59 protein-coding genes (1 of these 59 only partly in view) are annotated in these 53,634 nt (G+C 60.7%); 25 read left to right on the forward strand and 34 right to left on the reverse strand.

The window, feature by feature from the left end; all coding sequences use genetic code 11:
* Positions 1–239: 239 nt before the first annotated feature.
* Entirely contained in the window at positions 240–920 is a 681-nt protein-coding gene (locus tag FHT86_RS17775) for a GntR family transcriptional regulator (protein WP_133708149.1), read from the forward strand.
* Positions 921–1,029: 109 nt separating this feature from the next.
* On the opposite strand, the gene FHT86_RS17780 is transcribed toward FHT86_RS17775, so the two are convergent.
* The 4 genes from FHT86_RS17780 to FHT86_RS17795 are packed head-to-tail and all read right to left on the reverse strand — an operon-like array spanning position 1,030 to position 6,121.
* The gene (locus FHT86_RS17780; RefSeq protein ID WP_133708150.1) at positions 1,030–2,115 is read right to left on the reverse strand and encodes a DUF1513 domain-containing protein; all 1,086 of its coding nucleotides are present in this window, start codon (positions 2,113–2,115) and stop codon (positions 1,030–1,032) included.
* Between the two features lie 5 nt (positions 2,116–2,120).
* Positions 2,121–3,230 (reverse strand): imelysin family protein, encoded by a 1,110-nt coding sequence (locus FHT86_RS17785; protein ID WP_133708151.1) that lies wholly within the window; start codon positions 3,228–3,230, stop codon positions 2,121–2,123.
* Positions 3,230–4,789, reverse strand: coding sequence for a di-heme oxidoredictase family protein (locus FHT86_RS17790; RefSeq protein WP_133708152.1), 1,560 nt, complete (start codon positions 4,787–4,789; stop codon positions 3,230–3,232). The genes FHT86_RS17785 and FHT86_RS17790 overlap by 1 nt, the downstream gene beginning before the upstream one ends.
* Before the next feature lie 45 nt (positions 4,790–4,834).
* Entirely contained in the window at positions 4,835–6,121 is a 1,287-nt protein-coding gene (locus FHT86_RS17795; protein WP_133708153.1) for an imelysin family protein, read from the reverse strand.
* Between the two features lie 216 nt (positions 6,122–6,337).
* Between FHT86_RS17795 and FHT86_RS17800 the strand changes: the two genes are divergently transcribed.
* Positions 6,338–6,841, forward strand: coding sequence for an HPP family protein (locus FHT86_RS17800; RefSeq protein WP_133708154.1), 504 nt, complete (start codon positions 6,338–6,340; stop codon positions 6,839–6,841).
* A 7-nt stretch (positions 6,842–6,848) separates the two neighbouring features.
* Here the strand turns inward: FHT86_RS17800 and FHT86_RS17805 are convergent, their stop codons facing one another.
* Positions 6,849–8,138 carry an RsmB/NOP family class I SAM-dependent RNA methyltransferase gene (locus FHT86_RS17805; RefSeq protein ID WP_133708155.1) on the reverse strand — a complete coding sequence of 430 codons (1,290 nt, stop codon included), beginning with the start codon at positions 8,136–8,138 and terminating at the stop codon, positions 6,849–6,851.
* 216 nt (positions 8,139–8,354) lie between these two features.
* Positions 8,355–8,702 (reverse strand): septal ring lytic transglycosylase RlpA family protein, encoded by a 348-nt coding sequence (locus tag FHT86_RS17810; protein WP_312862414.1) that lies wholly within the window; start codon positions 8,700–8,702, stop codon positions 8,355–8,357.
* Between FHT86_RS17810 and FHT86_RS38665 the strand changes: the two genes are divergently transcribed.
* On the forward strand, positions 8,599–8,811 hold the full coding sequence (locus FHT86_RS38665) for a hypothetical protein (protein ID WP_312862415.1): 213 nt from the start codon (positions 8,599–8,601) through the stop codon (positions 8,809–8,811). The two genes, FHT86_RS17810 and FHT86_RS38665, sit on opposite strands and share 104 nt — an antisense overlap.
* Positions 8,812–9,117: 306 nt before the next feature.
* Here FHT86_RS38665 and FHT86_RS17815 read toward each other — a convergent pair whose 3' ends face one another.
* From FHT86_RS17815 to FHT86_RS17825, 3 genes are read right to left on the reverse strand one after another with little or no spacing between them, the layout of a single operon-like run.
* The gene (locus FHT86_RS17815) at positions 9,118–9,990 is read right to left on the reverse strand and encodes an SDR family oxidoreductase (protein WP_133708157.1); all 873 of its coding nucleotides are present in this window, start codon (positions 9,988–9,990) and stop codon (positions 9,118–9,120) included.
* A complete protein-coding gene (gene queG, locus FHT86_RS17820; RefSeq protein ID WP_133708158.1) occupies positions 9,990–11,147 on the reverse strand; it encodes a tRNA epoxyqueuosine(34) reductase QueG in 1,158 nt (385 codons plus the stop codon). The genes FHT86_RS17815 and queG overlap by 1 nt, the downstream gene beginning before the upstream one ends.
* 12 nt (positions 11,148–11,159) lie before the next feature.
* Positions 11,160–11,852 carry a glutathione S-transferase family protein gene (locus tag FHT86_RS17825; RefSeq protein WP_133708159.1) on the reverse strand — a complete coding sequence of 231 codons (693 nt, stop codon included), beginning with the start codon at positions 11,850–11,852 and terminating at the stop codon, positions 11,160–11,162.
* 151 nt (positions 11,853–12,003) lie between these two features.
* Here FHT86_RS17825 and FHT86_RS17830 point away from each other — a divergent pair, with 151 nt between their 5' ends.
* Positions 12,004–12,804, forward strand: a complete 801-nt coding sequence (locus FHT86_RS17830) for an undecaprenyl-diphosphate phosphatase (RefSeq protein ID WP_133708160.1) — start codon at positions 12,004–12,006, stop codon at positions 12,802–12,804.
* A gap of 169 nt (positions 12,805–12,973) precedes the next feature.
* On the opposite strand, the gene FHT86_RS17835 is transcribed toward FHT86_RS17830, so the two are convergent.
* The 7 genes from FHT86_RS17835 to dnaN form a co-directional block, all read right to left on the reverse strand.
* Positions 12,974–13,138, reverse strand: coding sequence for a hypothetical protein (locus FHT86_RS17835; RefSeq protein WP_166656853.1), 165 nt, complete (start codon positions 13,136–13,138; stop codon positions 12,974–12,976).
* A 284-nt stretch (positions 13,139–13,422) separates the two neighbouring features.
* The gene (locus FHT86_RS17840; protein ID WP_133708161.1) at positions 13,423–14,403 is read right to left on the reverse strand and encodes a complex I NDUFA9 subunit family protein; all 981 of its coding nucleotides are present in this window, start codon (positions 14,401–14,403) and stop codon (positions 13,423–13,425) included.
* A 111-nt stretch (positions 14,404–14,514) separates the two neighbouring features.
* On the reverse strand, positions 14,515–14,802 hold the full coding sequence (locus FHT86_RS17845) for a DUF1330 domain-containing protein (protein ID WP_133708162.1): 288 nt from the start codon (positions 14,800–14,802) through the stop codon (positions 14,515–14,517).
* A 25-nt stretch (positions 14,803–14,827) separates the two neighbouring features.
* Entirely contained in the window at positions 14,828–15,520 is a 693-nt protein-coding gene (pyrF, locus tag FHT86_RS17850) for an orotidine-5'-phosphate decarboxylase (RefSeq protein ID WP_133708163.1), read from the reverse strand.
* A 1-nt stretch (position 15,521) separates the two neighbouring features.
* Positions 15,522–16,109 carry a histidine phosphatase family protein gene (locus FHT86_RS17855; protein ID WP_133708164.1) on the reverse strand — a complete coding sequence of 196 codons (588 nt, stop codon included), beginning with the start codon at positions 16,107–16,109 and terminating at the stop codon, positions 15,522–15,524.
* A gap of 8 nt (positions 16,110–16,117) precedes the next feature.
* Positions 16,118–16,711: a phospholipid N-methyltransferase PmtA gene (pmtA, locus tag FHT86_RS17860; protein ID WP_133708165.1), complete on the reverse strand. Its 594-nt coding sequence runs from the start codon at positions 16,709–16,711 to the stop codon at positions 16,118–16,120.
* 161 nt (positions 16,712–16,872) lie between these two features.
* Positions 16,873–17,991 (reverse strand): DNA polymerase III subunit beta, encoded by a 1,119-nt coding sequence (dnaN, locus tag FHT86_RS17865; protein ID WP_133708166.1) that lies wholly within the window; start codon positions 17,989–17,991, stop codon positions 16,873–16,875.
* A 247-nt stretch (positions 17,992–18,238) separates the two neighbouring features.
* Between dnaN and rsmI the strand changes: the two genes are divergently transcribed.
* The 5 genes from rsmI to gshB all read left to right on the forward strand — a co-directional run bounded on the left by rsmI (position 18,239) and on the right by gshB (position 22,254).
* Positions 18,239–19,147 carry a 16S rRNA (cytidine(1402)-2'-O)-methyltransferase gene (rsmI, locus tag FHT86_RS17870; RefSeq protein WP_133708167.1) on the forward strand — a complete coding sequence of 303 codons (909 nt, stop codon included), beginning with the start codon at positions 18,239–18,241 and terminating at the stop codon, positions 19,145–19,147.
* A complete protein-coding gene (locus tag FHT86_RS17875; RefSeq protein WP_133708168.1) occupies positions 19,140–19,508 on the forward strand; it encodes a YraN family protein in 369 nt (122 codons plus the stop codon). The genes rsmI and FHT86_RS17875 overlap by 8 nt, the downstream gene beginning before the upstream one ends.
* Before the next feature lie 104 nt (positions 19,509–19,612).
* Positions 19,613–20,608, forward strand: coding sequence for an endonuclease (locus FHT86_RS17880; RefSeq protein ID WP_133708169.1), 996 nt, complete (start codon positions 19,613–19,615; stop codon positions 20,606–20,608).
* 97 nt (positions 20,609–20,705) lie between these two features.
* A complete protein-coding gene (locus tag FHT86_RS17885) occupies positions 20,706–21,209 on the forward strand; it encodes a cupin domain-containing protein (protein ID WP_133708170.1) in 504 nt (167 codons plus the stop codon).
* A 97-nt stretch (positions 21,210–21,306) separates the two neighbouring features.
* Complete coding sequence (gene gshB, locus FHT86_RS17890; protein ID WP_133708171.1) at positions 21,307–22,254, forward strand: glutathione synthase; 948 nt, start codon at positions 21,307–21,309, stop codon at positions 22,252–22,254.
* A 57-nt stretch (positions 22,255–22,311) separates the two neighbouring features.
* Here the strand turns inward: gshB and FHT86_RS17895 are convergent, their stop codons facing one another.
* Positions 22,312–22,713, reverse strand: a complete 402-nt coding sequence (locus FHT86_RS17895) for a hypothetical protein (protein ID WP_133708172.1) — start codon at positions 22,711–22,713, stop codon at positions 22,312–22,314.
* 134 nt (positions 22,714–22,847) lie between these two features.
* On the opposite strand from FHT86_RS17895, the gene FHT86_RS17900 reads away from it, so the two are divergent.
* Positions 22,848–24,380: a YifB family Mg chelatase-like AAA ATPase gene (locus FHT86_RS17900; protein WP_133708173.1), complete on the forward strand. Its 1,533-nt coding sequence runs from the start codon at positions 22,848–22,850 to the stop codon at positions 24,378–24,380.
* A 70-nt stretch (positions 24,381–24,450) separates the two neighbouring features.
* Here the strand turns inward: FHT86_RS17900 and cysK are convergent, their stop codons facing one another.
* Positions 24,451–25,419 carry a cysteine synthase A gene (gene cysK / locus FHT86_RS17905; protein ID WP_133708174.1) on the reverse strand — a complete coding sequence of 323 codons (969 nt, stop codon included), beginning with the start codon at positions 25,417–25,419 and terminating at the stop codon, positions 24,451–24,453.
* A gap of 135 nt (positions 25,420–25,554) precedes the next feature.
* Positions 25,555–26,172, reverse strand: coding sequence for a LysE family translocator (locus FHT86_RS17910; protein ID WP_133708175.1), 618 nt, complete (start codon positions 26,170–26,172; stop codon positions 25,555–25,557).
* A gap of 129 nt (positions 26,173–26,301) precedes the next feature.
* On the opposite strand from FHT86_RS17910, the gene FHT86_RS17915 reads away from it, so the two are divergent.
* Positions 26,302–26,859 (forward strand): isochorismatase family protein, encoded by a 558-nt coding sequence (locus tag FHT86_RS17915; protein WP_133708176.1) that lies wholly within the window; start codon positions 26,302–26,304, stop codon positions 26,857–26,859.
* Positions 26,860–26,883: 24 nt separating this feature from the next.
* Positions 26,884–27,516 (forward strand): LysE family translocator, encoded by a 633-nt coding sequence (locus FHT86_RS17920; RefSeq protein ID WP_133708177.1) that lies wholly within the window; start codon positions 26,884–26,886, stop codon positions 27,514–27,516.
* Between the two features lie 20 nt (positions 27,517–27,536).
* On the opposite strand, the gene FHT86_RS17925 is transcribed toward FHT86_RS17920, so the two are convergent.
* Positions 27,537–28,451 (reverse strand): DMT family transporter, encoded by a 915-nt coding sequence (locus tag FHT86_RS17925; protein WP_133708178.1) that lies wholly within the window; start codon positions 28,449–28,451, stop codon positions 27,537–27,539.
* A gap of 102 nt (positions 28,452–28,553) precedes the next feature.
* On the opposite strand from FHT86_RS17925, the gene FHT86_RS17930 reads away from it, so the two are divergent.
* Positions 28,554–29,024: an Lrp/AsnC family transcriptional regulator gene (locus FHT86_RS17930; RefSeq protein ID WP_166656854.1), complete on the forward strand. Its 471-nt coding sequence runs from the start codon at positions 28,554–28,556 to the stop codon at positions 29,022–29,024.
* On the opposite strand, the gene FHT86_RS17935 is transcribed toward FHT86_RS17930, so the two are convergent.
* Positions 29,021–29,914, reverse strand: coding sequence for a GNAT family N-acetyltransferase (locus FHT86_RS17935; RefSeq protein ID WP_133708180.1), 894 nt, complete (start codon positions 29,912–29,914; stop codon positions 29,021–29,023). The two genes, FHT86_RS17930 and FHT86_RS17935, sit on opposite strands and share 4 nt — an antisense overlap.
* Positions 29,914–30,384 carry a dUTP diphosphatase gene (gene dut, locus FHT86_RS17940; RefSeq protein ID WP_133708181.1) on the reverse strand — a complete coding sequence of 157 codons (471 nt, stop codon included), beginning with the start codon at positions 30,382–30,384 and terminating at the stop codon, positions 29,914–29,916. Before dut ends, FHT86_RS17935 begins: the two co-directional genes overlap by 1 nt.
* 91 nt (positions 30,385–30,475) lie before the next feature.
* Here dut and FHT86_RS17945 point away from each other — a divergent pair, with 91 nt between their 5' ends.
* The 4 genes from FHT86_RS17945 to tsaA all read left to right on the forward strand — a co-directional run bounded on the left by FHT86_RS17945 (position 30,476) and on the right by tsaA (position 35,223).
* A complete protein-coding gene (locus FHT86_RS17945) occupies positions 30,476–32,059 on the forward strand; it encodes a peptide chain release factor 3 (protein WP_133708182.1) in 1,584 nt (527 codons plus the stop codon).
* Positions 32,060–32,270: 211 nt separating this feature from the next.
* On the forward strand, positions 32,271–33,503 hold the full coding sequence (locus FHT86_RS17950; RefSeq protein ID WP_133708183.1) for a GGDEF domain-containing protein: 1,233 nt from the start codon (positions 32,271–32,273) through the stop codon (positions 33,501–33,503).
* A gap of 135 nt (positions 33,504–33,638) precedes the next feature.
* Positions 33,639–34,664, forward strand: coding sequence for an iron ABC transporter substrate-binding protein (locus FHT86_RS17955; protein ID WP_133708184.1), 1,026 nt, complete (start codon positions 33,639–33,641; stop codon positions 34,662–34,664).
* A 34-nt stretch (positions 34,665–34,698) separates the two neighbouring features.
* The gene (gene tsaA / locus FHT86_RS17960) at positions 34,699–35,223 is read left to right on the forward strand and encodes a tRNA (N6-threonylcarbamoyladenosine(37)-N6)-methyltransferase TrmO (protein ID WP_133708185.1); all 525 of its coding nucleotides are present in this window, start codon (positions 34,699–34,701) and stop codon (positions 35,221–35,223) included.
* A gap of 3 nt (positions 35,224–35,226) precedes the next feature.
* On the opposite strand, the gene FHT86_RS17965 is transcribed toward tsaA, so the two are convergent.
* From FHT86_RS17965 to FHT86_RS17975, 3 genes are all read right to left on the reverse strand, one after another.
* A complete protein-coding gene (locus FHT86_RS17965; protein ID WP_133708186.1) occupies positions 35,227–35,436 on the reverse strand; it encodes a molybdopterin-binding protein in 210 nt (69 codons plus the stop codon).
* Positions 35,437–35,498: 62 nt separating this feature from the next.
* The gene (gene betC, locus FHT86_RS17970; protein ID WP_133708187.1) at positions 35,499–37,013 is read right to left on the reverse strand and encodes a choline-sulfatase; all 1,515 of its coding nucleotides are present in this window, start codon (positions 37,011–37,013) and stop codon (positions 35,499–35,501) included.
* Positions 37,014–37,033: 20 nt separating this feature from the next.
* Entirely contained in the window at positions 37,034–37,981 is a 948-nt protein-coding gene (locus FHT86_RS17975; protein WP_208116669.1) for a choline ABC transporter substrate-binding protein, read from the reverse strand.
* Positions 37,982–38,080: 99 nt separating this feature from the next.
* On the opposite strand from FHT86_RS17975, the gene FHT86_RS17980 reads away from it, so the two are divergent.
* Positions 38,081–38,992 carry a choline sulfate utilization transcriptional regulator gene (locus FHT86_RS17980; protein ID WP_133708188.1) on the forward strand — a complete coding sequence of 304 codons (912 nt, stop codon included), beginning with the start codon at positions 38,081–38,083 and terminating at the stop codon, positions 38,990–38,992.
* Here the strand turns inward: FHT86_RS17980 and otsA are convergent.
* Together otsA and otsB are read right to left on the reverse strand one after the other, a co-directional pair.
* Positions 38,961–40,376 carry an alpha,alpha-trehalose-phosphate synthase (UDP-forming) gene (otsA, locus tag FHT86_RS17985; protein ID WP_133708189.1) on the reverse strand — a complete coding sequence of 472 codons (1,416 nt, stop codon included), beginning with the start codon at positions 40,374–40,376 and terminating at the stop codon, positions 38,961–38,963. The genes FHT86_RS17980 and otsA overlap by 32 nt on opposite strands.
* Positions 40,377–40,420: 44 nt before the next feature.
* The gene (gene otsB, locus FHT86_RS17990) at positions 40,421–41,215 is read right to left on the reverse strand and encodes a trehalose-phosphatase (protein WP_133708190.1); all 795 of its coding nucleotides are present in this window, start codon (positions 41,213–41,215) and stop codon (positions 40,421–40,423) included.
* Between the two features lie 631 nt (positions 41,216–41,846).
* Between otsB and FHT86_RS17995 the strand changes: the two genes are divergently transcribed.
* Positions 41,847–42,662, forward strand: a complete 816-nt coding sequence (locus tag FHT86_RS17995) for a class II glutamine amidotransferase (RefSeq protein WP_133708191.1) — start codon at positions 41,847–41,849, stop codon at positions 42,660–42,662.
* Here FHT86_RS17995 and coaBC read toward each other — a convergent pair.
* From coaBC to FHT86_RS18015, 4 genes are all read right to left on the reverse strand, one after another.
* A complete protein-coding gene (coaBC, locus tag FHT86_RS18000; RefSeq protein ID WP_133708192.1) occupies positions 42,649–43,860 on the reverse strand; it encodes a bifunctional phosphopantothenoylcysteine decarboxylase/phosphopantothenate--cysteine ligase CoaBC in 1,212 nt (403 codons plus the stop codon). The genes FHT86_RS17995 and coaBC overlap by 14 nt on opposite strands.
* Positions 43,861–43,934: 74 nt before the next feature.
* Positions 43,935–44,831, reverse strand: a complete 897-nt coding sequence (locus FHT86_RS18005; protein WP_133708193.1) for a LysR family transcriptional regulator — start codon at positions 44,829–44,831, stop codon at positions 43,935–43,937.
* Positions 44,832–44,961: 130 nt separating this feature from the next.
* Positions 44,962–45,711, reverse strand: coding sequence for an SDR family oxidoreductase (locus FHT86_RS18010; RefSeq protein WP_133708194.1), 750 nt, complete (start codon positions 45,709–45,711; stop codon positions 44,962–44,964).
* 138 nt (positions 45,712–45,849) lie between these two features.
* A complete protein-coding gene (locus tag FHT86_RS18015) occupies positions 45,850–46,614 on the reverse strand; it encodes an SDR family oxidoreductase (RefSeq protein ID WP_133708195.1) in 765 nt (254 codons plus the stop codon).
* A gap of 120 nt (positions 46,615–46,734) precedes the next feature.
* Here FHT86_RS18015 and FHT86_RS18020 point away from each other — a divergent pair, with 120 nt between their 5' ends.
* Positions 46,735–47,640, forward strand: coding sequence for a LysR family transcriptional regulator (locus FHT86_RS18020; RefSeq protein WP_133708196.1), 906 nt, complete (start codon positions 46,735–46,737; stop codon positions 47,638–47,640).
* On the opposite strand, the gene FHT86_RS18025 is transcribed toward FHT86_RS18020, so the two are convergent.
* A complete protein-coding gene (locus tag FHT86_RS18025) occupies positions 47,641–48,516 on the reverse strand; it encodes a LysR family transcriptional regulator (protein WP_133708197.1) in 876 nt (291 codons plus the stop codon).
* A 95-nt stretch (positions 48,517–48,611) separates the two neighbouring features.
* Between FHT86_RS18025 and FHT86_RS18030 the strand changes: the two genes are divergently transcribed.
* From FHT86_RS18030 to FHT86_RS18050, 5 genes are all read left to right on the forward strand, one after another.
* The gene (locus tag FHT86_RS18030; protein WP_133708198.1) at positions 48,612–49,895 is read left to right on the forward strand and encodes an MFS transporter; all 1,284 of its coding nucleotides are present in this window, start codon (positions 48,612–48,614) and stop codon (positions 49,893–49,895) included.
* A 22-nt stretch (positions 49,896–49,917) separates the two neighbouring features.
* Positions 49,918–50,319, forward strand: coding sequence for a VOC family protein (locus FHT86_RS18035; RefSeq protein WP_133708199.1), 402 nt, complete (start codon positions 49,918–49,920; stop codon positions 50,317–50,319).
* A gap of 131 nt (positions 50,320–50,450) precedes the next feature.
* On the forward strand, positions 50,451–50,795 hold the full coding sequence (locus tag FHT86_RS18040) for an ArsR/SmtB family transcription factor (protein ID WP_133708200.1): 345 nt from the start codon (positions 50,451–50,453) through the stop codon (positions 50,793–50,795).
* Positions 50,779–51,267: an SRPBCC domain-containing protein gene (locus FHT86_RS18045; RefSeq protein ID WP_133708201.1), complete on the forward strand. Its 489-nt coding sequence runs from the start codon at positions 50,779–50,781 to the stop codon at positions 51,265–51,267. Before FHT86_RS18040 ends, FHT86_RS18045 begins: the two co-directional genes overlap by 17 nt.
* Entirely contained in the window at positions 51,267–51,671 is a 405-nt protein-coding gene (locus FHT86_RS18050; protein ID WP_133708202.1) for a GFA family protein, read from the forward strand. Before FHT86_RS18045 ends, FHT86_RS18050 begins: the two co-directional genes overlap by 1 nt.
* Before the next feature lie 10 nt (positions 51,672–51,681).
* Here the strand turns inward: FHT86_RS18050 and FHT86_RS18055 are convergent, their stop codons facing one another.
* Positions 51,682–52,353, reverse strand: a complete 672-nt coding sequence (locus tag FHT86_RS18055) for a spermidine synthase (RefSeq protein WP_133708203.1) — start codon at positions 52,351–52,353, stop codon at positions 51,682–51,684.
* A gap of 70 nt (positions 52,354–52,423) precedes the next feature.
* A protein-coding gene (locus FHT86_RS18060; protein ID WP_133708204.1) for a urocanate hydratase crosses the window boundary here: on the reverse strand, positions 52,424–53,634 show its 3' portion. It continues 451 nt past the right edge of the window; the window shows 1,211 of its 1,662 coding nt (coding positions 452–1,662); its start codon lies beyond the right edge, outside the window — the gene reads right to left on this strand; the stop codon is at positions 52,424–52,426.

The following is a 53,634-nucleotide window of genomic DNA, read 5'->3' on the forward strand; positions in this document are numbered from 1 at the left end:
TGCGAGCGGCATTCTGCCCTTATACACGGATCAAATGCGCCCCGTCTTGCATTCCGGCTGAGTATCGAGGCTGCTTTTGTGTATGCAAAAGCATCCCCGTTGAGTGCTTTTGTATTCTTAAAAACGATATCTGTCAACAATTGGATGCGTAACCGTTGCGTGATGAGTTATTTGCATGCAAAGATGAGGCATGCGAATGTTTTTGCATACAAGCGACAATGGACATCGGAGAAGCAGGAATGACGGATGGATCAGATGACACGACTGAGGATCGCGAGTTGTTGTCCGATCGTATCCGCAACGCGCTGGCGGATGAGATCGCGACGGGTAAGCTGAAAGCGGGTGCTGCACTGGACGAGCAGCACCTTGCCGATCGCTTCGGCGCCTCGCGCACCCCCGTTCGCGAGGCATTAAGGCAACTTGCGGCGAATGGTCTAGTCGAAGTGCGGGCGCGGCGCGGGGTCGTCGTCTCCCGTATGACCCCCGAGCGCATCATGGACATGTTCGAGACGGTAGCCGAAATCGAGGCTATGTGCGTAAGGCTCGCCACCTATCGCATCACGCCTCTGGAGCGTAGCCACCTGATCGAACTGCACGATGCATCCGAAGCTATCGTGAAAAATGGCGATTTCGATGCCTATGACAATTTCAATCGCGCATTCCACGAGGCGATCTATCACGCGACCCACAACAGCTTCCTCGCTGAACAGGCGATCGCGATACGCAATCGTCTGATGGCCTTCCGCCGCGCTCAATTGCAGCAGGAACAGCGCCTCGATCGATCCTGGGCGGAGCATGAAGCCATCATGCAGGCAATCGCAGAAGGTGACGGGGAAATGGCGTCGCGGCGCATGCGGGCGCATATGCTGAATGCAGCGACGGCGTTGCGGCGCTTCATTGAAGCCAACAAGCTCGCTTAAGCAGTTCCAGGAGAAGTGCGAAGCGGTTTTCCGTCCGGAATTGCGTGAAAACAAAGAGAGCGGTTCGGAGATTCAATGAAGAGCTGAATCGCTCTAAGCAGCGTCCGGATCAGCCGCGGGCGATACGCACGATGTGCTGGTCCCAGGCGACGTCGCTGTGCTCGCCCAGGAAATCGCCGTCATAGGACGATACCGCAAACCCATGCTCGGCCGGCGCGATGCCCGCTGCATCGGCGATGCTTTCCACTTTCAGCACCGCCCCGGTCTTCGCATCGAGCGTCACCGACGTGCCTTCGACCGGTGATGTGACGCCGACAAGGTTGTCGGCACGGTTGACGGCGATGGCGCCGATATAGTTTCCGAGGGCACGAGTGGTGTCGTCGGGCAGGGGGACGAAGGTCAGGTCCTCTCCCTTGGAGAAATGGCCGATGAGCGGCGGCAGGTCGTTGCGATGGCCCTCATATTGGCAGGCGAACCAGATGCGGCCTTGGGCGTCGATGTCGACATGCCGGGTAGACACCTGGGCATATTGCGGCGGCAAGGCGTGCTTCTCGATCAGTCGGCCGGTTGCCGCGTCGATCAGCGTCAGCGACGGCTCCATATGGTCGAGGTTGAGCTTGGTGCGGCCGAAATCCGGATGGGTCTCGATGCCGCCATTGGCGACGATCAACAACTTCCCGTCGTCGGAAACCGTCATGTCATGCGGGCCGGTGCCATAGGTTTCGTATTCGCCGATGCGCGTAAAGCGATTGCGGGCGTCGTAGATACCGATCATGCCCCTGTTGTCGTCGAAGTCGTTCTCGCTGGCATAAAGCAGCTTTCCGTCGGGGGAAAACGTGCCATGGCCGTAGAAATGCCGGCCTTCGCGCGAGGCGATGACGATGGGCTCACCCTTGTTCCATGGGTCGAAGATCATAGCATAGGTGCCGGGCCGGCGGGCGAAGGCGACGGTTTTGCCGGTCACCTTTGAAAAGGCCATGCCATGGGCGCGCGCCGGCAAAGCCACCTGATCGATGATCTGGCCGCGCTCGGTGACCGTCGCCACGGCGAAGGAACCGTCTGACGCGCGGATGCCGGAGGCAAAGACCGCATCGGCCCGCTCCAGCGCCATCAGCATACCGGGCTTCAAGGCCGCCAGGAACGTCAGCCCCGCCGCCTTCACGAAGGCTCTGCGATCGATCAGCGCGCTTCGCATTGCCATCAATCCCCGTCGGCAAAGGAGAAGCCGGCCGAAAGGCCGATCGCGCCCCCGTAGTCGTCACTGAAGCCGGTGGTGAGGTCGCGGCTGACATTGAGGAGCTTGTCGATTTTGGCGCGCTCGGCATCATTGCCGATCGCCGCTTCGATATCGGGATTGACCGTAGGTGCGGTCAGGGTCAGCTCCTTCAGCAGAGTGTCGATCTTGTCAGCGATGTTGCGCTTGTCGGCGGGCAGGAGGGTGGCCATGTCGGCCCTTTCCCAGAGCGTCTTCAGCCCTTCGAGATTGCCTGACAGCGATGTCCAGGTGTTGCCGGAGCGCCAGTAGATTGCCATTTTCGGCCGTGCCGCCGCGGGGTCGCCCTTGTAGAAAGTTTCGAGCCGCTGATCCCGGACGTTCTCCGCACCGTGCACGAGGATGCCGAGCAGCGCCGTCACGGCTTCCTTGTTGTCCATGAAATCGTCGCTCGTCTTGCCGGGGTTCTTCCAGGACTTCTGTACGCCGTTCGGATCGTCCCACTCGTCGGCGATGTCCTTGGTGGTGTTTTCGATATTGCCGGCGACGGCCGCACCATAGCGGCAGCGGAATCCCTCTTTTTCGGTGCTGAGAACGCTGGAGCCGTTGCCATAGAGCACATATTCCAGCGCCGTCAGGCTCATCAGCGCCACGCTCTTGCCGGCGACCGCCTCGACCGTGGTGTCGTGCTCGTCGGACTTGGTGATCAGCGCCTGCACTTGTCTCAAGCCGACGCCCTTGCGGTCGGGATAGAAGAGGATGTGTTCGAAGCGGTTCTTCTCGATGATCGGCCCGGTCTGCACGATCTCGATACGCGACCAGCTTTTGACCGTATCGCCGAAGGCGGACTGGGCATTGGCGAGGTTCGCGGCAGAGGGATCGGCGCAGAGTGCCTTCATCGCCGTGGTCAGCTTCGAGGCGCTGTCATGCATGGCCCGATATCCGGGGCGGATGACGTCGTCGACCGCCTTCTGCAACACCGCCGGCACCGCCGCTTCATTCAGACCGGCGCCGTTGGTTGTCGCTTCCTGGGCGGCGGCGGGCAGCACTGCGAGGCTGAAAAGAAGGCTTGCCGCGAGAGGTTTCCAGTGGCGCATCAGAGGGACTCCAGAAAATTGATGAGGGCTTGCCTGTCGCCCTGCGGCAGGTTTGCGAAGTTATTGCGGGCCTTTTCCGCCTCTCCTCCATGCCAGAGGATGGCTTCGGTGAGTGTGCGGGCGCGGCCGTCATGCAGATAGGCTTGCTGGCCGCTGACCGTTTGCGTCAGGCCTATACCCCAGAGCGGCGGCGTGCGCCAATCGCGTCCGGATGCCACGCCGACCTGCTGGCCGTCCGAGAGTCCGTCGCCCATGTCGTGCAGCAGGAAGTCTGAATAGGGCCAGATGAGCTGAAAGGCCTGCGCCGTGGCCTTGCCGTCACTACCCTTGAGATCGTCGCGGGTGACGAATTTCGGCGTGTGACAGGCAGCGCAGCCGGATTGATAGAACATTTCCTTGCCGTGCAGCACATCGGGAAAGCTCGCCTTGCGGCGCGCGGGTACTGCGAGGTTTTCGGAATAGAAAGTGACGAGATCGAGGATCGGGCCTGGTGCTTCCGTATCGCCAAGACGCTTCTGCACGCCGGTCGGCATGGCGAGACAATGCGGTTCTTTAGCGGTGCAGTCGCCATACGCGTTCGGCTGATCGGGCGTGGAAATGCCGATATCGTTGACGAAGGCGTCTGCTACCTGGTCGCGCACGGTGGCGTTCTGTGCTTTCCAGCCGAAACGGCCGATCGCGAGCTGGCCGCTGCGATGATCGCGGACGATGGCGGCGCGGCCGCGAATGCCGTCGCCGTTCTTGTCGTCGGGATCGGCGTGAGCGAGGATATCGGCATCGGGAATGGCCTCGATCAGGCCGAGGCCGATCATCGGCGGTGCGACGCGCGGCGAGACCGTCGTTGCCTGCCCGAGCGGACCGTAGGCGAGGTCGGTCACCGCATAGTGCGGTTTGCGCAGCGAAACGGTTTCGCCGCCCGCCAGCGTCACTGTTTCCTCGGTGTAGGCAACGGCTACCTTGCCCTCTGCAGCAAGGCCAGGCACGGCGAGATCCTGCAACTGCACGCCATAGGTCGGATCCGGTAAATTGATCGTCTTGAAATCCTTGACGGCCTGTTCCTCTTCCGGCGTGATCGCCGGCCGCGCCAGTCGCAGCACCATCGACGTGGCAGGGGCTCCCGCCGTCTCAGGCGGATGGCCTCGGCCGTCCCTGATATGACAGCTCTGGCAGGAACGCGCGTTGAACAACGGCCCCAGCCCGTCGGTTGCCTGCGTGGAGGAGGGCGAGGAGACCCAGAGCTGGCGAAACAGCGCGTTGCCGAGATGGAAATTCTCTTCGCGCTCCAGGCCCAGATTGGCGGAAGGCTGGGAAAAAATATTGCGGCTTACAGGGGCGATCGACGTTGTTGCGCCACTCTCCATCGCCTCATAGGGCTCGGCCTTGGAAAAATCCGCAGTCGGACGGGTGACGTCCTGGACCCTCTTCAGGGTATCGGCAGAGAGATCGGTGCGGACGGTCGGGAAATTCAGCACATCGGCTGCCGCCAGCGTTACGGCAAAAACCACAAAGCCCGCTGCGAGGGCGGGCAGGAATGCGCTGCTAACCGGAATGCGGATCATCTGGATCAGGGCGGCAGCATCGTCGGATGCCGCCGCCCTCCTTTATTACTTCTTGAAGACGGCGTTAGGATTATCCAGGCTGTCCGAGCCTTCAAGCTTGATCGTGCCCAGATCGAGGTCGGCGACGACGCGCTGGATGCTCTTCGTCTGGTCGAGCAGGCCGTCGATTGCCTTCTGAACGGTGGCGTTGCCGACCGTGTTGCCTTCGGCAATCATCTGGTCGTACTTCTCGACCGTCTCGCCACGATGAACCATGGCCTTCATGGCAGCGAGCGTAGCGTTCAGCTTGCCTTCCATCTCCTTGTCCAGCGCCTTGTCTTTGGCGGCGACTAGCTGGTGCAGCGACGGACCCTTCATCCTGGTGCCGTCGACGCGCGTATAGTTGCCGTTGTAGGCCGCAGCGATGCCGATGGCGGCATTGTTGTGGGAGTTGTAGGTGTTGTCTGAGAAGCAATCGTGCTCCTGCTCGGGATCGTGCAGCAGCAGGCCGAGCTTCATGCGCTCGCCGGCGAGTTCGCCATAGGAGAGCGAGCCCATGCCCGTCAGGATGGCGGCAAGTCCAGCCTTCGGATCGGCTTCGACATGCTTGGTGGCTTCGCCGTGCGGCGCCCAGTCATTGGTCATTTCCTGCAGGTCGGAGACGAGCAGTGTCGAGGCCGATTTCAGATATTCGGCGCGACGATCGCAATTGCCGTGCGTGCAGTTCTTCAGGTCGTAGTCGGTGGCAGGACGCTCGCCGGCGCCCGGACCGGTGCCATGCAGATCCTGGCCCCAAAGCAGAAATTCGATGGCGTGGTAGCCGGTCGCGACATTGGCTTCGACACCACCGGCCTGCTGCAGCGTGCCGGAGAGGAATTCCGGCGTCAGATGCGAAGCGTCGACATCCTTGCCGTTGATCTTGATTGTCTTGTTGGCAATGACGTTGGCGACATAAAGTGAATTCTCATCGCTCTCGGTGCCATAGGAGGCGTCGACATAATCGATGAGGCCTTCATCCAGCGGCCAGGAATTCACCTTGCCTTCCCAATCATCAACGATCGGATTGCCGAAGCGGTAGACTTCCGTCTGCTCGTAGGGAACGCGCGCCTTGATCCAGGCGGCCTGGGCGGCCTTCAGCGTCTTGTCGCTGGGATTGGCAAGCAGCGCGTCGATCGCCTTGTCCAGGGTTTGCGCCGTAGTCAGTGAATCCTGGTACTTGGCATGAGCCACCTCTGCATAATGCTTGATGATGGCGGCCGGCTCGGGAGCGGCCGCAAGCGCCGGAAGGCTGGACATGGCGGTCGAAGCGACGGCCAGCGCCAGGGCGGCGCCAAAATTGACTTTCAGTTTCATGATCCTCTCCTGTGACAGCGGGGGCGCCGTCAGAAACTTGGCAATTTGTGTCATGTAATAAAAACAAACTGGTGTCAAACACTCTAGTTTGGAATGATTTTAAGGGAGGAAATTATCTGCTCCGGCATCGGCGATGGAATGGATTTGCTTGAAAAAGCGGCAGATGCAGGTCAGAAAACAGGCAGATTGATTTCAGTTGAGTTGCCAAGATCTTCCATGCATCGCCATTTCAAGCACTTCATTCATCGCCATGAACCGAAAGGCCATTGGCACGGACATCTGAAGTCCGGCGCCGGCGCCGTCACTGGTATGGTTGCTGTCGGCGCTTTGACGATCGTAACCGGATTTCCGCTGCTGATCGCACCCTTCGGCGCGACGGCTGTGCTGATTTTCGGCCAGCCCAAAAGTCCTCTGGCGCAGCCGGCCAACGTGCTCGGCGGGTATCTGCTGGCAGCGCTGGTCGGCAGCCTCGCCATGGCGCTGTTTCCAGGCCTCTGGTGGGCGGCGGCCATTGCCGTTGGCCTCGCCATCGCCGGCATGTTGATGCTGAGGGTGACGCATCCGCCGGCCGGCGCCGTGCCGTTGGTGGCCCTCGGCTCGCATCTATGGGCTTTGACACTGTTTACCGTGGTCGGTCTCGGCGGCCTGCTGCTGATCGCCATCGCCGTGCTGCATCATCTCATTCCGCCGAAGCAGCAATACCCGCTGCGGGCGGAGTGAACCTTTCTTACCGCTTCCGCTGCAGCCGACAGAAGAAGAATCCGTCGGTATCGGTCGAGGCCGGCGTCAGCGTGATGGTCTTGCCGTCGGATGAGCGCGGCTTCGGCGCATCGCTGCCGAACAACTTCTCCCAGGAGCTCAGCGCCTCGACCACTTCGAAGTCCGGATTGTTGGCCGCGAAGCGGCTGACCTGCGTTTCATTCTCTTCCGGCAAAACCGAGCAGGTGACATAGAGCAGCATGCCGCCTGGGCGCACGAATTCGCCGGCCTGGGCCAGCGCTTCCTGCTGCTGGCTGGTGCGCTCGTCGAGGTTCTTCTGCGTCAGTCGCCATTTTGTATCGGGACGGCGGCGCCAGGTGCCGGTGCCGGTGCAGGGGGCGTCCACCAGCACCTTGTCGAATTTGCCCCGCAGCGGGAGCAGGCCGTTTCTTTCGTCATGAACCTGGACGTTGCGCGTACCGGCGCGCTTCAGTCGCTCGATGATCGGTGCCAGCCGCCGGCGATCGGAATCATAGGCGTGGACCTGGCCCTTATTGTGCATTGCCGCCGACATGGCGAGTGTCTTGCCGCCGCCGCCGGCGCAATAATCGAGCACTTGGTCGCCTTCTTCGGGCAGAACGAGATCGGCAACGATCTGAGACCCCTCGTCCTGCACCTCGAACCAGCCTTTTTGGAAGGAGAGTTCGGCGGTGACATTTGGCAGGCGCGATGCACCTTCGCCGGCAGGAATGCGGATGCCGTAGCGGGCGATTTTCGAGACATGCGCTCCGGCACGTTCCAGAGCCTTCACCGCCTTGTCGCGGCTGGCCTTTAGCGCATTGGCGCGCAGATCGAGCGTCGGCCGTTCGGCCAATGCCTGCGCCTCAGCAAGCCAACCGTCACCGAATGCCTGCTGAAAGGAATGCTCGACCCATTCCGGAATATCGCCCTGAACATGGCGGGGCGCATCCTCGATCTTGCGGGCGGCAAAAGCGGCCAGCACGTCGGTGCTTGGCGGCTCGGGCGCGAATTTATCGCCGTCAAGTTCGGCGGCCAGTGCCTCCGGCGTCAGGCTCCATTGGCGAAAGAGTACGGCATGGGCGAGGGCGGAGGGACTGTCGTCATCCATCAACCAGGCGTGCGATAGCCGCATGCGCAGGGCATCGTAGACGATATTGCCGATTGCGGCGCGGTCGCCGGAGCCGGCGAAGCGATGGGCCAGTCCCCAATCCTTTAGGGCGTCGGCCACCGGTCGCTTGCGCGTTTCGATATCGGCAAGAACTTCGATGGCCCCCTGCAGCCGGCCGCCCAAACGCATTCACTATTCTCCTGCTTGCGCATGACCCCGAAATCACCGTGGATTTTCAGAAAGGCTCATGCGCCCACCAAAGTGTCACTGACACCTCATCAATCCGCACGAAATAAGCACGTGGCGGCAGATTATTGAGACGTCTCAACCGCGTGGTAGCCGCGATTGACGGAGAGAGCAAGCGTCACGCCCAAACGCCGGGATCGTTCCCGACGAATCCGCCGGTCACTTCGAGGCGACGATATCGTAACAAACCTTCGCCGTGCCGGACGAAACCATACCGATATCCTGCGCTGCAGCACGGGAGAGATCCAGTACGCGCCCTCGAATGAAAGGTCCTCGATCGTTGATACGAACGACGACGCTGCGACCGTTGTGACTGTTGGTCACCTTCAGGCGCGTGCCGAAAGCAAGTGAGCGGTGGGCGGCAGTAAAATTGGCGGAACTCATACGTTCCCCGGAAGCAGTCTTGGAGCTTCCCCCGTACCATGATGCGCCCCCGCATCCCCTTGCTGCAAATGCATCCGTGGAAAGGATAGCAAAAGAGGCGGATATAGTTGCGATGATCGCAATAGAACGATTGATTTTCTTCAAACCGATTTTCCCTCAAGCAATTGAACTTGCGCCTGGTGAGCGGCGAGGGCTTAAATCGGGCGAAAAATGGCAAAAAAGTGCCTTCTAATATCACGGAATGTTACAGCCTGTAACATATGTGATTTATGACGATTAATATTACCAATAGCCAAAATTAAGGAAAAATGGAAAAAACCTAATGAAATCAGTTAAAAACTGAACGAATTTTCCCAACTTCCTACTGCAATGCAAAAGATCACGAATTTTGAAAAAATAATTTTCCGAGTTCGCCTTATTTGCTGCCGCATTTGTGCAATTTCAGAGACCATTAACCATAAATGTGGAGCAAATTGAACTAGTCAATATGGATTAGTAGGAATTTTCGTGCGATTCCGTGGGTTGATCCCGCGATCGCTTAGCCGCGCCAGCGCCCCGAAGACCAGAGCTCGGCGAGAGACATGCGGTAGTCCGGATAGCGGAATGGGAAGCCGAGGGCGCGCAGTTTTGCGTTCGAAACACGCTTGTTCTCACCATAGAACGAACGCGCCATCGGCGTCAGTTCGGCTGTTTCGAAAGGTTGTTCCGGCGGCGGCTCGATGCCCATCAGACGGGCAGCTTCGACGATGACATCCTGCGGCGGACCGGGTTCGTTATCGGTGACATTATACATGCCGCCCAGTTTACGATCGGAGAGGAACTTGGCACAGGCGCCGATATCCTCGACGCGGATGCGGTTGAACACCTGGTTCGGCTTGATCAGCCGCCGCGCCGTGCCTTTTTCCAAATTGCAGAAGGCGTTGCGGCCGGGACCGTAGATGCCGGCAAGTCTGAGCACGGCAACCGGAATGCCGAGCCTGATACCGACGCGATGCCAGCCGTCCTCCGCTTCGACCCGTTCGACCGAGCGGTCGGAAACCGGGTGCAGCGGTGTTTCCTCGCTGACCCATGCGCCTTTCTGGTCACCGTAGACACCGACGGTAGAAAGGTAGCAAACCCACTCGAGCTTCGGCATAAGCGCGCGGATATTTAGATGTGCCAGCCGCAGCAGCGGATCACCCGATTTGCCGGGCGCGATCGATTGGATGAGATGGGTAGCGGATTTCATCGCCTCGCTCAGTGCAGGATCGAGCGTCTCGCCGTCGAAAACGAAAGCTTCGATGCCCTCCTTGGCGAGGAGGTCGGTCTTGTCGGCCGAACGGGTCGTGCCGGTGATCCGAATGCCAGGCCCGGCGAACGCCTTGGCGATGGCCGTTCCCGAATAGCCGCAGCCGAAAATCATCACATGCATCATGCAACTCCCGCCATTGTCCATTCCGCGCGGACATCCGCGTCCGGCTCGTCACCTCTTTCTGCCGCAAAAGTGCGGAACTCGCCAGCCGTCATCAACCGCGACAGTGCCCAGACGGCCATGCCGCGCACCACAGGCGAGGGATCGGCCGCCAGAACGCGGCAGGTCGCGATCAACGCACGTTCTCCGGAATTGCCGGCAGCGATCAGCACATTGCGAATGAAGCGATCGCGGCCGATGCGCTTCACCGGCGAGCCGCTGAAGAAGCTGCGAAAGGCGGTATCGTCGAGACCAAGCAGAAAAGCGATCGACGGCTCCTTCAGGTCGTTGCGGGCAACCAACTTCATCTCGGACGCGGTGCTGGCGAATTTGTTCCAGGGACAGACGGCGAGACAGTCGTCGCAGCCATAGATGCGATTGCCGATCAGCGGCCTGAGCGCCGGGTCGATCGCTCCCTTGTGCTCTATGGTGAGATAGGAGATGCAGCGGCGCGCATCGAGCTGATAGGGCGCCGGGAAAGCTGCCGTCGGGCAGACGTCGAGACAGGCGCGGCAGGACCCACAGTGATCGATCTCCGCCTGATCCGGCTCGAGATCGGCTGTCGTGAACATCGAGCCGAGAAACAGCCATGAGCCGTGTGTGCGGCTGACGAGATTGGTGTGCTTGCCCTGCCAGCCGAGCCCTGCCGCGGCCGCCAGCGGCTTTTCCATGACCGGCGCGGTGTCAACGAAGACCTTGACGTCTTCTTGCGAGCGCGCCGCAAAGCGGGTGGCGATCTCTTTCAGCCGGCCCTTGATGACGTCATGATAGTCGCGATTGCGGGCATAGACGGAGATGGCCGCTTTGTCGGGCATTTCCAGAATGCCTCGCGGGTCTTGCTCGGGGCCGTAATTCAGACCGAAGACAGCGATGGAACGGACATCGCCCCAGAGCATGTGTGGGTTACCGCGGCGTTCGCGGGTCTCCTCCATCCACGCCATGGTGCCGTGATAGCCTTGCTCTAGGAACTGGTCGAGCCTGACACCGGCCTCGGGAATCGCATCCGGCAGGGTGATGCGGCAGAGATCGAACCCTTGCGCCCGCGCTTCGTCGCGAAGAAAAGCGGTCAGTGTATGCCGTCGCTTGCTTTCTTTTTCTGCTGCACGGTCTTCGGGCATATCCAGCCCTCGTCAGAAGTCCAGATCGGCGTAGTGGGATACCGGCGTGACAGCACGCACGCGCTCCGCCAGGATCGGGCGGAAGGATGGGCGCGATTTCATCCGCTGATACCATTCTTTGACAACGGGCGATTCCATCCAGTCGATCTCGCCGAGATAGTCGAGAACGGAAATGGAGGCGGCCGCCGCGAGATCCGCGTAGCTCAGCCGGTCGCCGGCGAGCCATTGGCGGGAACCCGCAAGCCAGGAGAGATATTTCATGTGCTGGCGGATATTGCCGCGCGCCATGCGCATCAGCTTGGAATCGGGAGCGCCGCCACCCTGGTCGGCGGTCATCTGCAGCTTATATACCCGTTCGCGCACCAAAGGCCGCGTCACGTCCTGTTCCATCTTCTGCATGAACCATTCCGTCAGACGGCGGATCTCGGCGCGCTGGAACGGGTCTTCGGCCAGAAGCCGGCGGTCTCGCTTCAGAACGCCATGGGTCTCGTCGAGATATTCGGAAATGACGGTGGCGCCGCAGAGCGCCCGCATGCTGTCATCGACATAGACGGGCAGGGTGCCGGCGGGGTTGAGCGCCAGAAAGTCGCGTCGCTTTTCCCATGTCTGTTCCTCGATCAGCTCCGTCTGATAGCCGTATTCGGTCAGGATCAGACGGACGAACCGTGACGGAGATGACATGGAGTGATGATACAGCGTCGGCATTGATACTCAGGCTTTTGCGATTGATGCTTATAGAAGTCTCGGGTCCACCTTTTTGCGGCCCTAGTCATACGTCATCGGTTGAAGCTATAGGAGTTTGGCCTAGCTAATACAAGCGAATCGGGCCGCCCCGCCGTCTGACAAAGGACACAATATGGCTGAACAAATTATTATCGCTCTCGTTTTAGGCCTTGTGGAAGGCCTGACGGAGTTCATTCCCGTGTCTTCCACGGGTCATTTGATATTAATCGGACATTTCCTCGGCTTCCAATCCGCTGCTACTTTCGACGTTTTGATCCAGCTCGGTGCGATCCTCGCCATCTTACTCGTCTATTTCAATCGTCTCGTTCAAATCGCCAAAGCGCTGCCGGTCAGCGTCAAGGCACGGCATTTCGTGCTCGCCGTTCTCTTCGGTTTTCTGCCAGCTGCGGTTATCGGTGCGATCGCACATGATTTCATCACGCGTGTGCTGTTCAATTCGCCGATCGTCATCTGCGTCTCGCTGATCCTCGGCGGTATCGTCCTGCTCGTCATCGACAAGATCGAGTTCAAGCCCAAATATACCAGTGCCTACGAATTTTCCTGGCCGATGGCGATCAAGATCGGCTTCTTCCAGTGTTTGGCAATGATCCCCGGCACTTCCCGTTCCGGCTCGACCATCGTCGGTGCCTTGTTGCTCGGCGCCGACAAGCGTTCGGCAGCCGAATTTTCCTTCTTCCTCGCCATGCCGACCATGGCCGGCGCCTTCGCGCTGGATTTGTGGAAAAACCGTCACGATCTCAGCATGGACCAGGGCCTGCTGATTGTCATCGGCTTCATCACCGCTTTCATATCGGCGCTGTTCGTGGTCCGCGCGTTGCTCGACTTCGTCTCGCGCCGTGGCTACGCCCCCTTCGCTTGGTGGCGCATCATCATCGGCATTCTCGGCCTGATCGGGCTTTACACGATCGGCTGAGGCGGATGCTCCTGAGCAATTCCAGGAAAAGTGCGAAGCGGTTTTCCGTCCGGAATGCGCAAAGCGAAGGATAGAGCGGGAAAGCGATTCCGTGAAACGCTGAACCGCTCTAGCATCGCAATTTTGGGAAAAAGGAAGGCCGGTGAAAACCGGCCTTTTTCATGCTCGATCAATTCGAGGACGAAGGATCGATGGAACCTGTCGTGCAGGGGTCGACGCCATAGGTCGGCGTGCATTCGCCCTTGACCGAGGCGATGCTGCCGCGGGCCACGAAAGAGCCAGCGAGAATCACCAGTGCCGCGCACGCAAACAAAAGCGCGATAGACTTGCCCATCGAAAAATGCCTTTCCGCAGAAGTGAAGCGCGTCGCAAATTGATCTTTTGCCGGACCCGGCGACGCGCGGTTGTGTTAGTCAGTGAAGTGACTAATAGCAATAAATGTTCATGTTAAATTTGACGTTAATGCTAGTATTTTCAGAGTGCGTCTTTTCGGCAACGCTAAGCTGTGCACCGGGATGGTGAAGGCACCTCCTTGAGGGTCGGAAGCATGGCCCGAAACACAAAAGCGCCGCCTGGGCGGAACCAGGCGGCGCTTTAATTTTCCGAATCGGAGAAGGGTCAGGCGGCCTTGCCGGAGCCAGTAAACTGGCCCTGCGGGCGATAGCGTACCAAATAGGACGGCAGCACGGAGATGAGCAGGGTCGGCAGCAGGCCGATGCCCTTCAGCGTCCGGCCTTCCGCCTCAGCTTCCTTGGAGACGACGTTATCACTCTTCAGCAGGCGAACCTGGTCGGGCGTGATCGGCGGAGTGATGAGCGGCAAAGCCGAAGCGACGCCGCCGATGAAGGAAGCAAGGCCGAACGGCAGCGAAACCAGCGACTTCTTCCGGTTGATAACGGTGAGCGTCGTCTCGAGACATTCGCGGAAAGAAAGCACTTCCGGACCGCCGAGCTCATAGATCGTGCCGGCTTTCAGCTTGCCATCGACGCCGCGGGCGACTGCTTCGGCGACATCCTCGACATAAACCGGCTGGAACTTCGTCTTGCCGCCGCCGATCAGCGGCAGGAAGGGTGCGCTGCGTGACATATCGGCGAATTTGTTGAAGAAGCCGTCTTCCGGGCCGAAAACGATCGAAGGGCGCAGGATCACCGCATCCGGTTTGATCGACAGAATTGCGGCTTCGGCGCGGGCCTTGGTGCGGGCATAGGCCGAAGGAGAATGGGCGTTGGCGCCGATGGCGGAAATGTGGGTCAGCGAAGCGCCGACGCCGCGTGCGGCTTCGGCCACGGCTTTGGCGCCAAATTCCTGCACGGCATCGAATGTGTTGCGGCCGCTTTCGGCCAGAATGCCGACGCAATTGACCACGTGCTGCGCGCCTTCGACGGCGCGGTCGATGGAGTTGCGGTAGCGCAGGTTCGCCTGGACGATCGAAATTTGGCCGAGATTGCCCTGCGGCTGCAGATAGCCGGCAAGATCGGGGCGGCGCACGGCGACGCGGATGCGGTAGCCGCGCTTGGCTAGTGCGCGGACGACATGCCGCCCAATGAAGCCCGATCCTCCGAACACGGTGACGAGCGGCGGAAGGTTGGACAGGGTCATGGCAGGCTCCTCGAAAGGCTTAGATAGGGCTGATCTGGTTTCGTCTTAACCGATCCGTGGGCCGAGGTGAAGTGCCATCGCGCCGCATGTTCTGGCTGCTTTTTAAAAGCTTTAGATGCCTTCGACGACCACCATTTCGGCATCAGCCACTTCGTGACGGATTTTAGCAGCAATCTGGTAATCTGGCGAGTTGTAGCAATCGACGGCATGCTGCAGCGACGGGAATTCAATCACGACGTTGCGGCCGCGGGCCTGACCTTCCAGCGGCGTAAAAGCACCGCCGCGGGCAAGGAAATTCGCGCCGTACTTCTCGAAAGCCGGCTTGGCGGCAGCAACATAGTCCTTGTAGCGTTCGGGATCGCGAACATCCACGCGTGCGATCCAGTATCCCTTTGCCATGTCCGGTCTCCCTGTTTCTTGCAATTTAGAGCGCGGCGTCCATCTCCGCCAGGATAGCACGGGCGGCTTCCTTCGGATCGGCTGCTTTGACGATGGGCCGGGCGACGACGAGATGGCTTGATCCGGCTTTGATGGCTTCAGCCGGGGTCATCACGCGCTTCTGGTCGCCCTTGTCGCTGCCGGCCGGGCGAATGCCGGGCGTCACCAGCGCCATGTCAGGGCCAATGATCTTGCGCACGGCCGCGGATTCTTCGGCCGAGCATACGATGCCGCCCATGCCGGCAAGAAGCGCCTGTTCAGCGCGGCGCAACACCAGCGTATGCGGGTCGTATTCGTATCCGGCGGCGATCAGGTCCTGTTCGTCCATCGAGGTCAGCACGGTGACGCCGAGCAGGCAAAGATCGGAACCTTTGGCCGCGGCAACGGCCGCCTGCATCGCCTTCGGATAGGCGTGCAGCGTCAGCATCGACATCCCCATCTTGACGATGTTCTCGACGCCGGAAGCGACCGTGTTGTCGATATCGAGCAGCTTCATGTCGAGGAATATCTTCTTGCCGTCGGCGGCGAGATCGCGGGCCAGTTCAAGCCCCCCGGCAAAAACCAGTTGATAGCCGATCTTGTAGTAGAGAATATCGTCGCCGAGCGCCGCGATCACCTTTTCGGCCTCCTGAAGGTTTGGAACATCCAGTCCAACGATCAAGCGGTCGCGTGCGGTCATCTCAAGTCCATCCCTGCCAATCTTCCATAGGCGTCCAGTCGCATGAGAGGGCGCGCTTCGCAAGATCAAAACAGAAAAGATTGCCGCCACCCGGTGGTTGATCGCCCTGCCGCGCGATCGGCTTTCCCTCGAGATGGCATTTCAGCAGTGTCCCAACACCGCCATGGCCGACAAAGGCAACTGGCACTTGCGGTTTATGGCGTGAAAGGACCGCCTCGACGTGGGAGACGATTCGCGCCTGCGCGTCGATAGCGCGCTCCCAGCCTTTGAAGCTCTCGTGCGGGTGGGCAAAGAACCAGTCCGCCGCCTTCTCGAATTCCGGTGGCGCCAGGAAGCCGGTAGCGCTCCGGTCGTTCTCATGCATGGCTTCGATGATCTCGACCGTCGCGCCGCTCGCCGTCGCCAGGATCTCGGCGGTCTCGATCGCCTTACGTTCGCCGCTGGAGACGATCAAGCCAAGGTCGCCCGCCCACGGGCGGGTTGCCGCTATTCGCGCCCGCGCCGCACCGATGTTGGACAGACCCCATTCCGGAACCGGGACAGAGGGATCGATGCGCACCTGCGGGTGGGTGATATAGAGTGCGAACATGATCCAGCTCAACCGCGACGATAGACCCAGAGCTGCGCTGGCGGAATGTTGCGGACAATGAAGTCGAAATGCTGGATATGGTAGCGATCCGGCCGGGCGATGATTGGTGAGACCGGGCCATAGGAAATCTGCACCACAGGGCGGCCGGGCGGCATACGGTCCAGCAGGCTTTCAAGCAGAGCGACGCGCGCCTTCATTGGGAAATTCAGCAGCGGGATGCCGGAGACGACGGAATCGAATGTCTGGCCGCGCAATACCCCAAGCGTCTTGTCGAGATCGAACGCATCACCATTGATGAAATGGACGCCCGGATAGAGGCGAACGAGATGATTGTAGAAGTCGGTGGAATATTCGACGGCGACGAGATTTTCCGGTTCAACACCGCGCGCCAGGATCGCCTTGGTGATCGCGCCTGTTCCAGGACCGAGCTCCAGCACCGGCAGGCCGGAATGGATATTGACGACGCTCGCCATCTTGCGAGCGGTGATCGAGGATGTCGGAACGATCGAACCGACCGTTTTCGGGCCTTGCATCATGCCTTTGAAGAAACGGATTTCTTCATCGAACTTCTTGCCCAGCCGTTCCTTGAGACGCAGCGCCATGCTCTCCCCCACCAGATCTTTACAGTTGCGACTTACATATCGCTTATGTCTTATCTTGCAATGCCGTGACGCAATAACAAGAGAAAATGTCGCAATCTATACAGGCTAAAATAAAAGCGCCCTTCGTTCATAAGAACGCATGAAAGGGCGCTTCGGTTTCGCTAGACGCGCATCGGCATCAGGACGTAGAGAGCGTCGTCGCCGGCCGTGTCGCGGATCAGTGTCGGCGAGCCGGCATCGGCGAGCAGGAAAATCGCCGCATCGCCGGACAACTGCGCCGTGATGTCGAGCAGATATTTGGCGTTGAACCCGATTTCCATCGCCTCCATGTCGTAGCCGACGGCAACCTCTTCCGTAGCACTTCCGGAGTCCGGATTATTGACCGTCAGCAGTAGCTGGCCGTCCGATAGCGCCAGCTTCACGGCACGGCCCCGTTCAGACGAAATGGTCGAGACACGGTCGACGGCCTGGGCGAACGTCTCGCAATCGACCCGCATTTCCTTGTCATTGCTGGTCGGGATGACGCGCTGATAGTCAGGGAAGGTGCCGTCGATCAGCTTCGAGGTCATGACGATCGAACCGATCGTCAGGCGGATCTTCGCATCAGACACTTCGACCGTGACTATGACATCGGGGCTGTCGACCAGCTTCTGCAGCTCGCCGACCGTTTTGCGCGGAATGATGATGCCCGGCATGCCTTCCGAGCCCGAAGGGGCGTCGACATCGGCGCGGGCGAGACGGTGACCATCGGTGGCCACGGCCCTCAGCTTCAGATCACCCTTGCTTTCGATCGTGTGGAAGAAGATGCCGTTCAGATAATAACGCGTCTCTTCGGTGGAGATCGCAAACTGCGTTCGGTCGATCAGCATCTTCAGGTCCGACGCCTTCAGTTTGAAGGAATGGCTGAAGCTGCCGGCGGTCAGGTCCGGGAAATCGGATTCCGGCAGGCATTGAAGGGAGAATTTCGAGCGGCCGGAGGCAACCGTCATCGAACTGCCGTCGGGGTTGGTGGCGAGAAGCACTTCCGAACCGTCCGGCAGCTTACGCACGATGTCGTAGAGCAGATGTGCCGGCACGGTGGTGGCGCCGGCCTTCTCGACATTGGCGGGCGTCGCTTCGGTGATTTCAAGATCGAGGTCGGTCGCCTTCATGTCGAGGTTCGCGCCCTCGGCCTTGAGCAATACGTTGGACAGGATCGGGATCGTGTTGCGACGCTCGACCACGCGATGCACGTGGTTCAGCGATTTCAGGAGGTTCGACCGCTCAATTGTAATACGCATGATGCTACCGCTTTCGACCGTTACTGCCCGGGCGGCCACAGGCGCCCGAAGGATGCTTTTTCGGACAAGGCCCGAGATTGGACGGGCAAAATGACAGAACTCAGCATGCGAATGCAAGAGGCATCGGGATCTGCTGCTCGTCATTTCGATATTTGGCCGACAATGCTCACAGGATTTGCATCGCTCTTGCCGTCGGGCCATACCTCGCCCATAAAGATGATGATTCCCAGGCGAATTCAGGGTCGGTATGAGCGACGAACATACAAGCAGCGGAGCGCGCAGCTTCCGCCTGCATAATACCACAGTTCCCGCCCGGCCGCTGGAGTCGGCGCTTTATCTCGTCGCCACGCCGATTGGCAATCTTGGTGATATCACGCTGCGGGCACTGGAGACGCTGGCCGGCGCCGACGTCCTCGCCTGCGAGGATACGCGTGTCACCCGCGTGCTGCTTGACCGTTACGGCATCCAGAACAGGCCCTTCGCCTATCATGAGCACAATGCCGACGAGGCCGGGCCGCGGCTGCTGCAGGCGCTGGAAGCTGGCCGCTCGGTAGCGCTGGTATCCGATGCCGGCACGCCGCTGGTCTCCGATCCCGGTTACCGGCTGGCGCAGCAGGCGATTGAGGCGGGTTATCGTGTCGTGCCGATCCCCGGCGCCTCGGCCCCGCTCGCCGCGCTGGTCGGCTCCGGCCTGCCCAATGACGCCTTTTTCTTCGCCGGTTTCCTTCCCGCCAAGGACAAGGGCAAACGTGACCGGCTCGCCGAGCTTGCCGCCATTCCCGCGACCTTGATTTTCTTTGAATCACCCCATCGCATCGCCGCGACGCTCGCCGCGGCCGCCGATGTACTTGGCGGCAAGCGCAAGGCGGCTGTCTGCCGCGAACTCACCAAGACCTTCGAGGAATTCCGTCGCGGCTCGCTCACCGAGCTCGCAGTGTTCTATGAGGCCGTCGAACATGTGAAAGGCGAGATCGTGCTGCTCGTCGGTCCGCCGCCGGAAAATGTAGCGGCGGAGGCGGATGTCGAGGCCATTCTTAGCGATCTCGCGGGGACCATGCCGACCGCCAAGGCCGCGGCGGAGGCAGCGCGCTTGACCGGCCTGCCGCGCAAGGACCTTTACCAACGTTTACTCGATATGAAAGAGCGGCATGACTGAGATCGGCGAGAAGCTGAAGCGGCGGAAAGCCTGGCGGCGCGGTCATGTCTCGGAATATGCCGCAGCGCTTTTCCTGTTCTTCAAGGGCTATCGCATTCTCGCCATCCGTCACCGCACCAAGCTCGGCGAAATCGACATCATCGCCCGCAAAGGCGATCTCGCGGTCTTCGTGGAGGTCAAAGCCAGGCGCGGCGAGCCGGAGGCGATCGATGCCATCTCCTTTTCTGCGCAAAAACGCATTCGTGCTGCCAGCGACCTCTGGCTTGCCGGCCAGCCAGACTATGGGCGCTTATCGCAGCGCTACGATATCATCGCCATCCTGCCCGGCCGCTGGCCTCGGCATTTTCCGGATGCTTTTTGAGGTTCATTTCATGGAGGCGTCATAAAACGCGCCTATTGCCGGACGACCGCGCTTACGCCGCTTTCAGACGTCGCGCTTTATCCCCCACCTCGACAGGCCTCATAATGATCCGCAGCACTGTTTCCGCCTTCGCCGTTCCTTCGCACGAGGAACGCAAAAGCTTCATTTCGTTGGAAAAGAACCCCGACATTCATGCCGCGACACTGGCTTCGCTCACCTGCATGAATACGGTGCGTCTCGGCGGCGTGACGGTCGAGTCGGCGCCGCTTGCTTTTCCCTTCACCGTGGCTGCATGGAACTTGGAGCGCTGCCTTTTCCCCATCGAATCCGCCGCCAAGCTGAAGGCGACTCACGCACCGCTGGTGCTGCTTTCGGAGATGGACGAAGGCATGGCGCGCACGCAGCAACAGGACCCAACCGCCATCGTCGCGGGCGAGCTTGGCATGGCCTACGCTTATGGCGTCGAATTCGTCGAACTCAGCCTCGGTTCACAGATCGAACATTCCTTCTGCAAGCAAGATTTCAACGAGAAAGGCTTTCACGGCAATGCACTGATGGCCTCGACCTCTCTGAAGAATGTCTTCCTGTTCCGCCTGCCGGGCGAGGCCGTCTGGTTCAAGGACAGTAATGAGCAGCCGCGCGTCGGCGAGCGCTGCGCGATCGGCGCGATCGTCGAGACCGAAGCCGGTCCTTTCGTCGCCGTTTCCGTGCATCTCGAAAGTGCCGCCAACGGTATTTACCGCGAACGCCAGACGGCGGCGTTGATCGACGCTGTCGAGGCTTTTGCGCCCGGCCTGCCGATCCTGATCGGCGGCGATCTCAACACCGGCAATCACAGCGGCGGCGATTTTGAGACGGATACGCTTTTTGCCATGGCAGCGGCCCGCGGCTTCGAGCGCCATGGCGGTCCGCTCGATCAGATGAGCACGCGCCCCAGCCTTATTACCCGCTTTCCGGAGCGCGCCATGAAGCTCGACTGGTTCTTGAGCCGTGGCCTGAAGATCGGCGAAAGCCGTCTGATCTCCTCGCTCAACGATGAAGGCAAGCCGCTCTCCGATCATGACATGGTCGTCTGCACCATCGAGGGTTTTGCGCCCTGAGTCTTGCAATCATTAAAATGCGCGGTTTTTCCTGAACCTTGCCGTTACCCCTTTCGTGTCATCAATGTGCCAGCATAGATGGCATCGGGGGATTGCTATGGTCTGGAAGTTGATGTTTGCAAGCGTGACAGCCTTTGCCGCGCGTGCCGTGCCGGTTGCGGTGGCGTCGTCGCCGGCAAAGAATTTCGTGGCGGGTGCTGCCGGCGATATGGAATTGAAGCCGTCGCCGATCGAGCCCACCTGGATCATTGCCGGCGCGCCCATCGCCCGCTTGGCCGAGCATTCGCGCGGGCAGGACGATGCTGCGCTGACGGCGGTGTGGGATTGCACGGCGGGTGAGTTCCGTTGGCATTTCGGCTGGGATGAAACCGTGATGATCCTCGAAGGCGAGGTGCATATCACCACGGAGGACGGCGTCGAACGTGTGCTCGGCGCCGGCGACGTCGCCTATTTTGCCGGCGGCACATGGGCCACATGGCGCATCGATCGCTATGTGAGGAAGGTTGCCTTCTGCCGCAAGCCGTTCCCGAAGCCCTTGACCATGGTCTATCGCCTGCGTGACTTCGTAAGACAGGGCGGTGCACAGGGCATTGCTGCCTGACCGCGCAGACTGACGCCTTCGTGAAGCGCTTGAATAGCCGTTGCGTTTGAAAGCCGGGCGACCTAAATCTGTCCGCGAATTCGAGCGAGGGCAAACTATGGCTGGTATCAAGAATGTTGCGGTCCAGATGGACCATGTGAAGAGCATCAACATCGGGGGCGACTCGACCTTCGCAATGAGCCTCGAAGCCCAGAACCGTGGCTATAAGCTCTTTCACTACACACCCGAGCGTCTGAGCATGCGCGACGGCAAGATCTACGCTTCGGTCGAGCCGATGATCCTGCGCGACGTCAAGGGCGATCACTTCGAACTCGGCGAACCCGAACGCGTCGATCTCTCGACCATGGACGTGGTGCTGCTGCGCCAGGACCCGCCCTTCGACATGGCCTACATCACCTCGACGCACCTGCTCGAGCGCATTCATCCGAAGACGCTGGTCGTCAACGACCCGGCCTGGGTGCGCAATTCGCCGGAAAAGATCTTCGTCACCGAATTCGCCGACCTGATGCCGAAGACGCTGATCACGCGCGATGCCGGCGAAATCCGTCGTTTCCGCGAGGAGATGGGCGACATCATCCTGAAGCCGCTTTACGGCAATGGCGGCGCCGGCGTGTTCCATTCGACCCGGGACGACCGCAATCTCTCTTCCTTGCTCGAAATGTTCGGCCAGCTCTTCCGCGAGCCCTTCATCGCTCAGCAATACCTGCCAGACGTGCGCAAGGGCGACAAGCGCATCATCCTCGTCGACGGCGAGGCTGTTGGTGCCATCAACCGTGTACCGGCCGAGCATGATAGCCGCTCCAACATGCATGTCGGCGGCCGCGCCGAGGCGACCGAACTGACGCCGCGCGAAAAGGAAATCTGCGCGCGCATCGGCCCGGCATTGAAGGCCCGCGGCTTCCTGCTCGTCGGTATTGACGTCATCGGCGACTATATGACCGAGATCAATGTCACGTCACCGACCGGCCTGCGGGAGGTCAAGCGCTTCGGCGGCGCCGATATCGCCAGCCTGCTGTGGGATGCGATCGAATCCAAGCGTGCCTGAAGCGGCCGTTAGAGAGGACGCGCCATTGCCACCCGTCCTCTCGCCTTAGGCGCGAAATTATATCGGAATGCCCTCCCTGTGGCAGGTGAGGAACACGGCTGACTGGCTGCTAGAGCTTTCGTTCGCGATGACGATGGGTACAAAACCGAAAAGCGGCGGCACATTGACCATCATCCCGACGTAAGGCCGCTTGTCCATGACGCCGCTGAGCCCGCCGAGGGAACTGATGGTGCCGCAGACGCTGACGTTGCCCTTGCTATTCTTGGACGCCAGCATCGGTCCAAAGATCAGCACGCCCTCATAGGGAAGCTGTTGGCGCAAACCCTTTTCCACTGCGGCGGTTTCCTTGGCGCTCAGCTGATAAGGCACGCCTTTTTCCAGATTGTCCCCGCCGTCGATGGACTGGCAGCCGACCAGAACAGCGCCAAGCAGAAGGGATAGCGATACCACAAGTCTCATATTTGCCTCCGATTGCGGAAATCGTCCCTTCGTTCTTTTATTGTTCTTGTTTCATTCCATATTTTCTGCCACATTGCAACCCATAGTCTGTTATGAAGAATTGATAGCGTTAAACGAGTTAAAAGAGGGCGGGTATGGTAGCGCGCGTCAGCACGGTGGCGTTTCAGGGTATTGAGGGCGTTCCCGTCGAGGTGCAGGTGATGATCTCGCCCGGCAAGGTGCTGATGCATATCGTCGGCCTGCCGGATAAGGCCGTGGCCGAAAGCCGCGAACGGGTGCAGGCAGCTCTTCACGCCTCCGGCCTGTCACTGCCGCCGAAGAAGGTCACGGTTAATCTCGCGCCGGCCGATTTACCCAAGGAGGGCAGCCATTTCGATCTTCCAATCGCGCTCGGGCTGATGGCGGCGCTGGGCGCCATTCCGGCAGATGCGCTCTCGGCTTATACCGTCATCGGCGAGCTCAATCTCGATGGCACGATCGCACCCGTCGCCGGTGCGCTGCCGGCCGCGATTGCCGCCAACGCAATCGGCAAGGGCCTGATATGCCCGGCCGAAAGTGGCCCTGAGGCCGCCTGGGCCGGTGCCGAGATCGATATCCTTGCCCCTCGTAGCCTGATCGCTCTCGCCAATCACTTCCGCGGCGCCCAGGTCCTGTCGCGCCCTGAACCATCGATCCGTGCCAGTGCCGCCAACTTCCCCGATCTCGCCGATATCAAGGGGCAGGAGAGCGCCAAACGGGCGCTGGAAGTGGCGGCGGCTGGCGGGCATAATCTGCTTTTCGTCGGCCCTCCAGGTTCCGGCAAGTCGATGCTGGCGTCGCGCCTGCCGTCCATTCTGCCGCCATTGTCGACGACGGAGCTGCTGGAAGTGTCGATGATCCATTCTGTTGCAGGCCAGCTCTCGGGCGGAAAGCTCTCCGACCGCCGGCCCTACCGCACGCCGCATCATTCCGCCACCATGGCGGCGCTGGTCGGCGGCGGCTTGCGCGCCAGACCCGGTGAGGCATCGCTTGCCCATCATGGCGTGTTGTTTCTCGACGAGCTTCCTGAGTTTTCGCCGCAGGCGCTGGACGCGCTGCGCCAGCCGCTGGAGTCGGGCGAATGCGTCATCGCCAGGGCCAATCATCGCGTTTCCTATCCCGCCAGCATCCAGTTGGTCGCGGCGATGAATCCCTGCCGTTGCGGCATGGCAGGCGAGCCGGGTCACACCTGCGCCCGCGGTCCGCGTTGCGTCGCGGATTATCAGGGCCGCATATCCGGACCGTTGCTGGACCGTATCGATATCCGCCTCGACGTGCCCGCGGTCTCCGCCGCCGACCTCATCCGGCCGACGACCGCCGAAAAGAGCGCCGATGTCGCCCTTCGAGTCGCCCGCGCCCGCGAGCGACAGCGCGAACGCTTCGAAGCTGCAGGCATGAAGGGGACTTCCACCAACGCCCGCTGTTCGACATCGATGATCGAGACCATCGCCGAGCCGGACGCCGCCGGCCTGCAATTGTTGCGCGATGCCGCGGAAAAGATGAAGTTTTCCGCCCGAGGCTATCATCGCGTCCTGAAAGTGGCCCGCACGCACGCCGATCTCGACGACAAGCAGACGGTTGGACGCATCCATCTCGCGGAAGCCATTTCCTACCGCATCGCCGGCGAGAGGCTTACGGCGCCGGCGTGAGTGTCGACGACTGAAAAAACAAAGGGCGCGGTTGCGCCCTTCTCAAGTTCTGACAATCGAAGCGGGCTGATTAGCCGCCAAGTCCCTCGAACAGTGCTGTCGACAGATAACGCTCGGCGAAGGACGGGATGATGATGACGATGTTCTTGCCTTCATTCTCCGGCCGCTGGCCGATCTTGATCGCAGCCGTCAGGGCTGCGCCGGAGGAGATGCCGACCGGCACGCCTTCGAGCTTGGCGACGAGGCGCGCCTGCTGGAAGGCCTCGTCATTGGTGACGGTGACGACTTCGTCATAGATATGCGTGTCGAGAATTTTCGGAGCGAAGCCGGCGCCGATGCCCTGGATCTTGTGCGGGCCGGGATTGCCGCCGGAGAGAATGGGCGAGTCGGCCGGCTCGACAGCGATAACCTTGATATCCGAATTGCGGGCCTTCAGCACCTGGCCAACACCGGTGATCGTGCCGCCGGTGCCGATGCCGGATACGAAGATATCCACCTTGCCGTCCGTGTCGTTCCAGATTTCCTCGGCCGTCGTCTTGCGATGGATTTCCGGGTTGGCCGGGTTTTCGAACTGCTGCGGGATGATGGCGTCGGGCAGCGTCGAGGCCAGTTCCTCGGCCTTGGCGATTGCGCCCTTCATGCCTTTCGGGCCTTCGGTCAGCACCAGTTCGGCGCCGAGCAGCAGCAGCATCTTGCGGCGCTCGATCGACATGGTCTCCGGCATGGTAAGGATCAGCCTGTAACCCTTGGCGGCGGCGGCGAAGGCGAGTGCGATGCCGGTATTGCCGGACGTCGGCTCGACCAGCACGCTCTTGCCAGGAGTGATTTTGCCCTGAGCTTCCAGGCTTTCGATCATGGCGACGCCGATACGGTCCTTGACGGAGGCGATCGGGTTGAAGAACTCGAGTTTCGCCAAGAGGTTGGCCTTGACGCCCTTCTCCTTGGCCAGCTTGTCGAGACGCACGATCGGCGTATCACCGATGGTGTCGGTGATCGAGGCATAGACGCGGCCGCGGCCTGGTTTGCGGGTGTCGGACATGGGTAGCTCTCCCTTTATTGGAATTGTAGAGGCACAATAAGGTCAAACGCGAACGGAAACCAGAATGGGATCACTCTGCCGATCTTGTACAGCGGGAAAAGAATCTCACGCAGGGCTTCATCCGGAAAGGTTTTTTCAGGCCGCGCGGGTGGCGATGAAGGCGGCCGTGCCGGCGAGAATGCTGGCGGCGACCCGGTTCAAAATCTGCAGCGCTTTCGGCCTCTTAAGGAAGGTGCGGGCGCGGGAAGCGAGCAGCATATAGGGGATCAGCACCACCAGAAGCACGACGAAATTCGCCGCGAGCAGCATCGCATATTCGCGAAGGCCGATGCTGTTGATATCGATTAGCGTCGGCACAAGGGCCACGTAGAACAGCATGGTCTTCGGGTTGCCGAGCGTTACCAGCAGGCCGGAGAGGAAGGACATGCCAGCGCTGGTCGATTTTTTCGCCGTAACATCGGTAGAGAGCAACCCGGCGGTCCAGAGCTTCCAGGCGATGTAAGCAAGATAGAGCGCACCGGCGATCTTGATGACGATGAAGATCTCGGTGAAGGTCTGCGCCACGAAGGCGAGGCCGAGAATGACGGCGGTCAGGTAGATCATGTCGCCGAGCACCAGACCGAGCCCCATGAAGAATGTCTCGCGAAAGCCGGAACCGAGCGCGCGGGCAACGATAGCGGTAATGCCCGGACCGGGAATCGCGGCGGCGATGAAAAGCGCGCCGCTATAGGTGAGCAGGGCTGCAAGCGTCATGGTGCCTTCCTCCAGGAATAGACGATTGCTCTATCGCACCACCCTAGCGTTTTCAAGCGATTGCGCAAACGACGCGAACATACTACCAAAGGGTTAAGGCCCGTCGAAACTGTGTTGCATAAGGCTCCCATGTCGTCCGCATTGCTCCTGATCGACCTCCAGAATGCCATTTTGACCGGCCTCGGCACGCCGGAGCGCCAGCCGGCGATCGACGCCGCCCTCGAGGCGGTCGTGGCCAGGCTTGCTGCATTGAAACGCAAAGCCCGCGCCGCCGGAATTCCTTCCTTCATCGTGCAGCATGACGGCCAAGGGACGCATCGCCTGGCGAAGCGCGGCGAAGGCTGGCAGTTGCGCCGCGAAATCGCGCCGGAGGCCGGCGATGTCGTGGTGCACAAGACGAGTTGCGATTCCTTTTTCGAGACGGATCTCGAGGCGCGTCTTCGCGCAAAGGGGATCACCCATCTCGTCATCGGCGGCTGCATGACGCAATTCTGCGTCGATACCACCGCGCGCCGCGCCGTCTCGCTCGGCTTCGATGTGACATTGCTCTCGGATGGTCACACCACCGCCGATATGGGCAAGCTGACATTCGAGGCGATCATCGCTCATCACAATATGCTGCTCGACGGCTTCGATGCCGGCCCGCATGAGATCAAGCTTGTCCCGACAGTCCAAATCGCCTTCTGAATTCATCCCCCGCCGGAGACCTCAATGCCGCATCTTGCCAGTATGATCGCCTTTGCCCTGATCGCTCTCGGCATGGTGCTGACGCCCGGGCCGAATATGATTTATCTGGTGTCGAGATCGATCTCTCAGGGGCCGGCGGCCGGGCTGATCTCGCTTGGCGGCGTGGCACTCGGCTTCGTCTTCTACATGCTTTCGGCGGCCCTCGGCATCACTGCGTTTCTGTTCGCCGTGCCCTTTGCCTATGACGCGCTGCGTCTTGCAGGTGCCGCCTATCTCGCCTGGCTTGCCTGGAATGCGCTGAGGCCGGGTGGCCGTTCGGCTTTCCAGGTCCGCGATCTCCCGAAGGATGGGCCGCGCAAACTCTTCGTCATGGGCCTGGTTACCAGCCTGCTGAATCCGAAGGTCGCGATCCTCTATCTCTCGCTGCTGCCGCAGTTCATCGATCCTGCTGCGGGCAGTGTCTTCAGCCAATCCATCATCTTCGGCTTTACCCACATCGCCGTCAGCTTGACCTTTAACGCCATCTTTGCGTTGACGGCCGGCTCCGTCGCACTGTTCTTCTCAAGCCGCCCGTCCTTCATGCTGGTACAGCGCTGGCTGATGGGCACGGTGCTGGCCGGGCTCGCCATGCGCATGGCCTTCGAGGCGCAACGCTAGATCAGAACACTGGCAGCTGATCATTCGGCGGCTTCCTCTGAAAGACGATCGCTTTTAGGACGCGGCAATGCGATGGTCCAGCCGAGGTTCATGCCGGCTGCGGCAATCAGGATGATCGCAGCACCGCCGATTTGCATAATCCCGAGCACATGGCCGAAGGCGAAGCGGTCGACGACGATGGCGGCGATCGGATAGATGAAGGACAGCGCCCCGGTCAGATGCGTTGGCAGTTTCTGGATCGCGCCATAGAGCAGCACATACATCAAGCCGGTATGGACGATGCCCATCGTCGCCAGGATGGACCATCCTCCCGTGTCCCGCGGCAGAGCGGAAAGATCGGCGAAGGGCGCGAGCATCAGAATGCCGGTCGAGACCTGGATCAGTGCGATCAAATGCGGCGGCGTTCCCTTCAGCCATTTGGCGGCCAAAGCGGCAAGCGCATAGAAGAAGGCGGCGCCGAGCGAGAGCAGGATGCCGATGGCGTAGCTGCCGGCGCCCGTTGCTTCCGCCGGCTTCCCCTCGACGATAACAGCCATGCCGGCAAAGGCGATGCCCAGCCAGAAAAGCTTGGTGAGCGTGACCTTTTCACCGAGAAACAGCGCGCCGAGACCGAGCAGCATGAAGGGCTGCGTATTGTAGACCGTCGTCGCGATCGAAATGGAGGCATGCGAATAGGCAGCGAAAAGCAGCAGCCAGTTGAGGACGATGGCGACGCCGCCAGCGACAGCGATCGCAAAGGTCCGCGGGCTGAGAATGCCGGGGCGCAACAGGCCCATGGCCCCGCAGACGACAAGAAGCGTGAGCGCACCAAACAGGCAACGCCAGAAGACAACGCCGGTGACAGGCTGTCCCGACGTCAGTACGAACCAGCCGATCGTTCCCGAAATCAGCATCGCCGCCGTCATTTCCGCTGTACCGCGTCTTATCTCGTTCATTATCCCTACCCCGGTTTATAGAACCTGATAATATTGCTGTGAGCGTACAGATGATATAATCTGGATAAGGAATTATGGTTACATAGCCTAATTATATGAGGCATGAATGTGAGTGTACCTAACGCGGCCGCGGAGATCGACATAATCGACCAGCGCATGCTGGAGGCCTTGGCGCGCAATGCGCGGATTTCGCTGAAGGAACTGGCCGAAGTGGCTGGCCTGTCCTCGCCGAGCGCTGCCGAGCGGCTGCGCCGGCTGGAGGAGCGCGGCGTCATAGCGGCGTTCACCGTCGATATCGCGCCAGAAGCGCTCGGTTATTCGCTGCAGGCGATCGTCCGCGTCCGGCCGCTACCCGGTCAATTGCATGTGGTCGAGCGCATCATCCAGGAGACACCTGAATTCATCGAATGCGATAAGGTCACCGGAGACGATTGTTTCATCGGCCGCCTGGTGGTGCGCTCGATGGGCGAACTGGACGGCATCCTGGACAAGATCGCCGAGCGTGCCGAAACGAATACGTCGATGGTCAAGGCGACCCCGGTCAAACGGAGACTGCCGCCTCTTTCCCGTTAAAATTCCGCCATCGGCGACAACATGATCGGTCCGTCGATGTTGTTGGCAGCTTGGCCGCGTATCATCAGCGAAGTGTAGCCTCCATAAGGCTCGGGCGTGCCGTCCCAATCCAGTCGATCCGGCGAGAAGCAAACCTCGATCCGTTCGGCGGGGAGATCGAGTGCAGATGAGATCGCAGCTAGAGGCGGAATGGTCGCACCGGCCGCATCGAGAAGCCGAAGAATACCACCATCGAACTTCCAGGCGACAACAGCCGTATCTGCAACCAAAGTCAGGCGGATATCGGGATCGAAGCAAGCGTTCAGGTGAAACATCTCCATTTGCCCGACAACGGCGAAGCGCCGGGAAACGGGAGTACGATTTTGCAGCAGCGTCTTCATAAGGCGGAGATCGCCTGGATCCTGCAAGGATAGGTGCCTTGCGCCCGGACATGATCCAGCCGTTTCCGGCGGCGCCCCAACGAAAACGTGTTGCGGGAAGGTCCGGAAGCCATAGCGCTCGTAAAGAACGGGCTTGTCCGTCAGCAGGATGTCGAGCTCGAAACCCTCGGCCTTGGTTCTTGCGAAGGCGCGCTGCATGAGGTCGCGATAAAGCCCTTGCCCACGCCATTCAGGCCGCACGGCACCCGACTGATAGCCCGCCGCCCTGACCAGTCGGCCGTTGATGACCAGCGGCATGGAAAAGGCGCTGAAATTTGCGACGCACCGGCCTGTTTCATCGAAATAGCCGAAAGGCATGCTGGTCGGGTCGGGGCCACCGAATTGATCCTGAAGGCCGATGTCGATGGAAAAGGTATCCTGAAGCAGGTCCACAAGAGCTGACCAGGCCGCGGGATCGCTAAAATAGTCCTGGCGCAAGATCAGGCGTTCGCTGTTCGGCGTGCTCGCCATTACACGCCCGTTGATCCGAAACCGCCGGCTCCGCGCGCTGTTTCGCTGACTTCGGCGATTTCCGCAACGCGCGCTTGCGTTACCGGGGCGATCACCATCTGAGCGATGCGCATGCCGCGCGTGATGTCGAAGGGCTCGTCGCCGAGATTGATCAGCAGCACCTTCACTTCGCCGCGATAATCGCTGTCGACCGTGCCGGGCGTGTTGAGGCAGGTTATGCCGTGCTTGAAGGCGAGGCCGGAGCGCGGGCGGATCTGGGCTTCGAAACCCTCGGGGATTTCGAATATGAAGCCGGTCGGCACCAGCGCCCGTTTGCCGGGCGCGATGGTCAGGGTCGCAGCCTCCCCAACCGCTGCACGCAAGTCCATACCGGCCGCGCCCTTGGTCTCATAGGCGGGCAGGTCGAGGCCCTGGCCGTGGGCCAGGCGGATGAGGTTCAGCGTCGGACGTGTATCGGTGTGAATGGTCATGCTGCATTAGTTTGTGCTGGAACCGCCAAGGTCAATTGCAATCCGGGCTTTGAATCGCTAGATACGGCCGCAATTCACAGGATTCACAAGCATGGCCGAAAGTCTCGCCGAGGCGGTCTCCCGCCGCCGCACATTCGCTATTATCGCCCACCCGGACGCGGGCAAGACGACGCTCACCGAAAAGCTGCTGCTGTTCGGCGGCGCCATTCAGCTTGCCGGCGAGGTCAAGGCGAAGAAGGATCGCATGCAGACGCGGTCCGACTGGATGAAGATCGAGCGCGAGCGCGGCATCTCGGTCGTCACCTCGGTCATGACCTTCGAATATGACGGCAATGTCTTCAACATTCTCGATACGCCCGGTCACGAAGACTTCGCCGACGACACCTATCGCACGCTGACCGCCGTCGATGCTGCCGTCATGGTCATCGACGCCGCCAAGGGCATCGAGCCGCGGACGCTGAAGCTGTTCGAAGTCTGCCGCATGCGCGACATTCCGATCATCACCTTCATCAACAAAATGGATCGCGAAAGCCGCGATCCTTTCGAAATTCTCGATGAAGTGGAAGAGAAGCTGGCGCTGGACACCGCGCCGGTCACCTGGCCGATCGGCCGGGCGAAGAGCTTCTGCGGCTCCTATCATCTGGCCGACAATACCGTTCGCGGCTCCGATAAAGAGGTGGAGGCGTCCCGGGTCAATGGCCCGCAGGCCGTCGCCGATCGGCTGCCGGAAAACGAGCGGCAAGCCTTTATCGAGGAAACGGAACTGGCGATCGAAGCCTGCCGTCCCTTCGACCGGGAATCATTCCTGGAAGGCCATATGACGCCGGTCTTCTTCGGCTCGGCCCTTCGCAATTACGGCGTCCGCGATCTCATCAACGCGCTCGGCGACTTTGCGCCGCCGCCGCGCGACCAGGTCGCCGATATAAGGACGGTGCAGGCAACCGACGACAAGATGACGGCCTTCGTCTTCAAGATCCAGGCCAACATGGACCCGAACCATCGCGACCGCATCGCCTTCGCGCGCATCTGCTCCGGCAAGCTGGAACGCGGCATGAAGGCACGACTGTCGCGCACCGGCAAGCAACTTGGCTTGACCGCGCCGCAGTTCTTCTTCGCCTCGCAGCGCCAGCTTGCCGACACGGCCTATGCCGGCGATGTCGTCGGCATTCCCAATCACGGCACGCTCAGGATCGGCGATACGCTGACGGAGGGCGAGTCGCTCGTCTTCCAGGGTGTGCCGAATTTCTCGCCGGAAATCCTGCGCCGCGTCCGCCTTGAAGACGCGATGAAGGCCAAGAAGCTGAAGGAAGCGCTGCAACAGATGGCGGAAGAGGGCGTCGTGCAGCTCTTCTCGCCGGAAGACGGCTCGCCGGCCATCGTCGGCGTCGTTGGCGCGCTGCAGCTTGATGTGCTGAAAGAGCGGCTGATGGCCGAATATGGCCTGCCGGTCTCCTTCGAAATGTCGCGCTTCTCCGTCTGCCGTTGGATTTCCGCCGACCAAACCGCCGACCTCGACAAGTTCGTTACCGCCCGCCGCGGCGACATCGCCCGCGATCTCGATGGCGACCCGGTCTTCCTTGCCCAGGACGGTTTTTCGCTGCGCTACGAGGCAGAACGTTACCCGGCTATCAAAATGGTCGCTATCAAGGAGTATCACGCCGTCAAGGCGGCGTGATTTCGGGGGCTTGTTGTAAGGATAACCAGCGTCAGCCTCGTATCCGAGGCAGCCTGCGCATCGGTCTTATCTCAACGTACTTTCTCTCGCGCGTCTGGCGTTCCCGAACCCGACCGCAGAGACAAAGCGCATACACCATCAATCTTTAGGGGCGTATTCAGACTTTGTTGTTAGGTAACGTAAGTCTGTTCCATAAACCGGAGAGTCGATGATGGGCGTCGTGACGCTGGAGGACGTTGATCGTCAAATCGGCAACGGATTTCGGCTACTACGCTTTGCGCCGGCCATAGAGGCGGCCTTCCTTCGCGACTACGCGGCAAACCGGGTCAAGCTCGCAGCCATTTGGGCTGTGATCGGCACACTGATCTACGATATGGTATTTTTCGGCGACGCCACGATGATGGCCGACGTGTTCTCCGAACTCGTTGTCGTGCGGTTTGGAATCTTCACGCCATTTGCCCTGTTCAGCGTACTGGCCTTGAGGCGCTGGCCGACCGCAGGGAATTACGACCTGCTGGCTATTGCTGTTGCATTGCTCGGGGTTCTCTTGCCAATGTCCGTTGCTGTCTACAGTCATAGCCAGTACCTGTTCGTCTATCAGAACGGCAACGTAGCCGCGTTCTTGTTCTTCGTCATTGCGTTGCGGCCGCGCTTTCCGACCATCGTGATCGGCCTTGTGCTGATGTGCACCGTGCAATTCACAACGACGAAGTTGAACGGGTCGTTTGATGACGTTACCTACACGGGGATTGTCACCTTCTACATCACCCTCGCTATTTTTCTGGCGATGAGCGCCTATTTCATGGAGCGCACGGACCGCCTGAATTTCCTGCATCAACTGCGCGGCGGACTGCTGCATGCGCAGCTAGAACGCAAATCGGAACGTGATGAGCTCACCGGTCTTCTCAATCGCCATTCGCTGGCCCGGATTCGCGATTCCATCTGGCGCGAGGAAAGGGCCACTGGTTCGGTCGCAGTAATCATGCTTGATATCGACAGGTTCAAGCTCTTCAACGATGTTCATGGCCATATCGAAGGCGACGACTGTATCCGCGCCGTCTGCCAGTGCATTTTGCGCGAGGTGGCCAGTGCGGGCGAAACGTTCCGCTTTGGTGGCGAGGAAATCCTCGTATTGATGATCAATGCCGGCCGCGACGAGGCACAGGCGATAGCGGAGCGGACGAGGGCGGCGATAGAATCCCTCGGTATTCAACACCGCGGGCTCGGCGACGGACATGTTGTCACAGCTAGCCTCGGCGTGGCTCATGGCAAACCGTCGGAATGGTCGCTTGACGATCTGCTTAAAGGTGCGGATGCGGCACTCTATGACGCGAAGCGGAACGGTCGGAACACGGTGTCGATGTTTCATGGCCGCAGTGGCGAGTCGTTCCAGGGAATTCGGAGCGACGACGGAGCCGGCGCCTCCACGTTGTTGGCTGGCTGACGGCCAGTTCGGCTCGTTCCCAGTGATTTCCGGCATTCCCAAGCCGGAAATCGCGCATCCGCGATATTCCATCGAATATAGCGCTATGCCATAGTGCCACCATCCGGTTCCCTTCATCACGGCTGGCGGTTCGTCATGGCAAAATTTTTCGCGGCCTTAGCGTTCATTTTTATCGGCATTCTGCCGGCTACCGTGGAAGCGCGGCTCATCACCGACGCCGCCGGGCGCAAGGTCGAAATCCCCGACAGGATCGACCGCGTTTTGGTCGCCGGTCCACCCGCCTCTGCTCTCGTTTATGTACTGGCGCCGGATAAGCTTGCCGGCTGGGTAAGCACGCCCAGCGATGCGGCAAAAGCCTATCTCTCTCCCTCGGTCCGCAATTTGCCGACCATCGGTCGCCTGACTGGCAAGGGTGGGACCATCAGCACACAGGCCGTGGCAGCCGCCAAACCAGACATTATTCTCGATGTCGGCACGGTCGATGCCACCTATAGCGCGCTAGCCGACAAGGTGCAGGACGAGACCCACATACCCTACGTGCTGATAAATGGTAGTTTTGCACGCACCGGCGAGACGCTGCGCGAAGTCGGCGATATCCTCGGCGTAGAGGGTCGGGCCAAGACACTGGCCGACTATGCCGACGCCACCATCAAGGACTTCAACGACAAACTGGCGACGCTGCCCGACGCTCAACGGCCGCGGGTCTATTATGGCCGCGGTGCAGATGGTTTAGAGACAGGGTCGGCTGGTTCGATCAATCTTGAAATCCTCGACACGGCCAGTGCCGTCAATGTCGCGGCCGCCGCCGGCAAGGGCGGACTGACGCAAGTAACGCCACAGCAGATCGTCGCGTGGAATCCAGATGTGATCTTCGCCGAGGACGGCAAATTCGCAGCCGCCATCGAAAGCGATCCGCAATGGGCCGGCATCAAGGCGGTTAAGGACGGCAGGGTGTTTGTGCAGCCGTCATTGCCTTTCGGTTGGTTCGATTCACCGCCTGGCGTTAACAGGTTGATCGGCCTGCGTTGGCTGGAGATGCTGCTCTATCCGCAGCTTTTCAAGAGTGATCTCTCCGCCGATGTCCGAGGGTTTTATAAGCTGTTCTATCAGGTGGATTTGACGGATGATCAGGTGACGGCGCTTCTGAAAAGGGCTGAATGATACCGCCGCGCATTTGCTTCGGAAGGAAAAAATAATGGTCCGCGAGAATGAAATTCGTGAAAACGAAGTGGCGATCGAACCGCCGGCGCCAGCCGATGCCGGTCTTGTCTTCATCGGCCGCATCTCGACGCCATGGACCTCACGGATCGAGACACCGCGCCAGGGCCGGCATGATGGACCGCTTTGCCGAATCGAGATTTTCGAGCCATGGGTGCCGGCGCTCAAGGGCGTGGAGGCCTTCGAGCGGCTGGAAATTCTCTATTGGTTGGACCGTTCCCGCCGGGATCTCGTTTTGCAAAGCCCAGCCAGCAATGGCAAGGTGCACGGCACATTTTCGCTGCGCTCGCCGGTGCGGCCAAATCCGATCGGCACGTCTATCGTCAAACTGGAGGCGGTCGAAGGTGCTGTCTTGCTCGTGCGGGGTCTCGATTGCCTCGATGGCACGCCGCTTCTCGACCTCAAGCCGGATCGGAGCCTGTTCAAACCGATCGCGCCGCCACAGCCCGGCGATTTCCAAACCGGCGACGAGGGAACGGCGCATTACTGCCAAAAAGCGTGAAACTCAGTCGACAGCAACCATGACATCGGACGCCTTGATGACGGCATAGGCATCAGCGCCGACCGTCAAACCCAGCTCATCGACCGCCTCGTTGGTGATCGACGATGTGACGATCGAGCCATTGCCGATATCGATGCGGACATGGGCCATCGTGGCACCCTTGGTGATCTCGACGACCTTGCCCTTGAGACGGTTGCGTGCGCTGATTTTCATGAACGTTCCTCCGATATATCGGAGCGACTATATCGCGGTCGGAAAATCTCGCCACAAGAACCTTATTCTCCGCGCGGAAAACGTTGGTTCTCTTCCAGCACGTTCAGGTCCATGTGATTACGCATATAGCGCTCGGACGCCTTCTGCAGCGGCTGGTAATCCCAGGGATAATAGGCGCCGTTGCGCAGTGCCGCATAGACCACCCATCGCCGCGCCTGGCTTTCGCGCACGGCGGCGTCGAAGGCGGCGAGATTCCAACGCTGCCTTGCCTGCGCGGTCAGCCGTGTCAGGATTTCGGCGTGTGCGGGATCGTCGGCAAGATTGGTCAACTCTTTGGGATCGGCGTCGAGATCGAAAAGCAGGGGCGGGTCCTTGTCGCAGAGCGTCAGCTTGTAGCGGCCGTCGCGCAAGCCGACGAGCGGCGCTTCCGACCCTTCTGCTGCATATTCCATCGGTACCGGCCCACGGCTTCCCGTGCCATGGGCCAGGGGTGCCAAGTCCTCGCCGTCGGTCCATTGCCGCAGCGATCCAATGTCCAGCCCCGCAAGGCCGGCGAGCGTCGGCGTTACGTCCAGCGTCGATACCGGCTGATCGACGCGCCCTGCCTTCCAGCCGGGAGCGGCGATCATCAGCGGCACGCGGGCCGAGCCCTCCAAGAAATTCATCTTGAACCACAGCCCGCGTTCGCCGAGCATATCGCCATGGTCGGAGACGAAGAGCACGATGGTGTTGTCGGCCATGCGGCCGCGCTCGAGCGCGTCGAGGATTTCGCCGATCTTTTCATCGACATAGGAAATATTGGCGAAATAGCCGCGCCGCGCCCGGCGCACCTGTTCGGGCGTGATGTCGAAGGCCGTTTGATCGCTCGCCTTCATCAGTCGCTGCGAATGCCGGTCTTGCTTGTCGAAGGGGATTTCCGCCACTTCGGGGTCGAGCGCCGGGCAGCCTTCATAGAGATCCCAGAAGCGGCGGCGGGCGACATAGGGATCGTGCGGGTGGGTGAAGCTGACGGTCAGACACCACGGCCGCTCATCATGGCCGCGCGACAGGTCGAGCAGTTTGCGGGTCGCGTGATAGGCGACCTCGTCGTCATATTCCATCTGGTTGGTGATCTCGGCGACACCGGCGCCGGTCACCGAGCCGAGATTATGGTACCACCAGTCGATGCGCTGGCCCGGCTTCGTATAGTCCGGCGTCCAGCCGAAATCGGCAGGATAGATATCGGTGGTCAGCCGCTCCTCGAAGCCGTGCATCTGGTCCGGCCCGACGAAATGCATCTTGCCGGAAAGCGCCGTTTGGTAGCCCGCTGCCCTGAGGTGATGGGCGAAGGTCGGGATGTCGGAGGCGAATTCGGCGGCATTGTCATAGACGCGGGTGCGGCTCGGCAGTTGCCCGGACATGAAGGAGGCCCGCGCCGGCGCGCAGAGCGGGCTTGCCGTATAGCCGTTGGCGAAGCGCACGGAGCGTTGCGCTAGTGCCTTCAGCACGGGTGCGTGGAGAAAATCGGCCGGACCGTCGGGGAATAGTGTCCCGTTCAACTGATCGACCATGAGGATAAGGATATTCGGACGCGTCATGTTGGATTTCCTCGACAGGATCAAAGGCCAAGTGAAGCTTTGACGGCATCGACGCCCGGCTTGCCGTCGATGGTCGTCACGCCGGCGAGCCAAGGCGTCAAGGCTTCCGGATGCGCCTTCAGCCAAGCCGTCGCCGCCGTCTTCGCATCCTCGCCGCCGAGGATCGAGCCCATCAGCGAATTCTCCATGCCGATGTCGAAGGTCAGGTTGTGGAACAGTTTCGCGGCGTTCGGGCAGGCGGCCGACCAGCCGGTGCGCGCCAGCGTGTAGACTTCCGCGCCGCCGTAGTCCGGGCCGAAGTAGGCGTCACCGCCCGCGAGATAGGCAATCTGGAAGCGCTCGTTCATCGGATGCGGCGCCCAGGCGAGGAAGACGATCGCCTGCTTGTCCTTGCCGGCACGCTCGACCTGCGACAGCATCGCCTGCTCGCTCGATTCCACCAACTCCCAACCCTTCAGGCCGAAATCGTTGGCGTCGATCATCTTCTGGATGTTGGCATTTGCCGGCGCGCCGGGCTCGATTCCGTAGATCTTATGATCGAAGTCGTCGGCATGTTTCTGCAGGTCGGCGAAATCCTTGATGCCATTGTCGGCGATATAGGTCGGCACGGCGAGGGTGAATTTCGCGCCCTGAAGGTTGCGGTTCAGCACCTCGATGGCTTTCGCCTTGTTGAGGTCGTCTACAAAGGCTTTCTGCGCCGGCATCCAGTTGCCGAGGAAGACGTCGATTTCGCCCGTTTTCATCGATTGATAGCCGATCGGCACGGAGAGCGTCGTGATATCAGGCTCGTAGCCGAGCGCGCTGAGCAGCACACCCGTGACGCCGTTTGTCGAGGTGATGTCGGTCCAGCCCGGGTCGGACAGATGGATGGTACGGCAGGAATCGCCATCCGCTTTGGCACCGCCGGCGAAGGACAATGCGGAAAAGAGCACCCCGGCGGCAAGCCGGCCCATGGCAGAAATTCGCATGACGAAAGTTCCCTCTTAATATTTGCTCATTTTATTGAACATCAGTAGCATTCGGCCTGTGAAGCAGGCTTTTTTCAATGGATGACATAAGGAAATTCTATGGCTGAACGGTCGGTGGACCTCGGATGGCTGCGAATTTTTGTCGAGGTGGGGCGCTCGGGCAGCCTGTCGTCCGCGGCGGCAAGCCTAGGGTTGACCCAGCCGGCGGTCAGCTACCAGATCCGCCGGATCGAGGAGCAGATGGGTGTCGCCCTCTTTCACCGTCAGCATCGCGGTGTCGAGCTCTCCTCGGAAGGCCGTCGTCTGTTCGAGATCGTGGAGAAGGCGGTTGGTGGCGTCGATTCCCTGGTGCGCAGCTTCCGTGCCGAGGCGGAGCGTCCGGCGGTGCGGCTGCGGACCGACTATGCCTTTTCGGCGCTCTGGCTGATTCCGCGCATGCATCGCTTTCGCTTGCTTCATCCGGAGCTCGATATCCAGATCGTCGCCACGCAGCGACAGGAGCGCGGCCATTCGGATAGCGGCGATGTCGCCGTCGTCTTCGGCGCACGGGACGAGTTTGGGCCGGAAGCAGCATTGTTGTTGCCTGAGAAAGTAGCGCCGATCTGTGCGCAAGGTTTCGTCGATAAATATGGTCCTTTCGGCGATCCAAGCAGCCTGGCGCGGGCGACGCTCGTGCATCTGGACACGGAAACGCCATCACCCTGGTTCGATTGGAAGAGCTACTTCGCCGAACTTGGCATCAGCCGAGACGCCTATGCCGGTCATGGTGATCTGCGGTTCAACACCTATTCACTGGTCGTTCAGGCGGCGATCGGCGAGCAGGGGCTGGCGCTCGGCTGGATGGGGCTGGTGGATTCGCTGTTGGCCGGGCGCATGCTGGTGACCGCCGGTCCGGTGCTGGACGCGCCGAACCGCGGTTACTGGCTTCTGCCGCCGAAGTTGCAGAGCGTGCATGCCGAGCGGCTGACGGAATGGCTGGTCAGGGAAGCAGCCGCAATGTCACCTGGTTGACCGGTGGTGCCGGCTCTTCTGTCAGGTCTTTCAGAAAATCCTCACACCAGCGCACGACATCGTATTCGAGCAGGTGATCCATCATCCCCCGCCAGCGTCGCTGCCGCTCTTCCAGTGGCATGGTGAGCCCCCGCGCCATAGCATTGGCGGTTGCCTCGATGTCATAGGGATTGACGAGCAGTGCGCCTTTCAGCTCACGCGCAGCACCAGCGAAACGCGAGAGCACCAGCACGCCGGGATCGTCCGGGTCCTGGGCGGCCACATATTCCTTGGCGACGAGGTTCATGCCGTCGCGCAACGGCGTCACCAGGCCGATCCTGCCCAGCCGGTAGAGGCCGGCGAGCACCGGGCGGCTGATCGAGCGATTGATGTAGCGGATCGGCACCCAGTCGACCGTGCCGATCGCGCCGTTGACCCGACCGGCCTGCTCGGCGACGGCATTCTGCATCGCCTCGTATTCCGGCACCTCGGAGCGCGATTTCGGCGTGACCTGCAGGTAGGTGACGCGGCGCTGATAGGCCGGATTGTCGCTGAGGAAACGCTCGAAAGCCTCGATGCGCTGGGTAATCCCCTTAGAGTAATCGAGCCGGTCGACACCGATGATCAGGTCGCGGCCCTCGACGCTCTGCCGCGCCTTGCGCACCATGTTGTTGCTCGCAGCCTTGCGGGCGAATTCGGCAAAAGCGGCGGTCTCGATGCCAATCGAATAGGCTCCTCCGCGGAATGTCCGTCCATGGGCGCTGAAGAGGCCGGGACCAATCTCATCGCCAATCTCCTCGCGCTTGAGGCAACTGGCGAAGTTTTCGAGATCATGATCCGTCTGAAAGCCGAGAAGATCGTAGGCGGAGAGACTACGCATGATCTCTTGATGCACCGGCATGATGGAGAGCACATCGGCTGGCGGCCAGGGAATGTGCAGGAAGAAGCCGATGCGGTTCTTCAGGCCCATCTGCCTAAGCTCGGCTGCCAGCGGAATGAGATGATAGTCATGCACCCAGATGACGTCGTCCGGCTTGATCATCGGTGCGAGGCGATGGGCAAAGAAGCGGTTGACGCGGAAATAGCCGTCCATCTCCTTGCGACCATATTCGGCGAGATCCAGCCGGTAGTGACAGATCGGCCAGAGCACGCGGTTGGCGAAGCCATGGTAATATTCCTCAACGTCGGTCTGGGTGAGATCGGTCAGGGCATAGGTGATGTTGCCGTGGTCCGCCAAAGACAGCGGCTCCGGCTCCTTGTCGCCGCTGGAATTGCCGGACCAGCCCATCCAGACCCCGCCGTGCTCTTCGAGCGCAGCCCGCAGGGCCACGGCAAGACCGCCGGCGGCGGTGCCTTTTTTGTCCGGAACGGAGACACGGTTGGAAATAACGATGAGACGACTCACGAGATGGTCCTTTCAAATGCGGCACGGCGGGGCGCCGAGAATGCCTACGTCGCAAGGGACGCGAGTATCTCTCTTAAACGCGCAGGCGAAGGAATGGATGCACGGGCCAGCGTTTTGCCGTTTGGCGGGCCGATGCGCACGGACTGGCCACCGAGGCGGTTCGCGACGGCAAACATGGTTTCGTCGGTGACGTCGTCACCGATCGTGAGTGGCCGCCGGCCGTTGAAGGGCGTCTCGTTGAGAAAGGCTTCGATGGCATGTCCCTTGCTGGCGTGCGCCGGACAGATCTCAACCACAAGCTTGCCGTGCTGCAGGACCCAGTCCGGGCCGGCTTCTTGCAGATAGCGCTGCATCGCTTCGGCAATGTCGGCTTCGCGCTCCGGTGCCAGCCGGTAGTGAACTGCGACCGCCGCACCCTTATCTTCCACGAGAACGCCGGGCCAGGCCTCGGCCTCCTGCGCGATTAGCCGTTTCATCTCCTGGAAGGCATGCGGAACCAGCGCGCGCCGCAATCGCCCTGCCGCATCCCGCCGTTCGGCGCCGTGCAGGCCGGCGACCGGGAAGCGGAACGGAGCAAACAGAGGATCAACAAAGGAAACCGCGCGCCCGGTTATCAGTGCCAGCGCGCCGCCAAGCTGGCGGGAGAGCGCATGAAGGGCAAAGGGTAGGGACGGAGGAACGGCAATTGAGTCCGGCGTCTCGGCGAGATCGAGCAGCGTTCCATCGATATCGAGGAACAGCGCCCATTCTTGCGGATACAATGAGAGTGCTGCGAGCGCCGGCTCATTCGGCGGCGTCGGTTCGGCTTCACCCTGTTCGGGCTGTTCCTTGTAAGTCATGGAGAGTTAGCTATGGCGCGCTTGTCGTTCGGCAAGAGAAAAACGACCGCAACAGATGTTTATTCCGGGAACGATAACCCGAAGCGTCGCAATACCAGCAACCGATAGATGCAAAAAAGGGCCGCGCGAAGCGACCCTTCCATGAGTTTTGGCCCGTAACTGGCCTGAAGCGCCAAACGCTTCCGGAAGGCTTTGATCAGAGCGAGGGCTGCCTCGCAACGCTCACACCCATTTCCATGCCTGCTACGCGGACCGAAATCTCACTAGACATTGGATCACCTTCCTTTCGTTACGTTGATAATATGCCTAACGTAACTCAAATTTCACCGAATTCAAGAGTGCATAAAGGTGAGGTGCTTCACTCTTCGTGTCGCTTGGAAACGCAGGTTCGTGCAACTTGTACATGATATCTGCACGAAAGTAGGGCATGCCGCCTTAAAGAGGTATGTTCACAAAAGAAAAATGCTGCGACGCAAAAATGTGATCGGACGAACCGTCAAATATCTGTCATCTTGCCCATCAATCCTTTGGTAAATTAAGAGTTTATTACCTATTCCGCACGAACAATCGTCCTTGATTTTGACATTCTCCCGCAAGACAGGAAGCAAGCGGGAATTGGAGCGAAAGACGCATGTGTCGCTGGGCAGCCTATCGTGGAGACCCCCTCTATCTGGAGGAGCTGGTGTCCTCGCCTGCCCACTCCCTGATCGAACAATCCCATTGCGCAACGCGCGCCAAGACAGCAACCAATGGCGACGGATTCGGCATCGCCTGGTATGGCGACCGGCCGGAGCCCGGCCGTTATCGCGATATCCTTCCGGCCTGGTCCGATTGCAATCTGAAGAGTCTGGCGCGGCAGATCCGTTCGCCGCTGTTCCTCGCCCATGTCCGCGCTGCGACCGGCGGCGGCACGCGTCGCGACAATTGCCATCCCTTCGTGCATGAGAACTGGTCCTTCCAGCACAACGGACAGATCTCCAATTTCGATCGCTTGCGCCGGCCGATGGAAGCCATGCTCGATGATCAGTTGTTTCAGGCCCGCAGCGGCACGACGGATTCCGAGCTACTGTTCCTGCTCGCACTGCAGTTCGGTCTTGCGACCAATCCGGTTGCCGCGATTTCGGAAACGATCAGTTTTGTCGAAGGCCTATCCGTCCATCTGACCGGTTCGGCGCTGGTGCGCTTCACGGCCGCTTTTTCCGATGGAAAGTCGCTGCATGCAGTGCGCTACGCTACCGACCGTAAGGCGCCGACGCTTTATGCCTCGCCTGTCGGCATCGGCTATTGCCTCGTGTCGGAGCCGCTGAACGACGACGTCGATGCTTGGACGGAAATTCCGGATGGCAGTGCCGTATTGATCGACGATATGGGCGTCCACATCACGCCCTTCCAGCCGGAAAAGCGCGCATCCGCCGAACCGAATGCGGCCGCCCCTATCCCTGCTTGAATTGTTCGGCGATCAAAGCCGCCAGACGCGCCGCCACTTCATCCTTCTCAAGATCGGGCCATTGTTCCACGCTGTTATGGCGAATAAGTTTCACGCTGTTGCGCGTGCCGCCCATGATGCCGGTTGCCGGCGAGACATCGTTGGCGACGATCATGTCTGCGCCCTTGCGCTCCAGTTTCGCCCTGGCATTCACCTCCACATCCTGCGTTTCGGCGGCAAAGCCGATGACGAGCTTCGGCCGCTGGGTGTGATGGCCGACGGTTTTCAGGATGTCGGGATTTTCGGTAAGCGCCAGCGTCGGGATGGATTCGCCCGGGTGTTTCTTGATTTTCTGATCGGCGGCGGAGGCGACGCGCCAGTCGGCGACGGCCGCGACCATCACAGCAATATCGGCAGGAAGGGCGGAAAGCACGGCATCCCGCATCTCTTCCGCCCGCTCGACGTGAACGACGTGCATGCCCATCGGATCGGGGATGGAGACGGGCCCGGAGACGAGGGTAACGTCGGCGCCGAGGGCGGCGAGCGCCGAGGCGATGGCATGGCCTTGCCTGCCGGAGGAACGATTGGCGATATAGCGAACCGGGTCGATCGGCTCGTGCGTCGGACCCGAAGTGACGACAGCTTTCCTGCCGGCGAGCGGCCTTGCTCCGTCATCCAGCCGCATTTCGACGGCGGCGACGATCTCCAGCGGCTCGGCCATGCGGCCGGTGCCGGCCTCCTTGCTCTCGGCCATTTCGCCCGCCATGGGGCCGACAAAGCGGATGCCGTCGCCCCTCAGTGTCTCGATGTTGCGCCTTGTCGCCGGATGCGCCCACATCTTGGGATTCATGGCAGGCGCTGCGAGTACGGGCCGGTCGGTCGCAAGCAGCACGGTCGATGCGAGGTCGTCCGCTAGGCCGTTCGCCATCTTGGCCAAGAGATCGGCGGTCGCCGGTGCAATCAGCACCAAGTCACAGTCACGCGCCAGCCTGATATGGCCTACATCCTGCTCGTCCTGCCGGGAAAACAGATCGGTGAAGACATGGTCTGCGGCCAGTGCGCCGACGGCAAGCGGGGTGATGAATTGCTGTGCTCCCGACGTCATGATCGGGCGGACGGTGGCGCCGCGTTCGCGCAACCGCCGGATGAGGTCGAGGCTCTTATAGGCCGCGATGCCACCGGAAATGATGAGAAGGATGCGTTTTCCCGCGAGAACCATGGCCCGAACCCGTCGCCTGTTTTATGGTCATGAACCTAAGCCTTTGGCACACAATAGGCAATCGGCAGTGGCGGTCAGCCGAGAATGTCGACGCAGAAGTCGATGAAGGCACGCACCTTTGCCGGCACATGATGCCTGGAGGGGTAAAACGCGTAGAGCGGGTAGAGTTCGTCCTTCCAGTCGGGAAAAAGATCGACAAGCTCTCCGCGATCGAGAAAATCCGTAATGCCAAGCGTGAAGACCTGAGCGATACCGAGGCCGGCAAGGCAGGTTCCCAATGTCGTCCCGGCATCGTTGACCAGGATGCGACCGCGCGTTTCGACTGGGATGACCTTGCGCCCACGCCGGAATTCCCACTCGAACGCGCGCCCGGTACGAGGGTCCTGATAATGGATGCAGAGATGGTTCGCGACATCGGCCGGCGTTTTCGGCCGGCCATGGCGTTCGATATAGGCAGGCGCCGCGACGGTGACCACGCGCGTTTCGAGAAGCAGCCGGGCGATCAAGGATGTCTGTGGAGGCTCGCCGAAGCGCAAGGCGACATCCATGCCGTCGGCTACGAGATCGCCGATCTCGTTGCGCGTGAGAATCTCAATCTGCAGGTCGGGATAGAGGTCGAGGAAAGCGCCGAGCCGCGGCGCCAATACCAGGCGGGAGAAATAGGGGTCGACATTGATGCGTAGGCGGCCGCGCACGGATTGGGTGACGCCGGCAACCGTCGTCGCGGCTTCCTCGATGCCGCCCAGCAGCGGCACCACTTGTTCGTAGAAACGCGCGCCGTCGTCGGTCAGCCGCAGTGCCCGCGTCGTACGGTCGAGCAGGCGGACACCGATGCGCGCCTCCAGCCGCGAGACCGCCCGGCTCACTCCAGACGGCGTGAGACCGAGCGCTTCCGCAGCCCGTACGAAGCTGCCGCCCTCCACCACGGCCGTCAGCACGCTGACGCCGTTCAGCAATCGTCCGTCGAACATTATGCCATCCTTGATTTTCCGTCAGCAATCATGGGGTGGCAGCACATTCTAGTCAAAGTCTTTCGAATGCGGAAAGGCCGCGGAGGGAGAGTGCTCCGCGGCCTTTCTTCAGTCACTCCGGGTTTGGACCTCAGAGATTGCTCATGCCGCCGTCGATGACGAGTTCGCTGCCGACGATATAGGCAGCTTCATCGGAAGCGAGGAAGACGATCGTCTTGGCGACTTCGCTCGAATCGCCGAAACGCCCGACGGGGATCTGCGCCTGGATGGCGGCGGCCATCGCTTTCGAGTCGGCTTCAGAACCACCGAGCTTGCCGTAGAGCGGCGTTGCGATCGGGCCGGGGCTGACGGCATTGACGCGGATACCGCGGCCGATGAGTTCACCGGACAATGTCTTGGCAAGCGTCAGCAGCGCACCTTTGGTGAGCGCATAGACGCTCGAGTTCGGCATGCCGATATGGGCATTGATGGACGTGTTCAACACGATCGAAGCCGGTTTTGAGAGAATTGGTAGCAACGCCTGGATCAGGAAGAACGGACCCTTGACGTTGACTGCGACCGACTTGTCGAAAGCGGCTTCGCTCCATTGCTCGAGCGGGCCGAATTCGGCAACGCCGGCATTGATGAAGAGAATGTCGAGATGGCCGAACGCATTCTTTACGGCATCCGCGACCACCTTCTGGCCGTCGACATTCCCGGCGTCGGCCTGGATGACCAGCGCCCTGTCTCCAAGTTCGGCGCGCGCCGCCTCGATTCCGGCTGCACTGCTGCCGGTGACGGCGATGCGTGCGCCTTCGGCGATGAACTGGCGGGCAGTTTCCAGGCCGATACCACTGGTGCCGCCGGTAATGAGAGCCGTCTTGTTTTGCAAGCGTGACATGATGAAGTTCCTCTAAATCCGGCGGGTTGGCCGTAGCTGTTCGATGGCTTGAGAATGCAGCGGAAAGGGCGGCGCGATAATCCTTTCACTTGAGGAAGGATCATCAAGTGAGGGCGGATAATCGCGCCGTACGTATGGTCAGGTGCGAGTGATCGAGGCGCCGCCATCGACCAGCGATGCAGTGCCGGTAACGAAGCTCGCATCATCGGAGGCGAGATAGAGGACCGAGCGGGCCAGCTCATCGGGACCAGCGACACGCTTCAGCGCATGCAGATTGGTGATAAAGCTCTGCTTGTCGGGAGTGTCATTCATCTCGCGATACATGTCGGTATCGACAGCGCCCGGCAGCACGGCGTTGACGCGCACATTCTGCGGGCCGAATTCGGCTGCGAGCGCCTGCGTCAAGCCGATCAGGCCGGACTTGCTGGCGGCATAGGCGGCAACTCCGGGGAAGGCAAAGCTGTAGCCCACAAAAGTCGACGTGAAGATCACCGAGCCGCCGCCGTACTTGACCATTTCGGCGATCTGGTGTTTTGCGGCGAGGAATGAAGCGGTCAAGTTGATTGCCAGCGTTTCGGCAAAACCTGCCTCCGAAACCTGAGTGCTCGGGCCGGCTTCGCCGAGCGTGCCGGCATTGTTGAAGGCGATGTCAAGTTTGCCGTAGCGCTCGACGGCAAGGGCGACCAACGCTTTGTGATAGTCTTCCGAACGCACGTCGCCGGCAAGCGCCGCGGCTTCGCCGCCTGCGGCCTTGATTTCTGCGGCAAGGTTTTCCAATTCCGCACCCCGGCGGGCGCCGACGATAACCTTGGCACCTTCGGCAGCGAAGAGCTTTGCGGTGGCGCGGCCGATGCCGGAGCTGGCGCCGGTGACGATTGCGACTTTTCCATTTAAGCGGTTCATTGTTCCATCTCCTGTGTCAGGACGTGTCTGTTGTTTCCGTCCGATGTGCAGAGAATGGTATTTTTCGATCGTTCGGATTAGTCTTCAAATCATGGAATTCGAATTCGGGATTGCCGAACGATGCTTAGGATTGAAGGAATCGCTGCTTTTGTGGCCGTTGCCGAAGCGGGATCGATCAGCGAAGCCGCGCGCCGGCTGCGTCTGTCGAAATCCGTCGTCAGCGAGCGGTTGGCGGAGATGGAGAAAACGCTCGGCGCTACATTGCTGCATCGCACGACACGTAAACTAACGCTGACGGAAGACGGTGTCGCTTTCCTGGAGCGTGCGTCGCGGATCGTGCATGAGGTACGGGAGGCGGCGGCCGATCTGGCGAAGCGACGAGGCACGCTGGCAGGCCCGTTGCGCATCGCCGCCCCTGTCACCTTCGGCCGCATGCATCTCGGCCCGGCGCTTTATCCTTTTCTGGCCGATCACCCCGATATTGAACTGACGCTCGATCTCGACGACCGTCGTGTCGACGCCTCCTCGGACGGCTATGACGCTATCGTCCGCCATGGGCTGATTGCCGATTCGCGACTGGTTGCCTGGAAACTCGCTCCCAGCCGTCGGCTTCTCGTCGCATCGCCGGACTATCTCACACGCAACGGCACGCCGGCCTCGCTGGCGGACCTCGGCGATCACCGAGGCATATTCTACACCAACCGCGGCGTTGCCGATTGGCGTTTCCAGGGGCAGGACGGCGCCGTCGTTATCAGGGGAAAACTGGCGCTCGGCATCAACAATGGCGATGTGTGCCGCGATGCGGCGATTGCGGGGCTGGGCATCGCGTTGCTGCCGGCCTTTGTCGCCGGTCCGGCTGTCAATAGTGGCCATCTGGTCGAGATCGATGTCGGCTCCAGACCGGAAGCCGAATTCATCTTCATGGCGCATCCGGAGGGGCGCAACCCCTCGGCAAAGCTGCGCGCCATCGCCGATCATCTGAAGAAGACATTCGGCGACCCGCCCTACTGGGATCCCGTTGGTTAGTCAGGCGATCAGACTCATCAAATTGGCCGCGACCGGCGAGCGCTGTGCCTTGAGGATGGCAAGCCCGAGCCGTGCCACCAGTGGCGCCCCGTCGATCGGGCGATAGGCGACGCCGTCAAGCTTGATCTGGGCGATGGAGGCGGGAACGATCGAGACCCCGAGATTGGCGGCGACGAGATTGACGACGGAGGGGATCTGCGGCGCTTCCTGCGTCACCACCAGTTCAAAACCGGCATCGCGGCAGGCGGTGACGATATCGTCATAGAGACTTAAACCCACCATGCGCGGGAAGAGGATGAAGGGCTCGTTCGCCAGTGCGGCGACCGGCACGTGGTCCATCTTTGCAAGCGGATGATTGGCGGGTAGCGCGATCAGCATCGGCTCGTCGGCAAAGCGTTTGAGGCGGACGTCGCGCGGGTCTTCCAGGCCAGGGCGAATGAAGGCCGCGTCAATCTCGCCGCGCATGAGCCGTTCCATCAGCGCATTGGTGTTCATCTCGGTCAGCGACAGGCGCACCTCCGGCCAGCGATTGCGGAATTCGCGAATGGTGGCGCTGACGATCGTATTGAAGGCCGACGATGCGGTGAAACCGAGCGCCAGCCGGCCGATCTCGCCGCGATTGGCACGCTGCGCGGCAAGCTTGGCTTTTTCAGCCGCATCCACGGCGGTCTTGGCCTCGGCAAGAAACGCCTCACCTGCGGCCGTCAGCTCCGCCCCATGCGGAACACGGTGAAACAGCGCCGCACCCACTTCGTTTTCGAGATCGCGGATCTGCTGGCTGAGCGGCGGCTGGCCGATGCCTAGCTTGGCGGCGGCACGCGTGAAGTTTCCTTCCTCTGCCAGCGCCAGAAAATAGCGGATATGACGCAGCTCCATCGCTATCTCCAAAACCTATTGAGATCGTCTGTTCCATATATTGGACTAATGGCGCCGACCTGACTAGATTTGAGGGCAAGAAAGGTTGTGTGCCCATGTTCCGCGCCGTGCAAAAGCAAGAACTCACCGTCTCAGAAGCCCCCTCGCGCCCCGATTTGAAGCTTGTCGAAACGGAGCCGAAGCTTGAGGTTCGTCAATTCCTGACGCGTGGCACACCCGCCTACAAGCGCGCCACCATTGCGCTGTTCCTCTCCGGCTTCGCGACATTCTCTCTGCTCTATTGCGTGCAGCCGCTGATGCCTATCTTTTCTGATGATTTCGGGGTGACACCGGCTGCAAGCTCGTTGTCTCTGTCCCTTTCGACCGGCTTCCTTGCCTTTGCGATCTTCTGTGCCGCGGCCGTCTCGGAAAGTCTCGGCCGCCGTAGTCTCATGTTTTTTTCGCTGCTGGGCGCTGCCCTCTGCACGCTCGCCTGCGCCGTTGCGCCGAGTTGGCAGATGCTGCTGATCTTCCGTGCGCTGGAGGGTTTCCTGCTTGGCGGCGTGCCGGCGGTTGCCATGACCTATCTGGCGGAAGAGATCGATCCGCGTGGTCTGGGCGGCGCCATGGGCCTTTATATCGCCGGCAACGCCTTCGGTGGCATGGCGGGCCGTGTCGTGACCGGCACGATCGCCGAATTCTTTACCTGGCGTCCTGCGCTTGCAGCCATCGGGGTGCTTGGACTGATTGCCGCCACTGGATTCTTGTTCCTGTTGCCGCCGTCGCGCAATTTCACGCCGCGCAAGGGGTTCGATGCCGCTTTCCATCTCAGGGCCTGGGCCGGTCACTTCCGTAATCCAGCGCTGCCGCTGCTCGTCGCCATCGGCTTCCTGGTCATGGGCTCGTTCGTTACGGTCTATAACTATGCCGGCTTCCGTCTGGTCGCTGATCCCTATGATCTCAGTCAGACCGAACTCGGACTGATCTTCACCGCCTATCTCTTCGGCATCGTTGCCTCGTGGCTTGCCGGCCTGCTAGGCGACCGTATCGGTCATTTCGTCGTGCTGCCTGCCGGCGTGGTAGTTGCCGCCCTCGGTGCGGCGATCACGCTCGCTACGCCGCTGCCGTTGGTCATCCTCGGCATCGTCTTGGTGACCATCGGCTTCTTCGTCACCCATTCGGTCGCCAGCGCCTTGGTCGGTCGCCTCGCCCGGGGAGCCAAGGGCCATGCCTCCTCGCTCTATCTGCTCGCCTACTATCTCGGCTCCAGCATTGCCGGCTCCGTCGGTGGTTATTTCTGGCTTGCCGACGGCTGGTCTGCTGTGGTTGCCTTTATCCTCGCCATGCTGGCAGCGTGTCTTGTGGCAGCGCTTGGCGTGGCCAGGCTCGCTCGCCGCTGAGCAATAGAATTGGAGGTTTGCGATGATCCGTATCGATCATCTCGATCATCTGGTGCTGACGGTCGCCAGTATCGAGGAGAGCTGCGCATTCTACTACCGCGTCCTCGGCATGGGCGTGGAGACCTTTGGCGAAGGCCGCAAGGCGCTGACCTTTGGCAATCAGAAAATCAACCTGCACCAAGCCGGACACGAATTCGAGCCGAAGGCCCAGTGCCCGACGCCGGGCTCTGCCGATCTCTGCTTCATCAGCGCGACACCTCTGGATGATGTCCTCGCCCATCTGACGACGATGGGCGTCGTGATCGAACAAGGCCCGATCCGCCGCACCGGTGCTACCGGTCCGATCCTGTCGATCTATTTTCGTGATCTCGACGGCAACCTGATAGAGGTTTCCAACTACCTCGCGCCGGGCGATCAGCGCTAAGCCCGATCTCGTTCCCTATTCATCTCCGTCATCGACGCTGTTTCGACCAACGGCACAGCCATGCTTGACATCACGCGCCATCAGCATTATTAAACCAACAAGTTAATTAACAAGTAGGTTTAGAAGCCAACATGGACCCTTTGAGCGCAACCCTGTCAGCCCTCGCCGATCCGACTCGTCGCGCAATATTGGCGCGGCTGTCGACCGGCGAAGCCTCCGTCTCGGAGCTGGCGGAGCCTTTCGACATGTCGCTTGTCGCCGTTTCCAAACATCTGAAGGTACTGGAAAAGGCAGGGCTGATTTCGAAGGGGAGGGAGGCGCAATGGCGTCCCTGCCGCCTGGAAGCCGAGCCGCTTCGCCGGGTGGACGATTGGCTGGAAACCTACCGGCGATTCTGGAGCGAACGTCTCGATCGGTTGGAAGCTTATGCCGCAACGTTGAGAGCAGGGAGAAAAGACGATGGCAGCAGTGAATAGAGCCGAGAAGCTGAGCGGGCTTCGCGAAATTGTTCTCATAAGGGAGATTGCGGCGCCTCGCGATCTGCTTTTTCGCCTTTGGACCGAGCCGGAGCACCTGATGCAATGGTGGGGACCGCACAACATGACCGCGCCATCGGTTTCTGTAGATCTGCGGGAGGGCGGCGCTTGGCGGCACTGCATCCTCGGTCCCGATGGGAAGGAATACTGGAGTCACGGCCGTTATCTGGAGATCGTCCCGCCTGAGCGTCTCGTCTTCACCTTTGCCTGGGAAGGTCATGGTCCCGGTCCGGGACACCAGATGCAAGTGACGGTCGAGCTGCAGGAAAAAGGGGAGGGCACGCGCCTTGTCTTCCGCAAGGCCGAACTGCCTGACGATCGCGAGTTGCAACTGCAGACCGGAGGCTGGCAGCAAGCGCTCGACAAATATGCCGCCTATGCCGAAGAGACCGCCAAGAAAGGGGAAAGGTAATGAAGAGGACCTATCACGGTAGCTGCCATTGCGGTGCCGTCCACTACGAAGCCGATCTCGATCTGCAAGGCGGCACCTTCAAATGCAACTGCTCGATCTGCAAGAAGAAACGCAACTGGCTGGCAGTCGCCACACCGGCCGATTTCCGCCTAACCTCTGGCGAAGACAACATCGGCGAATATCAGTTTGGCCCGCGCATCTTGCATCACCTCTTCTGCAAGAATTGCGGTATCAGTTCCTTTAACTGGGGTGAAAATCCGGCACTCGGCGGCAAATTCTATGCGATCAGCATCAGCTGCCTGGACGATGCCACCGACGAGGAGATCGCCTCGCTTCCGATCGGCTATTTCGATGGCCGCGACGACCGCTTCGATCGGGCGCCGGAGGAGACGCGCTATCTTTAGAGCGCGGGGCTTAGCCCTTGATGCCCAGCCAGATGACGTGACGCGCGCCGCTCTTGCCATTGGCGCGCGTATTGACCACCTCGGCAGCAAAACCGCTGTCGCGTAGACGTCTTGTAAAGCGCTCGTCAGGCCCCGAAGACCAGACAGCGAGGACGCCTCCCGGCCGCAGCGCACCATGGGCCGCCTTTAGCCCCTGATAGTCGTAGAGGCCGTCATTGGCCTCGTGCGTGATGCCGTCGGGGCCGTTGTCGACGTCAAGCAGAATGGCGTCATAAGCCGCCTTGCTGGTGCGGATAAGCGGGCGAACATCGCCTTCGTGGATGGCGACACGCGGGTCGTCGAGGCAATTGTCGAAGACGGTAGCCATCGGTCCGCGCGCCCAGGCAATGACCGCGGGAACCAGCTCCGCAACCGTAACCCTGGCGTCATCGCCCAATTCGCCGAGGGCAGCCCGCAGCGTAAAGCCCATGCCGAGCCCGCCGATCAGGATGTGCGGTGCAGCTTGGCCTCGGATTTTTTCGCAAGAGAGCGTCGCCAGCGCCCGCTCCGAGCCGCTGAGGCGGCTGTTCATCAACTCGTTGGTGCCGAGCATGATCGAAAATTCCTGGCCGCGCTGCTTCAGGCGCAACTCACCGCCGCCATTCGGAATTTTCGCGGTGTCTAACAGGGTCCAGGGGATCACGGGCAACTCTCATAAGAGGGAGGATTTGCCCGCGACCATAAACTGTCGGAATGCGGAAAGACAGCGGCCCTTACCCGAGACGGATGTAGGGCACATCCTTCTTCGCCACTTCGTCCAGCGCCTCTTCATACCCGGCATCGGCATAACGCATGACGCCGAGCGCCGTGTCGTTGGTCAAGGCGTGATCGAGCCGTTCGTCAGCGTCTGGGGTGCCATCGGCAACGACGGTGACGCCGCAGCTCGTCATGTAGCCCGCATAGCCGCCGCCGCCGGAATGGACGACAACGAGATCCGCCATCGATGAGCAGAGCATCATCGCATCGATCAGCGGCCAGTCTGCAATCGCGTCGGAGCCGTCCTTCATCCGCTCTGTCATGATGTTCGGATGCGCCATGGCACCGGCATCGAGATGGTCCCGCGAGAAGGCGACCGGTCCCTTGAGCTCGCCACTCGCGACCAGCTCATTGACCCGGCGTGCAAGGGCGGTGCGCTCGCCATGCCCAAGCCAGGCAATACGCGCCGGCAGGCCTTCGAAGGGCACATGCTCCCGGGCAAGACGGATCCAGTTGGTGATGATCTTGTTGTCGGGGAACATCTCCAGCAGCAGATCGTCTATGCGGGCGATGTCGCTTTCCTCGCCTGATAGCGCCATCCAGCGGAAGGGACCGATGGCACGGGCAAACAGCGGCCTCAGATAGGCTTCGGTGAAAATCGGGATATCGAAGGCGTTGGCGACGCCGCCTTCCTTCGCTTGGGTGCGGATCAGATTGCCGTTGTCGAAAACTTCCGAGCCCTTCTTCTGGAAGTTGAGCATGGCTTTGACATGCTCGACGATGGATGCGCGGCTGGCGGCCATAAGCTGGCCCTGGCCGTCGTCGCGCAGGTCCTTGACCTGTTGCAGGCTCATGCCCTTCGGCACGTAGCCGTAGACAAGGTCATGCGCCGATGTCTGGTCGGTGACAATATCAGGCACGATCCCGCGCCGCGCGATCTCGGGATAGATCTCCGCCGCATTGCCGACGAGGCCCACGGAAAGTGCCCGCTTTTCCTTCACCGCCGCGTCGATCATCGCAAGGGCCGAATCGAGGTCCGGCGCGATCTCCTGAAGATAGCCGATCTGCTGGCGCTTCCTGGCGCGCTCAGCGTCGATATCGACACAAAGGATGGCAGCGCCTGCCATACGGCCGGCAAGCGGCTGCGCACCGCCCATGCCACCGAGGCCGGCAGTCAGCACGAAACGGCCGAAGAGATCGCCGCCGAAGCGCCGCTCAGCAATGCGCA

It is taken from the genome of Rhizobium sp. BK313 (genome assembly GCF_014193655.1).
Lineage (GTDB): Bacteria > Pseudomonadota > Alphaproteobacteria > Rhizobiales > Rhizobiaceae > Rhizobium.

What these genes read in the sequence shown, in the direction of transcription:
- FHT86_RS17775 (WP_133708149.1), top strand. Translation starts at nt 240, where the DNA reads ATGACGGATGGATCAGATGACACGACTGAGGATCGCGAGTTGTTGTCC.
- FHT86_RS17780 (WP_133708150.1), bottom strand. Translation starts at nt 2,115, where the DNA reads ATGCGAAGCGCGCTGATCGATCGCAGAGCCTTCGTGAAGGCGGCGGGG.
- FHT86_RS17785 (WP_133708151.1), bottom strand. Translation starts at nt 3,230, where the DNA reads ATGCGCCACTGGAAACCTCTCGCGGCAAGCCTTCTTTTCAGCCTCGCA.
- FHT86_RS17790 (WP_133708152.1), bottom strand. Translation starts at nt 4,789, where the DNA reads ATGATCCGCATTCCGGTTAGCAGCGCATTCCTGCCCGCCCTCGCAGCG.
- FHT86_RS17795 (WP_133708153.1), bottom strand. Translation starts at nt 6,121, where the DNA reads ATGAAACTGAAAGTCAATTTTGGCGCCGCCCTGGCGCTGGCCGTCGCT.
- FHT86_RS17800 (WP_133708154.1), top strand. Translation starts at nt 6,338, where the DNA reads ATGCATCGCCATTTCAAGCACTTCATTCATCGCCATGAACCGAAAGGC.
- FHT86_RS17805 (WP_133708155.1), bottom strand. Translation starts at nt 8,138, where the DNA reads ATGCGTTTGGGCGGCCGGCTGCAGGGGGCCATCGAAGTTCTTGCCGAT.
- FHT86_RS17815 (WP_133708157.1), bottom strand. Translation starts at nt 9,990, where the DNA reads ATGCATGTGATGATTTTCGGCTGCGGCTATTCGGGAACGGCCATCGCC.
- queG (WP_133708158.1), bottom strand. Translation starts at nt 11,147, where the DNA reads ATGCCCGAAGACCGTGCAGCAGAAAAAGAAAGCAAGCGACGGCATACA.
- FHT86_RS17825 (WP_133708159.1), bottom strand. Translation starts at nt 11,852, where the DNA reads ATGCCGACGCTGTATCATCACTCCATGTCATCTCCGTCACGGTTCGTC.
- FHT86_RS17830 (WP_133708160.1), top strand. Translation starts at nt 12,004, where the DNA reads ATGGCTGAACAAATTATTATCGCTCTCGTTTTAGGCCTTGTGGAAGGC.
- FHT86_RS17835 (WP_166656853.1), bottom strand. Translation starts at nt 13,138, where the DNA reads ATGGGCAAGTCTATCGCGCTTTTGTTTGCGTGCGCGGCACTGGTGATT.
- FHT86_RS17840 (WP_133708161.1), bottom strand. Translation starts at nt 14,403, where the DNA reads ATGACCCTGTCCAACCTTCCGCCGCTCGTCACCGTGTTCGGAGGATCG.
- FHT86_RS17845 (WP_133708162.1), bottom strand. Translation starts at nt 14,802, where the DNA reads ATGGCAAAGGGATACTGGATCGCACGCGTGGATGTTCGCGATCCCGAA.
- pyrF (WP_133708163.1), bottom strand. Translation starts at nt 15,520, where the DNA reads ATGACCGCACGCGACCGCTTGATCGTTGGACTGGATGTTCCAAACCTT.
- FHT86_RS17855 (WP_133708164.1), bottom strand. Translation starts at nt 16,109, where the DNA reads ATGTTCGCACTCTATATCACCCACCCGCAGGTGCGCATCGATCCCTCT.
- pmtA (WP_133708165.1), bottom strand. Translation starts at nt 16,711, where the DNA reads ATGGCGCTGCGTCTCAAGGAACGGCTGGGCAAGAAGTTCGATGAAGAA.
- dnaN (WP_133708166.1), bottom strand. Translation starts at nt 17,991, where the DNA reads ATGCGTATTACAATTGAGCGGTCGAACCTCCTGAAATCGCTGAACCAC.
- rsmI (WP_133708167.1), top strand. Translation starts at nt 18,239, where the DNA reads ATGAGCGACGAACATACAAGCAGCGGAGCGCGCAGCTTCCGCCTGCAT.
- FHT86_RS17875 (WP_133708168.1), top strand. Translation starts at nt 19,140, where the DNA reads ATGACTGAGATCGGCGAGAAGCTGAAGCGGCGGAAAGCCTGGCGGCGC.
- FHT86_RS17880 (WP_133708169.1), top strand. Translation starts at nt 19,613, where the DNA reads ATGATCCGCAGCACTGTTTCCGCCTTCGCCGTTCCTTCGCACGAGGAA.
- FHT86_RS17885 (WP_133708170.1), top strand. Translation starts at nt 20,706, where the DNA reads ATGGTCTGGAAGTTGATGTTTGCAAGCGTGACAGCCTTTGCCGCGCGT.
- gshB (WP_133708171.1), top strand. Translation starts at nt 21,307, where the DNA reads ATGGCTGGTATCAAGAATGTTGCGGTCCAGATGGACCATGTGAAGAGC.
- FHT86_RS17895 (WP_133708172.1), bottom strand. Translation starts at nt 22,713, where the DNA reads ATGAGACTTGTGGTATCGCTATCCCTTCTGCTTGGCGCTGTTCTGGTC.
- FHT86_RS17900 (WP_133708173.1), top strand. Translation starts at nt 22,848, where the DNA reads ATGGTAGCGCGCGTCAGCACGGTGGCGTTTCAGGGTATTGAGGGCGTT.
- cysK (WP_133708174.1), bottom strand. Translation starts at nt 25,419, where the DNA reads ATGTCCGACACCCGCAAACCAGGCCGCGGCCGCGTCTATGCCTCGATC.
- FHT86_RS17910 (WP_133708175.1), bottom strand. Translation starts at nt 26,172, where the DNA reads ATGACGCTTGCAGCCCTGCTCACCTATAGCGGCGCGCTTTTCATCGCC.
- FHT86_RS17915 (WP_133708176.1), top strand. Translation starts at nt 26,302, where the DNA reads ATGTCGTCCGCATTGCTCCTGATCGACCTCCAGAATGCCATTTTGACC.
- FHT86_RS17920 (WP_133708177.1), top strand. Translation starts at nt 26,884, where the DNA reads ATGCCGCATCTTGCCAGTATGATCGCCTTTGCCCTGATCGCTCTCGGC.
- FHT86_RS17925 (WP_133708178.1), bottom strand. Translation starts at nt 28,451, where the DNA reads ATGAACGAGATAAGACGCGGTACAGCGGAAATGACGGCGGCGATGCTG.
- FHT86_RS17930 (WP_166656854.1), top strand. Translation starts at nt 28,554, where the DNA reads ATGAATGTGAGTGTACCTAACGCGGCCGCGGAGATCGACATAATCGAC.
- FHT86_RS17935 (WP_133708180.1), bottom strand. Translation starts at nt 29,914, where the DNA reads ATGGCGAGCACGCCGAACAGCGAACGCCTGATCTTGCGCCAGGACTAT.
- dut (WP_133708181.1), bottom strand. Translation starts at nt 30,384, where the DNA reads ATGACCATTCACACCGATACACGTCCGACGCTGAACCTCATCCGCCTG.
- FHT86_RS17945 (WP_133708182.1), top strand. Translation starts at nt 30,476, where the DNA reads ATGGCCGAAAGTCTCGCCGAGGCGGTCTCCCGCCGCCGCACATTCGCT.
- FHT86_RS17950 (WP_133708183.1), top strand. Translation starts at nt 32,271, where the DNA reads ATGGGCGTCGTGACGCTGGAGGACGTTGATCGTCAAATCGGCAACGGA.
- FHT86_RS17955 (WP_133708184.1), top strand. Translation starts at nt 33,639, where the DNA reads ATGGCAAAATTTTTCGCGGCCTTAGCGTTCATTTTTATCGGCATTCTG.
- tsaA (WP_133708185.1), top strand. Translation starts at nt 34,699, where the DNA reads ATGGTCCGCGAGAATGAAATTCGTGAAAACGAAGTGGCGATCGAACCG.
- FHT86_RS17965 (WP_133708186.1), bottom strand. Translation starts at nt 35,436, where the DNA reads ATGAAAATCAGCGCACGCAACCGTCTCAAGGGCAAGGTCGTCGAGATC.
- betC (WP_133708187.1), bottom strand. Translation starts at nt 37,013, where the DNA reads ATGACGCGTCCGAATATCCTTATCCTCATGGTCGATCAGTTGAACGGG.
- FHT86_RS17975 (WP_208116669.1), bottom strand. Translation starts at nt 37,981, where the DNA reads ATGCGAATTTCTGCCATGGGCCGGCTTGCCGCCGGGGTGCTCTTTTCC.
- FHT86_RS17980 (WP_133708188.1), top strand. Translation starts at nt 38,081, where the DNA reads ATGGCTGAACGGTCGGTGGACCTCGGATGGCTGCGAATTTTTGTCGAG.
- otsB (WP_133708190.1), bottom strand. Translation starts at nt 41,215, where the DNA reads ATGACTTACAAGGAACAGCCCGAACAGGGTGAAGCCGAACCGACGCCG.
- FHT86_RS17995 (WP_133708191.1), top strand. Translation starts at nt 41,847, where the DNA reads ATGTGTCGCTGGGCAGCCTATCGTGGAGACCCCCTCTATCTGGAGGAG.
- coaBC (WP_133708192.1), bottom strand. Translation starts at nt 43,860, where the DNA reads ATGGTTCTCGCGGGAAAACGCATCCTTCTCATCATTTCCGGTGGCATC.
- FHT86_RS18005 (WP_133708193.1), bottom strand. Translation starts at nt 44,831, where the DNA reads ATGTTCGACGGACGATTGCTGAACGGCGTCAGCGTGCTGACGGCCGTG.
- FHT86_RS18010 (WP_133708194.1), bottom strand. Translation starts at nt 45,711, where the DNA reads ATGTCACGCTTGCAAAACAAGACGGCTCTCATTACCGGCGGCACCAGT.
- FHT86_RS18015 (WP_133708195.1), bottom strand. Translation starts at nt 46,614, where the DNA reads ATGAACCGCTTAAATGGAAAAGTCGCAATCGTCACCGGCGCCAGCTCC.
- FHT86_RS18020 (WP_133708196.1), top strand. Translation starts at nt 46,735, where the DNA reads ATGCTTAGGATTGAAGGAATCGCTGCTTTTGTGGCCGTTGCCGAAGCG.
- FHT86_RS18025 (WP_133708197.1), bottom strand. Translation starts at nt 48,516, where the DNA reads ATGGAGCTGCGTCATATCCGCTATTTTCTGGCGCTGGCAGAGGAAGGA.
- FHT86_RS18030 (WP_133708198.1), top strand. Translation starts at nt 48,612, where the DNA reads ATGTTCCGCGCCGTGCAAAAGCAAGAACTCACCGTCTCAGAAGCCCCC.
- FHT86_RS18035 (WP_133708199.1), top strand. Translation starts at nt 49,918, where the DNA reads ATGATCCGTATCGATCATCTCGATCATCTGGTGCTGACGGTCGCCAGT.
- FHT86_RS18040 (WP_133708200.1), top strand. Translation starts at nt 50,451, where the DNA reads ATGGACCCTTTGAGCGCAACCCTGTCAGCCCTCGCCGATCCGACTCGT.
- FHT86_RS18045 (WP_133708201.1), top strand. Translation starts at nt 50,779, where the DNA reads ATGGCAGCAGTGAATAGAGCCGAGAAGCTGAGCGGGCTTCGCGAAATT.
- FHT86_RS18050 (WP_133708202.1), top strand. Translation starts at nt 51,267, where the DNA reads ATGAAGAGGACCTATCACGGTAGCTGCCATTGCGGTGCCGTCCACTAC.